This is a genomic window from Pseudomonas sp. (assembly GCF_036404235.1).
GTDB lineage: Bacteria > Pseudomonadota > Gammaproteobacteria > Pseudomonadales > Pseudomonadaceae > Aquipseudomonas.
In genome coordinates this window covers 1-40807 of record NZ_DASWOT010000075.1, presented here as the reverse complement: position 1 = coordinate 40807, position 40807 = coordinate 1, and the positions used below count along the sequence as shown (strand labels likewise).

Genomic DNA, 40807 nt, shown 5'->3' with positions numbered 1-40807 from the left:
CGCTTCGATGGCGGCGATGGAATTGGCCACACCCATGCCTAGGTTGTGATGGCCGTGGAAACCGATCTCGGTCTCTGGATTGAGCACCTCACGCAAGGCACCAATACGTGCTTTTACATCGTCAGGCAGCATGTAGCCTGCAGAGTCGGTGACATACACCGTCTGCGCGCCGTAGGACTCCATCAGCTTGCCCTGCCTGGCGATGCCGGCAGCATCATTGAGGTGCGCCATCATCAAAAAACCTGAGGTATCCATCCCCAGCTTGCGGGCATAGGCGATGTGCTGGGGCGAGGTGTCCGCCTCGGTGCAGTGGGTGGCCACATGCACACTCCGCGCACCGCAGTCGAACGCCGAGTGCAGTTCCTTCATGGTGCCAAGCCCCGGAATGAGCAGGACCGATACTTTGGCCTGCTTCATTTTAGGTACCACCGCGCTGATGTACTCCTCATTCGAATGAGGGGCGAAACCATGCTGCAGCGAATTGCCGCCCAAACCAGCGCCATGGGTCACCTGAATGTAAGGCACGCCAGCCTCATCCAGCGCGGTTGCGACCTTGACCATCTGCTCGACACTGATCTGTTCACGCTTGGCGTGCATGCCGTCGCGCAAGCACATGTCGTGCAGGACTACCTTGCGACCCTTGAGGCTGGAACGGGTGGACTGACTCATTACGCGACCTCCGAAGCTTTAAGCTGAATCTTGCCAGCGAGAATTTCGTCGGCAAACATCTCTGCGGTGCGGGTGGCGGCCGCCGTCATGATGTCCAGATTGCCGGCATAGGTCGGCAGGTAGTCGCCCAGCCCCGCCACTTCCAAGAACACAGAGACTTTCTTGCCTTCAAAAACAGGTCCGTTGACCAAGCGGTAGCCCGGCACGTACTTCTGCACCTCGACGATCATTTTCAGAATCGACTCGGTGATTCGGGTTCTATCCGGCTCGTCATCTGTCAGGCAGTAGATGGTGTTGCGCATCATCATCGGCGGGTCGGCCGGGTTGATAATGGCCAACGCCTTGCCCTTGCGAGCGCCACCGACTTTCACAATGGCGCTTGAGGTGGTGTTGGTAAACTCATCCAGGTTGGCACGGGTACCCGGGCCAATCGACTTGGACGCCAGGCTGGCGACAATCTCGGCATACTCGACGCTCTGAATACGCGAGACGGCATTGACGATTGGGATAGTGGCCTGGCCCGCGCAGGAGATCATGTTGACGTTCATCTCCAGCTTCTCCGCATGCTCTCGCAGGTTCACTGGTGGCACGCACAGCGGGCCGATAGCCGCTGGGGTAAGGTCAATCATCAACACGCCAAGGGCGTTTAGCTTGCGGCTGTTTTCGGCATGGACATAGGCGCTGGTAGCGTCAAAGGCGATCTGAATGCCATCTTCAAGCACGTGCGGCACAAGACCATCCACGCCTTCATGTGTGGTTTTCAAACCCATGGCACGAGCGCGCACCAACCCCTCGGATTCTGGGTCGATACCGACCATCCAGACGGGTTCAAGCACTGGGCTGCGCAAGATTTTGTAGATCAGGTCAGTGCCGATGTTGCCTGAGCCTATGAGTGCACACTTGATCTTCTTCATTGAGATTGTTCCTTATTCTTCGCGGCGCGCTGTGCCATGTTCATACCGGCGACGTAAAACTCGTCGCTACCGTGCTCGGTAATGAGGATGCGCACTGTTTCTGGAGCACACTCCAGACTGTTGCAAACCGCCGTGGTGACTGCGGCTGCAACGCGGCTTTTCTGCTCTGCGGTGCGGCCTTCGACCATGTGCATTTCGATAATTGGCATGCTTGACTCTCTTCGTTTTTGTCGTTATTCAACGAAACGCATCGACACGGTACCTAGCTCCTGAAAGCGAGCCACAATGCTGTCGCCTGGTTTCACCGCGAGGGCCTCGGTGATGCCACCACTCATCACAAAGCTGCCGGCCGGCAGTATCTCGCCCATCTCCGCCAGGATATTCACCAGCATGGCGATGGCTTCCGCCGGATGGCCCATCACTGCCGCAGAGGCACCCATAGCGACGATTTCGCCATTTTTTTCCATCACCACGCCGAGGGTCTTGAGATCCAGATCATCGACATAACGTGCCCGTCCACCCCCAACAAAACGCGCGGAAGAGCCGTTATCGGCGATCACACTGGCCAGATCGAACTTGAATCCGGAAAATCGCGAATCAATGATTTCAACCGCTGGGAGAACGTAGTCGGTCGCCGCCAAGACGTCCTGGGCGGTGCAACCAGGCCCCTGCAAGTCACTCCTCATAACAAAAGCCACTTCGCATTCAACCCGTGGATGCACCAGGTCCGAAGTGGAGATGGCCGAGCTCTCAGGGCGGGCCATGCGATCGGTCAAAAAGCCGATCGAGGGCACGTTGACTCCCATCTGCTGCATCTTGGCTTTTGACGTCAGCCCGGCTTTCCAGCCCACCAGCTTGTGGCCTTTTTCGATGAAGCGACGACGAAGCTCGCTCTGCACGGCATAACCATCGGCGATGGTCATGTTCGGGTATTCGTCGGTCAGCTTGGGGATGGCATAGGCGCGGGTCTGCGCACCTTCAACCCGCTCGCACAGGCGAACGATGTCCTCACGCAACAGTGTCAGGTTGCTGCTCATACTGCGCTCCTCCCGGAAAACTTGACGCGACAGCTACCAAGACCGCCGACGGTACACACCAACTCATCCCCATCTATCACCGGTACCAGCGAAGACTGGGAACCCGAGAGGATCACCTCGCCTGCTTTGAACGGAATACCCAACGCACCCAGGGTATTGGCCAGCCAGGCCACAGCATTCGCCGGTGAACCTTGCACCGCAGCACCCACGCCGGTAGAGAACAACTCGCCGTTCTTCTCCAGCACCATGCCAGCCAGAGTGATATCTAGCTTGCGCGGATCGCCCTTGGTTTTACCCAGGACGAACACGCCGCAAGAGGCATTGTCCGCAACGGTGTCCTGGATCTTGATCTGCCAGTCGGTAATGCGCGAATCGACGATTTCGAAACAAGGCACTACGTAGTCAGTCGCACGGATCACGTCCATCGCGGTGATGCCCGGGCCCTTGAGGTCGTGCTTCAGGACAAAGGCCAGCTCGGCTTCGGCTTTCGGCTGAATCAACAGACTGAGGTCGATGGTGTCGCCCTCTTGAAAAACCATGGCCGAAGTGAGCATGCCGAAGTCCGGCTGATAGACGCCGAGAAAGTCCTGCACAGGCTTGCTGGTCGCACCGATTTTCTTGCCGACTATGGTTTCACCCGCCGCCAGCCGCCGAGCGACAAAGCGCTCCTGGATACGGTAAGCATCCTCAATGGTGATCTCTGGCTCACGAGTGAGCAGTGGCGCAACGGCGCGATGGGAGACGAAAGCTTGGTAAAGTTCATCGCCGTAATGCTCGATCTTTTGCTTGTCCATAAGGGCCTCAGAGTTTCACGCAGATATTTCGGGTTTCGGTGTAGAACTCCAGCGAATGAACACCGCCTTCACGGCCAATGCCCGACTGTTTGGAACCCCCAAACGGAGTACGCAAATCGCGCAGGAACCAGCTGTTGATCCAGGTGATGCCGACGTCAATCCGCGCCGCCATGCGGTGGGCACGAGATAAATTAGAGGTCCAGATGGTGGTCGACAGGCCGTAATCGGTCGCGTTAGCTTTCTGCACGACTTCGTCCTCACTATCGAACGGCGAAATGTGGCAGCACGGCCCGAAAATTTCTTCCTGCACAACGGAAGCTGTTTCCGGCAGGCCGGTCCAGATAGTGGGTTGCACCCAGGCACCTTCGGCCAGATCCGCTGGCATATCAGGCACGCCGCCTCCCGTCACTAGGGTGGCGCCCTCCTCCACGGCCTTGCGGTAGTAAGACAATACCTTTTGCTTGTGCTCCTGGCTGATCAGCGGGCCGTAGTTGGCATGATGATCATCGGGACGACCATATTTGACCGCCTCCGCCTTGACCTTCAGGGCCTGGACAAAACGCTCGAAAATCGGACGCTCGACATACACTCGCTCGGTGCCTAGGCAGACTTGGCCCGAGTTGAGGAATACCGAGCGTGAGAAGCTCTCAACCGCCGCATCAAAGTCGGCATCGGCAAACACGATGCCGGCGTTCTTGCCACCCAGCTCGAACGACACATCGCGCATGCCTTCGGAAGCAGCTTTCATGATGGCCGCGCCAGTGCGGGTCTCGCCGGTAAAGGTGATGGCATCGACGTGCGGGTGTTGGGTGACGAACTCGCCAGCGGAGTGGGGCCCGAATCCGTTCACTACGTTGTAGACACCCTTGGGGATGCCCACGGCGTTCATCACTTCACCCAGAAGTGCCGCCGTTTGTGTCGATTCTTCGGACGGTTTGACCACCACGGTATTACCGCAGGCCAGCGCCGGACCTACTTTCCAGGTCATCAGCATGAACGGGGCATTCCACGGACAGATCACGCCGATCACACCCTTGGGGCGACGAATCGAGTAATTGAAGGCGCCGCGACCATCAGGCGTTTCCATCTGGAAAGATTCGCTGGCAACGTTCTTGATCACGTCGGCGAACACTTTGAAGTTGGCCGCCCCGCGCGGGATGAATACGTGCTTCATGACGTGCTCCGGCTGGCCGGTGTCGGACATCTCGGCTTCAACGAAATCGTCGAAGCGGCGGGTGATTTCGTTAGCCACGCCGTAGAGCAACTCAATGCGTTGATCCGTGGTAAGACCACCCCACTCGCCCTGTAGGGCACTACGCGCAGCGCTGACGGCAGCATCTACCTCTCCGCGTCCGGCTTCACTGATCGAGCAAATAACACTGTTATCGACCGGTGAACGCTTGTCGAAACGTTTGCCACTGGCAGCGCCGACGAACTCACCGGCGATGAAATTTTCAATCTGGCGCATGGAAGCTCCGGGGTGTTGTTCTGTATGACTACCCGCTGCACCTTCCCCAGGTCAGCGGGTATTAGTCCCTGAAACGAGTCTAGAAAAGCCAGGCAATACCGGCTAATACTTTATTTTGCCAGCCCTGATACCCACAGGGTATTGATACTAGGGTGACGAAATCAGCCAGAACAAGCTTCCCCAACTCATCTATAGGGGGGCTTGTCGGTGCGATCAGATAGCCTTGAACAAGGGACTGCGGACCTGCTGAGCATCTGCCGCCGATATAAACTTCTCGGTGTAGATGTCGCGTTCAAACAGGCGTCCCTGCATCAGCGTGCTGATGCAGGAGTCAATCATTAGAGGCGGACCACACAGGTAAGCCTTGTGTCCCCTGAAGTCGTTATTGAAGTGCGCCTTGGCCGCGTCATGGACAAAGCCACGGAAGCCCTCCCAGCCAGAGTCCTCCGGCTCATGGGAAAGCGCGGGCACGTAATTGAAGTTCGCGTATTGCTGAGCCATAGCAAGGAAATCGTCGTGGTAATACAGCTCGCCACGATGGCGTTGGCCATAGATGAGGGTGATCGGCAGTTCAAAGCCTTCCGCCAGCAGATCCAGAATCATTGAGCGCGGGCTGGAAAGCCCGGAACCGCCGCCCATGAAGATCACCGGCATATGCGCCGACTTCTTCACAAAGAAGCGACCGTAGGGGCCGGTAACACCCATGCGTTCACCGACCTTCAGCTGTTCGTGCACATAACCCGTACCACGACCGCCTGGCACGATACGAATATTCAGCTCAATTTCGCCGCCATCCGTAGGCGCACTGGCAATCGAAAATGCCCGGCTGCCAATACCGTCAGGCAACTGCAGATTGATGTATTGACCGGCCTGGAAGCGCATTCCAGCCGGATCGTCGAGCTTGATCCATACACCCTTGATGGTGGGCGTTAGGGTCTCGATGCGGCTGACCGTACCGGGGAAGTCGCGTACCGGCAGATTCTCGGCATCCGGGTCTTCATCGATTTCCGCTTCAATCACCAGGTCGCTCTCAGCGGTAGCGCAGCAGGCCAGGCACTTCTTCTCTTCGCGCTCAAAATCCATCAGGGCAAAGCTGGAGGCCTCGCCGTGCTCAATCTCGCCATCCACCACCTGAATCTTGCAGGTCGCACACAAACCGTGGCAGCAGGCATGAGGCAGGTAGATGCCAGCCCGCAGAGCCGCATCGAGAATGGTCTGACCCTCTTCAATATCGATGGTCTGACCCAGTGGTTCAATCGTCAGCTCGTAACTCATAGCCCGTCCCCTTCTCAGCTAACAGCGCAAATAGTGTTGAGGCCCGGCGTACTGAACCGCAGCTGATCTTTGTGGCCGATAGCATTGTCGGTCAGGCTGAGATCGAAGTCGGGCACCCAGGGCTGATTGCCCTTGAGCCACTGGACAGTGCGCCAGTTGATCGCTGCAGTGTCCGGATCCGCTTGCAGCAGCGGCTCGAGCGCAACCTGAATCAACTCGGCGAAGGTAGTCTGCGGCGGCAGACAAAGCAGGAACGGGGCAGCAAAAAGCAGATGGTGATCCCAACTGACGTACACCAGTTGTTTGCCGTTGAAATTCTCAACGCGATCACGGGCAACGCCTACGTACTCTTTAAGGGCGACTACAGGCATTTTGTTCTCCTTATTATTGTGTTGGGACACGGCCGCTTCAACTAACGACCCCCCCTTTTAGAGGCTTACTGGTTCGACGTTGCCAGACCACGCCACCGTTCGAAGTTGTGGCGGTCCTGGGAGTCGGCAAAATCACCATTGTCCTGACCATCTTTCAGCGAAACCCACTCCATCCAGGCAGCCAGATCACCATTGAGCGGCGCTTGGAAGAGTGCAGGCATGGGCAGCCAGGCCTGGATATATTTCTCTGGCTCATTATTGAAGATTTCCAGGCAATGATCAGAGCAAAAGTGGTACTTATCGCCTTTGTATTCAACTTCACGATGGCAAGTAAGCGTCGGATCATTTGGCTCGGTAAATACCGTCGGCAACTGACAGCACTGGCACAGTTTAGCCAGGCCATAGTTCTTGAACGGCGTACCTGCGTCCGCCAGCTTCTTGATATGTTCCCAGCGCGGCCGGTAATACTTGTCGAACGTGGTGGGGTACTTGGCAGATAACCATTGCAGATCCTCATCCGAGGGGATCCATGCATGGAAGGCGGTACCAAAGCTCCACTGGTAAAGACCTAACATGAACTGGTGCGACATGTGATCGATGCCTGCTTCGGCGTCATCCCAGCTCTTTGGTGGACGAATACCGTAGCGCGCCAGGTCCTTGAACAGCGCGCCGCCGTTCTCTGCGCCATAAATATCCCACGCCTCGCGCCACGACATGACGCGCTTGGGCAGCATGTAATCCATCATGGTGCTGACCAGGCCGAGAACCCGGAAGCCGCGCCAGAACCACTTATCGATCCAGCCCTGAACGATGGGCAGGTTGTCCGGATCCTGCTCGAGCATGAACTTGATGCATTCAAGCCCCAAGGTCATGTGCCGTGCCTCATCCGACTGGGCCGAGAAACCGAAGGTCACCGTGGCCATGTCACCGTTGTAAGCTGCGCCGGACATGAACGGCACGAACAGCAGGTTCGTCAGCACGTATTCGAACGAGAAGCCGATGGCGATCATGAACTCGAACGGACCGGCTGACATCGCATCGTCAAAGAACGAACGCGCCACGGACGTGTACCAGATGCGGTCACGCTGATCAGCAAACGCATGGAAACCGTTGTAGAACTTGTTGTAGTTGGACAGTGCGTGGACTTGCGTCTGGGCGTGGCGAATTTCATCAATGGCCTGCATCTGACAGGCCACTTGCGTCCCTACACCGCGAAACTCACGGCCCACACGGGCAAACCCTTTGTGCGCTGCATACTCACCCGGACTGATGGCCTGCAGAAATATTTTCAAGGCTGACAGATAGCGTGCATCGGTAATATTCAGATGGCCGTTATTCTGCGCATGGGCGTCAATAATCGCGTAAAACTTACGCTCTTTTTCCGCCTGATACTTCCAGTATGCATCCATGGTCAAGCGGAACGGATCTTCCCACTTGTTCCAGTCATGGATCTTCAGCCCTTCATAGGCAATGTAGGGAAAGATTTCTTCCTCGGTGCGATAAGACGGTTCCCATGCCAAGTCACGCGTCAATAAGCGGTACTTTTCTTTCGCATTCATTTTTTTATTATTTGCTTTCATGTCCATGCTAAATATTCTCGCTTAGTTGCCCCAGGTCAGGGTCAAGGAGTCTTCGTCTTCAACGACGTTGCCGGAGAGCGTGATCAGGTTGATATTCAGCTCTTGCATATCAAAGCTGCGGCCCAGCTGTTCTTCAATGGTTTCTCGGCGAATGACCAAACGGCCAGGCGCATTGATCTTGACCATCGCCGGTTCACGATTGACCACGGCCTCGGGGTTATCTATTTCAATCGCCTCGATAATGGGGCGAGTCTCTTCATTGGTTTGCAATGCAATAAACACAGTCGACATAGAAACCTCTCAGACCACGATGCCGACTTTTTCAAGGCGAGCCTTGAAGGCGATCAATTGTTCAGCCATGACCTCATCGGCCTGGTCCGCAAAAACCTGCTCAATCACCGGCAGCAAGGCTGCGGCGGCGCGATCACGCCAAACGGTTGTCCAGGCCTGCAACTGCTCGCGGTTTTGCTCGGACTCCGCGGCCGCTACCTTCATGACCGCATCGACCCATTTGCGGGTCTCCTCAAACCAGTCGCTCATGAATTGCGTGAGCATGGCCACTGCCGAGCCGCCATTGACCGCGAACCGGTCATCCACGATGCGCCCATACACCAGCGGATAGAGCAAGCCATCCAGGGCCACGTTTTGCGCGACAAACAGCTCGAATGGATCGCGTACCACCATGCAGTCCTCGGTATAACGACGCAGTGCTTGCCAGGCGTCCCCCTCCATCCAGGCGACCTTGCCCTCTTCGAGGGCTTCGGTGCCACCCAGCAGCAGACCAATCCGCGAAAGGTATTGAGCCGAACCCAGGTTATCCATCGCGTGGTACATACAAGGCTGGGTAAACACCGTGCTGTAGCCGTAGCCGCAGATAAAGGTGTTGTTGAGATTGGCGCCCCAGGCAGCGTGACGCAGCGGCACCAGCAGATTGAGCGCGCAGCTGCGCAGATCGTCCGAAAGCATGTCGGCCAGGCCGCGGGTTTCGACGAAGTTGAAGTTCGCTTCGGTGTTTTCTTGCTGACGCGCACGCGCCAGCGTGTAGGTGCTGTAGTAAAACTGACGCGGGTCTTTCAGGGCGTACCAGTCGCGCATCACGATCTTGGTGATGCTGGCGTCGTAAAGCTCCTGCTCCGGGTCCCAGGTCGGCCGGTAGTGCAAGTTTTCCTCGGGCTGGATGTCGTAGCTGCCTTCCTGATAGCGCGAAGAGGGTTTGTCGCCAAAACGGCGGGCCAAGTGGTCAAACGTCTGTCGCAATGGCTGGATGCTGACCGTGCGAAGATCTATATGCATGTGTATCTCCCACCAGCGTTTCACCCAAGGTGAAACACCCAATTCGATTAGTGTTTGAAACGAACCTGTGTGGCGTCAGCGAGTCGCCAATCCCAATCAGCCGAAACATCGTCCTCGTCCGTAGCCGAAGTCGGCGCGGGCATCAACGCAACCTTGTTGGTAGCGCAGAACTCGACGAATGCTTCATGAGTCAGGATCATTTCAACGAATAACCCGGGCTCGCCAATGGCGAAGTCGAACTCGACAAAGCGGCTCCCGCGATTGCCGGTAACCCGTACAAAACGCTTTTGCGTATCCAGGTCGGCCGGCTGCATTTCCAGTGACTCATCGGGCAAAGTCATGGATGTGCCCTCAGGTCACTACAGTCAGGAAAGTTTCGTGCAGTTTGCGCTGCGGGTAGTCGAGACCCTGGGCGAAGTTGTCGTAGGTCCAGGACAGCGGCTCGTAATCCGGGTAAGGGTGGTAGCCGCCCATGAAGGTTTCAAAACGATTGCCTGAGGGGTCCCACGCATAGATGGTGCAGCCGCGGGTGACGCCATGACGGGTAGGGCCAATATCAACGTTCACTTCGTTCATCGACATGATGTCGCCAGCACGTAACACCTGCTCCCACGACTCAAGGAGGAATGAGCAGTGGTGCAGCTTGCCCTTCTCCGGATACTCGACGAAGGCGATGTCATGGACTTTGTGCGAGCAGGACAACCAGATGCCCATGTCACTGTCGCCATCCGGGCTGAGTACGCGCTCAACCAGGAAGAAGCCCAGGACGTCGGTGAAAATCTTCTTCACTTCGGCGATGTTTGGGCCATACAGCAAGCAATGATCCAGCTGAATAGGGGCGATGCCATGTTCGCGCTGAGTGTTCCACGGAGCCGGGTTGACTTGGGGAATGCCGTTACCTATACGGGTTTTTTCAGCATACAACTCGATCAGATGGCCGGATGGCAACTCGAAGCGCACGCGCTCGCCGGTTTCCAGCATTTCACCTGCAGGGATGCGGGTAGTGACCAAACCGTATGCTTGCAGGTCGGCATCAAGTTTTTCCAGAGTGGCTTTGTCCAACACCTTGAAGCCAAAGAAATCGATGCCAGCGGTATCCGCTTCACGAATCACATAGCAGTTGTGATCACGCTCGTCCCAGCATTTAAAGTACACGCGCCCCAGGTCATCACGCCCGGTTTCCACCAGGCCAAGCACGTTGCGGTAAAAGTGGATGCCTTCTTCAAGGTTCAACACGCGCACCTGGGCATGCCCTGGACGCAATACACCTGTCATCGCCATTTGTTGTCTCCATTATTGGCTAGATGAGGTTGGCTCTACGCGTGCCCTTTCGGGCTAGCGACAAGCCGGACTTACAGTCTCGATCTAACATTGCATAGAGGATGCCAACAATCGTAACTTAATGATTTAATTGTAATTTAATATAAAAACAAAAGAATAAGCCCCCTCACAAGATGACGTTTCTGTCCATTCGCCACCCACGCCTTACAAAAACGTAATGCCGCACATCAGCAAAACGCGATGCTCCAAGCAAAACGATGCCCGCCCCTTGGCAAATGAGCCTGGAGTGACCGATAAATGGGCAAAAAAACACGTCGAGCGACGTGTTTGGCATAAGGCTTCTCAATAAACAGGCATTCCCACCGCCTTCGCGGTCATGTCACTGGAATGCCTGGATCAAAGAACGCCCATGGAGTGATCGGTGTACGCTTTTGTCAGGCGCTATTCGGGGACTGTTCGATATCACCCAACACCTGTTTCACCCGATACGCCAACTGACGACGGGTTATACCGAGTAGACGCGCCGCGTGGGTGAGGTTGCCATTGGCCCGCAAAACAGCGAGTTGCAAAAGACGAGCTTCATGTGCCTGAAGATCGAAGCCCTCATCGAGTAAGCTTTCGTAAAGTTTATCTTTCCGGGCTTCATCCGCATTGCCGACCTTCCCCTGCCTGTCAATAACAGCGCCGAGCGCAGTCACGGGGGCCATGCCAGGGAACAGATGTTCCACATCAATTTGCCCCCCGGAGGGTGCAAGCAAAACAGAGCGCTCAACCAGGTTTTCAAGCTCACGAACATTGCCCGGCCAGTCATAGGCCATCAGCTCTTGCATCGCCAGATCGCTGATACCATGAATGGTCTTGTGATAGAGCGGTGAGTATTTTTCGATAAGCACCGAGACCAACACCGGGATATCCGATTTGCGCTTGCGCAGGGGTGGAATCTCTAATGGATAGGTCGCCAGGCGATAGTAGAGGTCGGCGCGAAAACGACCATCAGCAATGGCTTGTTGCAGATTGACGTTGGTGGCGGCCACCAGCCGCACACTGACCTTGCGGGGCTTGTCATCGCCCAGTCGCTCGACTTCTCCGGCTTGCAGTACCCGCAAAAGCTTCACCTGGGCCGAAGGAGAAAGCTCACCCAGTTCATCAAGGAATAGCGTGCCACCATCGGCTCGCTCGAACTTGCCGGGTCGTGAATTCTGCGCGCCGGTATAGGCTCCTTTCTGCACACCAAAAAGCTCTGATTCGATCAGGTCGTTGGGAATCGCTGCACAGTTAATGGCTACAAACGGCTTATCTGCACGATCACTGTTTTCGTGCAGCCACTGGGCAAATACCTCTTTGCCGACCCCGGTTTCACCCAAGAGTAAAACCGTTATAGGACTGCTGGCTGCCTTGCTGAGCAAACTGAAAGCGGCACTAAACGCAGGGGAACTTCCCACCAGTTTGCCGGGTGGGCGCTGTTCGCGCTGACGACCACGTACTTGCCACAGCTCCTCTTGCAACTGCTCAAAAGAGGTTTCCTTGTCTTTTGCTTCCAGACAGTGTTCGAGGAACGGGTCATCTCCCCACTCTTCCACCGGTTTGCCAACCAGTACGCAGTTAGCGTCACCACAACACACGCATTTGGTTTCACGAAAAACGATGAAACGTTTGAAGAATCGAGAGGTATAGCCCGACGCATAGCCCGACAGGTGCCAGCAAGCGACCTCATTGGCAGCGCCGAATAACTGCAGATGCGATTCAGCTTCCCATGAGTTTTCACATTTCACTTCGCCGAAAAATGTCCCTTTTTCCCAGTCTATTTTGGCTTCGGTGATTGTTGATCGAACCAGTCCTTCAAACGCGTGCAGCTCAGGGCCGATCTTGAAAACGTCATAGTCGTCACCCGCACCATAGAGCTTTTGCGCGAGGTCGGCATCATGTTGGCCAGCTGCAAAACCCATGCGAAACAAAAGTCCTTCGGCGCGCCTGGCCCCAAGCGACTCAAACAACTCTTGGCGCAAGGCCCCGAAGGCCTTGGCGTGAAGCAGCAGCATGCGGTTTTCGTCGAGCCAGATCTGCCCGCTCTCGATATTGAAGCGCAGCCGTGAACGCAAATTGAAGCGTTCGATAAGGGGTTGCTCGATCATGAACATTCCTAAAGCGTAACGAAGCACGAGCCTTTCGATCTTGAAAACGGTAAAGCTCACCAAGATCGATTGCGTTTATTATTGTGCGTGCGATCTGGGATCGTTCGCTGCATGGGTCTTAGTTTATATCGCGGCAGACACCTGATTACGAGCATTGGTAGTGGCCCAGGCCAGTGCAAGGGCTTCACCCGACGTGGCCCGAGCGCGCTCAGCCATACCTTGGACTTCGACCATTGAGTTCACCGCCAGCGCCGACTGCCGATCCGCCGTGCCAATGGCCTCAGTGAAACCCAAGACCAATGTGATAGTGCTCATAGTCATTGCACCCTTCTCGCCGGTCAGATCGCAACGCCCTGCTTGGGCTTCAACAGAAAGTGGGCGAGCGCGGGTAACAAGATCAGCGCTCCGAGCATGTTCCAGACAAACATGAACGCCAGCAAAATACCCATGTCAGCCTGGAATTTGATCGGCGACCAGACCCAGGTCGCTACCGCAATCCCCAAGGTGATACCGGTTAACACCACCACCTTGCCGGTGAAGATCAACGCCTTGTAGTAAGCCTCCGAGAGCGACATGCCCTCCTTCATCCGCGCCAGAGTCACGGTCATCACGTACAGCGCGTAGTCCACCCCTATACCCACACCGAGGGCGATTACCGGCAGAGTGGCAACCTTGACGCCGATATTCAGCCACACCATTAACGCTTCACACAGTACTGAAGTAATCATCAGCGGCACCACAGCACAGACAACCGCACGCCATGAGCGAAAGGTAATGAACGCCAGCACGATCACCGCCGCGTAGACCAGGAACAGCATTTGAACGTTGGCCTTTTTCACCACTATATTGGTGGCGGCCTCTATGCCGGCGTTGCCCGCAGCATTGAGAAAGCGGATGTCATCGCTGTTGTATTTAGCCGCGAAGCCTTCCACCACGCCGACCACGCTTGTCAACGTATCGGCTTTATGGTCCTTGAGGTAGGCATACACCGTGAGCAAGTCGCAATTCTGGTTGAACATCTCACGCGGGGCGCGGGTAATGATGGCGTTGAGCATGTCTTGCGAACGAGGCACTTCGAACCATTTAAGGCTGCCTTCGTTCATCCCTGCGTTAGCCACCTTGGCGATACCTGCCAGCGAACTGATAGCCTCAACCCCAGGCAATTTCTGCAGTTCATGCGACAGCGCATCGACAGCCATCAGCGTGCTGTAGTGAGCACACGCGTATTGCGGTGTCTTGACCATGATGATGAACACATCACTACTCGCCGCATAGTTGTCCACCATAAAGGCGTTATCACGGTTGTAACGCGAATCCGCACGCAGCTCCGGTGCGCCAGGATCGGTATCGCCAATTTTCAGATGGGAGCTCACCGCCAGACCGACTATGCCAAAAACCAGGCCCACAGCCACAGCCACGGTCGCCCAGAAGCCTCGCGTAAACAGGTCCAGGAACGCCCAGAACGGGTGCTTTCTATGCTGTGTATCGTTGTTTTCCGACAGCTCTGACTTGAGGCTGCGCTTCGCTGCCGCAGGGCTGACTCCCGTGTAAGAAAGCAGGATTGGCAGCAGCACCAGATTGGTGAAAATCAGCACAGCAACCCCAATACTCGCAGTGATAGCCAGATCCCGTATGACTTGGATGTCAATCACCATTAACACCGCGAAACCGACTGCATCGGCCAGCAACGCGGTCATGCCCGCCAGGAACAAGCGTCGAAAGGTATAGCGCGCAGCCACCCATCGGTGCGTCCCACGCCCGACGTCCTGCATGATGCCGTTCATCTTCTGCGCACCGTGGCTCATGCCAATAGCGAACACCAGAAAAGGCACCAGGATCGAGTAAGGATCAAGCTCGTAACCAAGCGTAGGTAAAAGACCCAGTAGCCACACCACCGCGACCATCGAACAGAACACCACCAGCAAGGTGCTACGCAGGCAGCGGGTGTACCAAAAAAGTACCACGGTACAGATAACGATGGCTGCGGCAAAGAAAACCAGAACCTGTCTCAGGCCATCGATCAGGTCACCCACTACCTTGGCGAAGCCGGTAATGTGGATTGCAACTTTGTCCGACTCGTACTTGGCGCGCAATTGTTCAACGCGCTGGGAGAGTGCGTGATAGTCAATCCGCTCACCGGTTTCAGAGACTTTTTCCTGAAGAGGAACCAGCACGATGCTCGACCTGTAGTTCGCCGCCACCAACTGGCCAACTTCACCAGAGCGCTCCACGTTGATTCGTACCTGCTCAAGGCTTGGCGCCGAACCGTCATAGTCATCAGGAATAACCGGCCCGCCATCCAGCCCCTCTTCGGTCACGCCGGTCCAGCGCACGGCTGGCGCCCACAGCGACTTCATATAAGGACGATCGACACCCGGCAGGAGGAATACTTCATCGCTAAGCTTGCGTACCGTTTCCAGATACTCAGCATCGAAAATAGTGCCGCTTTTAGACTCAACCGCTATGCGTAGCGTGTTGCCCATGCCCGACAGCTGCTTGCGGTTTTCCAGGAAGTTGACGATGTAAGGGTGATTGGTCGGGATCATCTTCTCGAACGCGGCATTGAGCGACAGCCCACGCGCCTGATAACCCAGCAACAGCGTTATGAACAAGCACAAGATAACGATCACCATGCGATTGTTGAACAGCAACCGCTCGCAGAGGGTTCCTGACTGTTTATCGAACGCCTTCAAGTCGCTGATGACAGCGTCCGAGGGAACACGCTGCGCATGATTCATTATTGAACTCCCGAAACTAATGTAGCCGGCTCGATCCGGGACAGCCCGCGGGCGCCGAAAATGACCAGAGCCCCATCCGTTGCCTCGATGAGACCGCAAAGCCCGGCTCCCGCCTGGGTGTTGAGGACCACAAAACTGCGGGCATCGTCGGTGCTGCGCAGCAGTCGCCCGCTTTCGTCCGCCAGCAACAGGGAGTCGTCGCGCAGGCGTCTTGCGGCACTCAGTGTCACCGACTGTTGCGGCGCGACCCGTTGCCAACTGGCCCCACGATCCGGGCTGCGCCAGGCATTGCCGCGCAGACCATAGGCCAGCAGCGTATCGCCATCGAGATTCAGCACCCCGAAGAAGGTGCCTATGTAGGGCGTGGAGATCTCACTGAAGTGGCCACCCCCATCCGCAGAGCGAAATAAGGCGCCTTGCTCACCGGCAATCAGCAGTTGTCGATTGTCGATCTGTACCTGATAGAGGTGTTTGCCGCGTGGGTTGGGGATTCGTCCCACCAGCGACTGCCAGCTTTGACCACCATCGGCAGTGACCAGGGCTATGCCATAAGCGCCAACCACATAGCCATGCTGCTCATCGCTAAAGCGCACGCTCAAAAAGGGTTTGTCTGGGCCATCGCTGACCAGAAAACCAGCACTGCGCACCGCTGCATCGGCGCCCTCTTCGCCTGCGGCGGCGCGCTGACGGGCATCATCGAGAATCACCTGCGCGACCTGACGACCGTCAAGCTGACGCTGCCAGGTTTCACCGGCGTCGCTACTGTGCAGCACCACACCGCTGTGTCCCACCGCCCATCCCTGGGTTGCCGTGGGAAAGTCCACATCAGTCAACAGCACGCTTACCGGCACGCTCCTGGCTTGACGCCACGAGCGCCCGGCGTCGTCTGAAAGCAGCACGCTGCCACGCTCGCCGACAACCACCAGGCGCTGGCCCGCATGGGCCGCCGCCAGTAGCAGGCCCTGTTGTGCCCGGCTGTTCTGTTGTGCGGGAAGGTCCAGCACATCGGGCACGACCGACTGGCCTGCGGCAACACAAAGGCTGGTCAGGCAGGAAAAACAAAGTGCGGCGACGGCAAACACCGCATACCTTTTGATGAGCGCATTTAACATGTGCATCTAACGTACTCGACTACATCCCTGTGCCTGGATCGCAGCGTCAAGCACTGCATGGCCAGGCAAAAGGATGATGAGAAGGGACTGCCGCTACCCTGCCCGTGGGGTTAAGTAGCGACACGGCAACCGGGTGATTTAACGCACGCCTTCGGCACCCACTGAGTCGCCGGTAAAGTACGTCTCTGGCTTGCGCCCCACCACATGGAAAGTGGCTTCGTTAAGTGATTGCGACGAACTCATGGTATTGGCCTGCAAGTTGAAAACATGCGCAGGTTTGAGGCCCAGCATCGGCACGGATGGCAACAGGAAAGGCGTCACCTGAGTGGTACGCCACAGTTTGCCTTCACTGTCATAGCCATCCATCAGCAGCACCATCCAGGAGTCTTCGTCCAGGTAGTAACGACGTTTGGGCACCGCATGACGCTTGCCAGCAGCAACCGTCGCTTCCACTTCCCACACGCGGTGCAGCTCCCAACGCACCTTGTCAGGATTCAAATGATGCTTGCCGTAGGCCTGATCCAGCGAAGAGGTGACCACTTCATTAGTGTTGTAAGGTACATACATCTCGCGCTTACCCACCAACTTCCAGTCATAGCGGTCGACATGCCCCATCAAGCCCATGACTTCATCGAAGTAGTTCGCACCCGAGGCCACGAAGTCCGGCGTGTCATACGCCACCGTCGGTGCCCGGCGCACACGACGCTGGCCGACCAGATACTGCCAGGCCTGACGTGCCTGACTGACGTTGATGCTGTCGCGAAACACCAGAGACTCCCCGGCCTTGAAGGGCGGCGCAATGGTGCTGAAACGTTGCAGGAAATATTCACCGCTCCATTTATCTGCCGAACCATCCTTGTAGTAGTACGGATATTGATTGGACTGATCGTTCATCGTCGCCATGGCCCGTGAGCCATCGGACGTCAAAATGATGTTTTTGAAGTTCGCTACCTCAGTGGCTTCATTTTCGACCCGCAACAAGTGATTCCAGATAGCTTCGACACCTGACTTGGGAATAGGGAACGGCACTCCGCCATAGCAACCCTCCAACGACATGCCATTATCTTTAACCTTGCACTGGGTGGCATTTTTCAGGGTGTTGTCATAAACATACTGCGCCGCCGCCGCCGTACGATGCGTGGGGTAAACATCCAGGCGAAAGGTATCGGGGTACTTTTTCAGCAACGCCTGAGTGCCTTCGGACAACTTATCCGCATACGGCCCCATGTTCTGTGCGGTGATCTTTATCAGTGGTCTCTCATCGGCAAATAACTTGACCGGGATATCACCGATTTTCTCACTGGAAACAGACAACCCCTTGACCCCGCTCCAGGCCGGGATACTGCCGTCCTTATTTGCCGCCATCTCACCGCCCAGCGGGGTCAGGCTGCTTTTAAGCTGCGCGGCTTCGTCTGCGCCCACCGCAGCTTGCGCCATTTGCGTGGCAAGAAAACTGGCAACGATTGCCGCCCATAAAACGCTTTTCTTATACATTGTGATGCCCCTCAGGCGGGAAAAAATCCGAACTTAAAAAGTGCGTTGAACCGACAACGAAATGAAATCACGGTCGCCATGAAAGTTTTTATAGGAGAGTTCGGGTACGTCAGTGTCGTACTTGATAATTGAACCTTCCGGCCCGTAGTAGTGTGTGTAATTGAGACTGGCCTGCCAGGTTTTCATGTAGTCGCCCTTTAGCCCCACGGTGATATTGCCGCCGTGCTCTGAGGGAAATAACACACCGTTGACGGCGGAGCGGCCGGAAATCCCATAACTCACACCCATCGGAACCTGAAGGTCCAGACCCGGTGCTACCTGGAAATACTCAGGCGTGAAAATAAACTGCAACGCACTGGCGCTGCGCGTCGCCTCAGGATCAAGCTGATCTCGGTTTTCCGTGACGCTCAACAGTCGGTTATAGGCAAGTTCACCGATAAAGGAGGCGCCATCCCAAAATGGCGTGGCGGCCAACACATCAATCGCTGACAAGTTGGCATGCATAGTACGACCCACCGGGAAGGCCGCTTTGTTATCGCCATCCGCGCCCTGACTGGCCAGCACAATCACCGTATTGCCGCTGGCCACCAACGGCATGTTGCTACGAAACGAGACTTCTCCGGCGACGTTGGTTTCACCGATCAAGGTACTGAAGCTAGCGCCTACCGTACGGATATTTTCGCCGAAGACTTCCTCGTAAGAGCCGGTATCAGGGTGAACATAAAACTGTGGCATCTTGTCGTGAAATTGCGCTGCATAAACACCGTATTCCACATCACCAACACTAAATTTTAGTTGAACTCCGCCCTGCCCCGAATTCTTAGCATCAATATCATGCCCGCGGGAAAAAGAGACGCCCGGCCCCATGATCAGCGACTCGCCACCGTCATCAATGAAGTCGGCAAAACTGAAGTAACTACCTGCGGCGGGCAAACGGCTCTTGCGCCATTCCAACTGGTAATAGGCGCCAATTGACACGTTTGAATTGAGCTGCAATTGGCCGGAGAGCTGATCGATCGGCCGAAGTATCTCTTTGAACTGAGAGTTTGGGACTGAAAGCGCCTTGATCAAGTCGAGCGATGTTTGCGCCGCCGCAATGCCGTTACTGCCGAAAAACAGGCTTTCGCCGTAGAGCTGGGTAAAACGACCTGCCTTGATGTTGAGCTGCATGTCCGCCGGGGTAAAACTGCCGTAGACAAACGAATCCAACATTTCCGCCTTACGGCCCTGCAACTTCTCGGTGTCCGAGGTGAATTTGTCATAACGGACCGAATGCGAATTCACCAGTGCGCCATTGAGCGCGCCTGGGTTGTCGTTGGATTGGTTATAGACATCGTCATACCAAGCTGCACCGCTGAGGCGTAAGCCGAAATTGCGTTTGTACCGTATGTCGAATTCAGATAGCAGATCGAGGCGATTGGAAATAAGCCCACGGTCAAAGTTCAGGTCACCATCGTTGGTGTTGGCCTGAACGCCGATTGAGTTATTAGCGACATCGGAATCTGCACTGCGAACCCGCCATGCAGCGCTGTATTTTACGGTGTTATCCAATGACATCTGGATGTCAGGATTACCGGAATCGATCTGAAATGCATAGGTTGCACTGCTCATCGACAATCCAGCGAGTACGCCAAATGCCAAGGCTGAGCGATAGCCAAAGGAAGCATTTGACTGATAGGTATTGTTACCCATGTCGTCTCCTTGATTTTTTTTGTTTTTGTATTTTTCGTTCTGCCCCCGCGAATATTTGCCTCGCGCTTCTCAACAGAAGATGTGCACAAAACTATTGCTCTTGAGAGTTACCGTCCAATACCAAAAATCTGCCAATCCGATACCTATTAGGTATCGCTATGCTCGTGGCGGCTACCCGTTGTGGAATATCTCCCACTCAGGTGTGGGCCGCGGCGAAACGCGGACAGCAGGAGGATCAGTTGATCACGCATTGACGGAGCATGTTTGAGCGTATTCCGGCGCCCGCAACCGGCTAACGCAATCAGGACAAAATATATTGGTTGAACGCGTGCAACTCCAATATCATTAACGTTTGCTTCAGTACCTCTAGCGTATTGAGCAACCACCCAAAAGGCTGCCTCACATGGATTTGCGCCATATTCGCTACTTCATCGCTGTTGCGGAGGAACTGAATATGCGCCGGGCATCCACCCGTCTACATATCTCACAGCCTCCGTTGACTCGACAGATCCAGCAGTTGGAAGATGAGTTGGGCGTACAGTTATTCATTCGCACACCACGTGGTATGGAACTGACTCAGGCCGGTGAATTGTTCCTCGCTGAAGCCCGCAATATTCACTCTGTGGTCGAGCAGGCAACTGAGCGAACGCAGAGAGCCGGTCAGGGGATGCTGGGCAAGCTGGATATCGGAATCTTTGGCTCGGGCATTCTTGATACCATCCCCAAGCTGTTATTGACATTCCGCAACAGCCATCCAGACGTAAAAATCGTTCTACATAACATGAATAAGGACGAACAAATCGATGCCTTGCGTCAGCGTCGAATAGACGCGGGCTTCAACCGATTTATCATTCCGTCACCCGATATTGCCAATGAACTCGTTATCACGGAAAAGCTGTTGCTGGCAGTCAACGAGAAGCATCCTCTGGCACGCGAAACCATCGTCCCGTTTCACCGACTGGCCGATCATAAATTGATCTTGTTTCCTACGGGTTCGCGTCCAAACTTTGTCGATAAAGTAATGAGCATGTGCGAAAAATCGGGGTTCATCCCACAGGTTGTACAGGAGGTCGATGATACCGTGACCGGAGTGGCCTTGGTGGCCAGTAACTTTGGCGTCTGCCTGGTTCCTGAGTCGGCTTCAGTCCTTACTCTGCCTGGGGTAGTATATCGCGCGCTGAGCGATGCACCCGACAATGCCCAAATCGATTTGAGCTGCATTTATCGGGCCGATGACTGTTCTCCTATCCTTAATTCATTCCTAAACATAGTCCGAGATTTTCGCAACAGAGCCATTGGCAGAGCAATACCTGGTGAAACTAAATAAACATGCCATCACTACAATCTCCACTTTTACCACGCTCGCTTAATGAGTCGCAGTAGGAATGACTGTCGCCCCACCCTGCACTTACATGGACGCCATTTAAATCGCCAAGGTTTCAATCTTTGACAGTTCTAAGGAGAAATTTCACTCCGACATCCGGACTTTCGGTGCGACCGCTTGTGCGCTCTCCCCACATGAAAACATGTACAACACAATTCAAGTCGAAAAAATTACACACTACATCACAACAATGACATCCCCACCATGGAGCTTCAAATCATGTCATTGCAGTGCCCTTGCTGTAACTCACCAAAAATCGCCTCTCTCCACTGAACTCAGGACGTCTCGTCTTGACGAAGACTGCTTATCCGCTGCTGAATCCTCAACAGGAATCCTGCTTCAAAAGCATCTTGGCAGTCACCGACAGGAAAGGTCTTTCGGGTTTGCGCCAAGCTCCATCTCTGGGGCGACGAGCATCTGTACTTCGAGGCTGGGGATCTCGACTTACCCTTGTTCTATATGCCTTTTGGCCGATTGGGAATGATCATCTGCTACGACGGCTGGTTCCCCGAGGCATATCGGCTGTTGGCAATACAAGGCGCGGATATCGTCTGCATGCCGACCAACTGGGTACCGATGCCAGAGCAGGGCGACAGTGCCAGGATCATGGCCAATACCCGGGCCGTAAACCCTACACGCTGGAAACCATGCTGCGCACTCATCTGTTGCAGAACTGGTTTTCCCTGGGAAATCCGGCCAAGGAAGAAGCGCTTTACGAAACCACACCGATGCGTCAGTTCGCACGCCTGACGCTGAGTGCATCAATCCCCGAAGACCACGATCATGAGTTTCCGGCACTTGCTGGCTCGACACTTCGACCCATCCGCAAAATGCTGGCTGGCCCGTACCGTGAACACTTAGACCGGTACCGTGAAGATCGTTCTGAACGCGTAACAGCATCGGCATCCCGAATCCCTGATTATGTGGCTCAATAGCTGGCCCATCGGTTTCCCCTGTCAACGCTTCACCCTGCACCTCGCGGTGCAACATGCATGACTCCGGGTCTGATTGATTCGCCATTTCTTACCAGTATCGAACTTTCATCGACTATCCTGCGCCAGCTTTAACTGACGCACTATCCGTTCGACAACGAAGTCACGCCCAACCTCTCGCCCCGGCAGACCGCCCGTGAAATCTGTTCGTTGAACATTGCGATGACTCGACATTGCACGGCTGTACTTGCCGACTTGAATGTGTTTCGCCGCTTGGAGCCAGACTCCGGCACCGCGCTTGAAGTCGGCATGGCGGTGGAGCTGAGCAAACCGGTGTGGACCTATTTCGCGCCGGTTTCGTCGCTGCGTAAGCTGGTGGAGCACGATGTCCAAGGTTTTCCAGTGGAAGACTTCGGTTTGCCGCGCAATTTAATGATGGCTGTACCTGGGCCGGTTCCAGCGCAACGATTGAACCTGGGGGCCGAGGCGCTGGCGGCCTTTTTGATCAGTCTTGAGACTTGTGGCTTACAGCTCATCGATATGCCGATACTCGGCGCCGAGCATCGTTGCGATATCAGCCGCCCTTCCCAGCCGTATTGGCCCCTTTTCCATATCGATCAGCAGACTGGGGCATTCAAACGCTGCCAATGACGACAACTGCTTGACGCGCCCATCAGTGAGCACCAGCACCCGCTGTGACTCCGCCGGATAACGTTTGTGACGCTGATGCAACCATTCTGCCGCTTGATCCAGCGCATCGAACAACGGCGTGCCACCACCGGCGCCCAACGCATCCAGCCATGGCTGCAGCGCCGCACTGGCTTTCAAGCCCTGGTGCTGCCAGCGGGCATGGTTGCCGCTGGCGGTGAGTAACGCCAGCCGCACGCGATGTCGATAGGCGTCATCGAATAGCTGAGAGAGCAGCCCTTTGGCCAGGCTCAACGCCTGATGCCGCCGGGTTGACGCCGATGCATCGACAATCACCAACCACAACGCTTGTGGCCGTGCGCTGCGAGGCTGGCGAACAAGATCGGAGCAAACCTTTGGCCGTCCGCGTAACAAGGTCGGCAGCCAGGCAATCGCACCCTCGACCCCAGACCGCGCCGCGCCGCTTTTGCCTGCGTTAAGTCGACCGGGCCGGGGGCTGGCATCCGCCCCCTTGATCGAACGAGGGCGGATGCCTACGGCTTTTTTGGCCAGCTCGGAATGTCTCGACGTTTCCCGGTGGCGACCTGTTGCGCTGGCAGCTCACCCCAACTGCCCTCGCCCTCGTCGTGACCGGGTGATTGCCCGCTTGGCTCGTTGCCAGGCTTAGAGGGCTGCTGTGACGCGGGCGGTTGCGTTTCAGGCAAATGACGACGCCGATGGCGCAAGGCAAACTCGGCCACTGCGTCCAGATCCTCCTCGGCAATCGCCGCTGCTCCACGCCAGGCCGCATGCGCACGTGCTGCACGCAGCCAGACCAGATCCGCGCGCAGCCCATCCACACCCGCCGCAAAACAGCGCTCAGTAATCAATTCAAGGCTGTGATCGTCCAACGCAATGGTCGGCAACAATACCCGCGCACGTTCGCAACGGGCCCTCAAGGCGTTTTGCTGTTCGGCCCATCGCTCGCAAAACGCTTCGGGCGAAGCATCGAAATCCAGCCGACGACGGATGATCTGGCTGCGTTCGACCGGCGCGGTACGCCCGCTCAACACCACGTTCAGGCCAAAGCGATCGAGCAACTGCGCACGTAATTCGCCTTCCTCAGGGTTCATGGTGCCGATCAGGACAAAACGCGCCGGATGGCGATGGGAGATGCCGTCACGTTCCACCAGATTGACCCCGCTGGCGGCGACATCCAGCAGCAGGTCGACCAAATGATCCGGCAGCAGATTGACCTCATCCACATACAGCACACCGCCGTCGGCCTTGGCCAGCACGCCCGGTGAAAACGCTACGCGTCCCTCCCCCAATGCAGCATCGAGGTCCAGCGTACCCACCAAACGCTCTTCGGTTGCGCCCAAGGGCAAGGTGACGAACTGACCACTGGCCAGCAAATCGGCCAGCCCGCGCGCCAAGGTGGACTTCGCCATCCCCCGTGGCCCCTCGATCAACACACCGCCGATCTGCGGGTCAATGGCCGTCAGGCACAGTGCCAATTTCAACGCATCGGCGCCCACCACCGCCGCCAATGGAAAATGCGGTACTTCACTCATTGCACGGTTCTCGCGTCCGTCGTGCGGCTGACAGCGTGTAGCTGACGCCCATCACGATTCTTCAATGTCCAACAGCAGATTTTCCAACGCCTCGCGGTATTGGCCAGGGTCCTGCCACAAGCCACGCTGCTGAGCCTCTAGCATGCGCTCTGTCATCTCGCGTAGTGCGTGCGGATTGTGTTGCGCAATGAACTCGCGCGTCGAGGGGTCCAGCAAATACGCGTCCGCCAGCAGCGCGTATTGGTGATCGTCGATCAGCTCGGTGGTGGCGTCGAAGGCAAACAGGAAATCCACGGTCGCCGCCATTTCGAACGCGCCTTTGTAGCCATGGCGTTTGACCCCCTCGATCCATTTCGGATTGGCCGCCCTCGACCGCACGACACGATTCAGCTCTTCTTTCAGGGTGCGAATCCTTGGCAAGTCCGGCTGACTGTGATCACCGTGATAACTGGCGATCTGTGCACCGCGCAGGCTTTCTGCTGCCGCCAACATGCCGCCCTGAAACTGGTAATAATCGTTGGAGTCGAGCAGATCGTGTTCACGATTGTCCTGGTTCTGCAGCACGGCTTGCACCTGGTTCAGGCGCTGGGCGAAATGTTCGCGTGCGGGGGTGCCTTCATCGCTGGCGCCATAGGCATAACCGCCCCAATTCAGATACACCTCGGCCAAGTCATCGCGGGTCTGCCACAAGCGACCATCGATGGCGTTCTGCACCCCCGCGCCATACGCACCCGGCTTGGACCCGAAGATGCGCCAACCGGCTTGACGTGCGGCCTGCTCGGGCGTGGCGCCTGCGCGCTGAAACTCGGCGCGCTCCTCACGTACGCGGGCAGCCAGGGGGTTCATGTCGTCCGGCTCATCCAACGCGGCGACCGCCTGTACCGCCGCATCGAACAACCGAATCAGGTTGGCGAACGCGTCGCGAAAGAAACCCGAAACACGCAGCGTGACGTCGACACGCGGGCGGTCCAGCAGGCTCAAGGGCAAGATTTCGAAATCATCGACACGCTGGCTGCCTGTGGCCCACACCGGACGAACCCCCATCAAGGCCATCGCCTGGGCGATATCATCGCCGCCCGTACGCATGGTGGCGGTGCCCCAGACCGACAGCCCAAGTTGACGTAAATGATCACCATTGTCTTGTAAGTGCCTTTCCAGCAAAAGATTTGCCGACTGAAAGCCAATCCGCCACGCAGTGGTGGTCGGCAGGTTACGCACGTCCACCGAAAAGAAGTTACGCCCGGTTGGCAGCACATCCAAACGTCCGCGACTGGGTGCGCCGCTGGGGCCTGCCGGCACGAAACGCCCGCTCAGGGCATCCAGCAAACCGCTCATTTCCGCAGGTCCACATGCGTCCAGGCGCGGCGCCACAACTTCGTGTAAAGAATCAACTATCAGCGATAGTTCTTTGTTTTCTAAAGAAATATATTCAGATTTATCGCTCAGTACGCGCTCAATCAAACGGGCTGCATACAACTCCAGACGCTCACGGGTATCGCCCGCCGTGCGCCATGGCTCGTCACTGACCTCATGTAATGCATGAGGTTTCGGGCCAGTCCATGGATCGCCCAATACACAATCGAGCGGGTCGATTCCCAGCCCGAACGCCTTGCTCAACACCCTCAACAAACTCGCCTGCGCGCCTTTGCCGTCGCCTCGTGGAATGCGCAGCAGCGCCAGCAAGGTGTCGATGCGCAGACGCCCGGTCGGGGACTCGCCAAAAACATGCAGGCCATCGCGAATCTGTGATTCCTTTAGGTCACACAGGTACGTGTCGAGTCGCGGCAGCCAGATTGCAGCATCGACCTCGCTGTCGAGGCTCTCATCCAGGGCCAGTTCACGATCGATGTGGGTTTCGCGCACCAGATTGAGAATGTCTTTTTGCAGCTCACGGGCGCGTCGCGGGTCGAGCAACTGCGCTTCGTAGTATTCGTCCGCCAACAGTTCCAGGTTGCGCAATGGCCCATAGGTTTCGGCGCGGGTCAGCGGCGGCATCAGGTGGTCGATGATCACCGCCTGGGTGCGGCGCTTGGCCTGAGCGCCCTCACCCGGATCGTTAACGATGAAGGGATAGATGTTCGGCATGGCGCCGAGGATCGCATCCGGCCAGCAGTGTTCGGACAAGCCCACGCCTTTGCCCGGCAGCCATTCCAGATTGCCGTGCTTACCAACGTGAATCACGGCATGGGCGCCATAGCTTTTACGCAGCCAGAAGTAAAACGCCAGATAACCGTGGGTGGGCACCAAATCGGGGTCGTGATACACCGCGCTGTGGTCAACGTCATAACCCCGTGCGGGCTGGATGCCAATGAAGGTCAGGCCATAACGCAGGCCAGCGACCATCATCCGGCCACTGCGGCACATCGGGTCAGTGTGCGCCAGGCCCCAGCGCTGGATCACTGCCTGGCGATTAGCCTGGGGCAATGCCTGGAAGGCGGCCAGGTATTCGTCCATCGCCATACTTTGGTGGCAAGGCCGCTGATCCATGCTTTCAGGGTCATTGGTGACGCCGCCGAGCAATGCGTGAATCAGCTCGGTGCCGGTATCAGGCAACGGTGCCAGCGGATAGCCCTGGTTTTGCAGGGCGCGCAGGATATTGAGCGCCGCTGCGGGTGTATCAAGGCCAACGCCGTTGCCGATACGCCCATCGCGGGTCGGGTAATTGGCCAGGATCAAGGCCACACGCTTGTCCTGATTGGGCACGCGCGCCAGTAGAGTCCAGCGTCGCGCCAGTTCGGCGACAAAGTCCATGCGTTCGGGCTGAGCCCGGTAGCAGACCACGTCCGACTGACTGCGCTCACTGTGCCACGCCAGATCCTTGAAACTGATCGGCCGACTGATAATGCGCCCGTCCAGCTCTGGCAAAGCAATGTGCATCGCCAGATCGCGGGAGCCGAGCCCTTGCTCACTGGCCCGCCACGCCGGTTCGTTATCCTGCGCGCAGATGGCCTGGATCACCGGGATGTTGCGGCGAAACGGCCGCAGGTGCGGCGCCTCCGGACTTGATTGGGCAAAGCCTGTGGTGTTGAGGATGATCTGGGCGTCGGCCTCGTCCATCCAGTCCTGCACCGCCGTCAGACACGCAGGCTCTTTGAGGCTGGCAACGGCAATCGGCAAGGGATTCAAGCCCTGCGCCAACAAGCACTCGCAGAACACATCGATGAAGCCGGTGTTGGCCGCCTGCAAATGCGAGCGATAAAACAGCACGGCCGCCACTGGCTGACCGGCTAACCAGTCAGCCTGCCAATCGAGCAGTTCGGCGCTGGCCTTTTTCGGGTGATAGAGGGCGGTGCGCGGCAAGGCTTGCGGCTCGGACCACGAATAGTCGCGCCCCAGCCAGCCACTGGCCAGACACCGATAAAGTTGCAGCGCGTTGTGCTTGCCGCCCTGACGCAAGAAATGCCACAGCCGTTCGGCATCCTCGGCCGGCACGGTGCTCAGGCCACTCAACTCAGGGTCGGGACGATCATCGCCGGGCACCAGAATCAGCGTTACCCCGCGCGCGGCCAGTTCGACCAAGCGCTCGACACCGTAGCGCCAATAGCCGATGCCGCCGTGCAGGGAAATCAGAATAACCTTGGCGTGCCGCAACACCTGATCGACGTACAGGTCGACCGAGGCGTGGTTCTGCACCTGCATCGGGTTGGCCAGACGCAGGCTGGGATAATCGTCCGGCAGTTGCTGCGCGGTTTCGGCGAGCAACGCCAGATGCGAGTCGCCGCTGCACAGAATCACCAATTGGGCGGGGGTTTGCCCGAGATCAGCAATGCTGTCGTCCGGGACAAAACCGCCGGGCTGGGTTCTGAGCAGGTGCATGCCTTAACCTTGGATCGCTACAGCCACGACCGCAGCGCGCAGTTGAGCCTCAAGCACCGAGGCATCGAGTTTCTGACCGATCAGCACCAGGTGCGTGAGGCGTTCTTCGTCAGCCTTCCAGGCGCGATCGAAGTGCTTGTCGAAACGCGTACCGACGCCTTGCACCAGCAAGCGCATCGGTTTGCCGGGAATCGCCGCAAAGCCTTTGACACGCAAGATGCCGTGCTGCACGACCGCTTGGGTCAGAGCATCCAGCAGCAGGCGCTCATCAGCTTGCGGCAGGCTGATGGAAATCGAATCGAAGGCGTCATGATCGTGGTCGTCATGGTCATCACCTTCGTGGTGATCGTGGTGGGTCTTGCGGCTGTCGATGTGTTGTTCGGACTCGGCGCCAAGGCCCAGCAGGACGCTGATCGGCAACTGACCTTTGCTGGCCTCGATGACCTTCACCGCAGGCGGCAGCTCTTCAGCCACTTCGGCGCGCACGGCAGCCAGTAATGCGGCATCGAGTAGGTCGGCCTTGTTGAGGATCACCAGATCGGCGCTGGCCAGTTGATCGGCGAACAGCTCGTGCAGTGGCGATTCATGGTCCAGGTTTGGGTCGAGTTTGCGCTGCGCATCGACCTGATCAGGGAAGGCTGCGAAGGTGCCGGCCAGTACGGCGGGGCTATCGACCACCGTGATCACCGCGTCGACGGTGCAGGCGTTACGGATTTCCGGCCATTGGAAGGCCTGCACCAACGGCTTGGGCAAGGCCAGACCACTGGTCTCGATAAGGATGTGGTCGAGGTCGCCACGCCGGGCAACCAGTTCGCGCATCACCGGGAAGAACTCTTCCTGAACGGTGCAGCACAGGCAACCATTGGCCAACTCATACACGCGCCCGTTGGCTTCTTCTTCGGTACAGCCTATGGTGCATTGCTTGAGGATATCGCCGTCAATGCCCAGTTCGCCGAACTCGTTGACGATCACCGCAATACGGCGACCTTGAGCGTTGTCGAGCATGTGCCGCAGCAAGGTGGTTTTGCCCGAGCCGAGGAAGCCGGTAACGATGGTGACGGGGAGTTTGGCCAGCGTTTTCATCTGATGCCCTTTGACATTACGGCGGGCAAACAGGACGAGAACAGCGCAGCACACTGGCTGGCAGTTCGATTCGCCACCGGATCACCCCGCCCGGTTGTAGTGAGAATGCTTAGGGCATGATGCCCAGGTCGAGGCAGGTCTCCTGGCTGACGGTGGCATGCGGTGTTCAATGAGAAAACCGACAGGCATTCATCGCGCCTTCCCGCTTGCGCAGTGGCTGTGCAATGAACATGACCGTTTACAGTTGCGGGGGCAGCTGCGGCATTCAACCGCATTCCCTTCCAGGGCCCTGGGCGACAACTGGCTGCATTCGCGACGCTCGCCACTTCTCGTACAAGTCCCTGACGCCAGCTACGTGCCGGCTAACCTCGACTGCGCAAGGCTACGCAGTGACCTTGCACAGGTCAATCACCGAACCGGTCATTCAATGGTCAGCCCTCAGGATTGACGCTGCCCGTCGGACCATGCTCTCCTACACGCCTTGTTACGGGTGCCCTTCACAGGGTGAAACGGGAAACCGGTGCGTATGAGCTACAAGCTTGTGCAAGTCCGGCGCTGCCCCCGCAACGGTAAGCGAGTGAAGGGTCAAATCCACTGTGTTCGTCATGGCTATAGGCGTGCGACATGGGAAGGCGACTCTTGGTGATTGAGCGTGTGTACGCGCAATCCCTCGCAAGCCCGGAGACCGGCCCGAAACATTCACATAACAAACCCGCGGTGGGCGGGCGCTGTTGAGTCTCTGCTGACGCCTGTCAGCGGGTTCCATTGCGCTTTCCTGCTCGCTGACATTTCAGAGGGAAGCGCCATGTCGATCAGCACTACCAGCCCAACTACCCCTTCGAGCACCACAGCCACCCAGACCCAACGCCTGACCGCCGCCGTCAGCGCGATGATCCTGGGCGCCTGCCTGGTCTACTTCGCCGGTTTCTCGCACATCGATGCGGTACACAATGCCGCGCACGACACCCGTCACAGCGCAGCCTTTCCTTGCCATTGAGACCTGACGCCATGTTCAAGCGTATCGCTCAAACCGCAGGCTTCACGGGCTTGCTCGCGGCCCTGTTGCTGACATTGCTGCAAAGCCTCTGGGTCGCCCCGCTGATTCTTCAGGCGGAAACCTATGAAAAAGCCCCTGCCGCGCAAGTCCAACCTCATGACCACGCAGAAGGCGCGATGCCCGGCCATGTGCATGACGCACAGGCCTGGGAACCTGAAGACGGCTGGCAGCGCGTGCTGTCCACCACCGGCGGTAATCTGGTGGTCGCTGTGGGTTTCGCGCTGATGCTCGCTGCGCTTTACACCTTGCGTGCGCCAGGCCGGACCTCACAAGGCGCCCTCTGGGGGCTGGCCGGTTTTGCCGTGTTCGTGTTGGCCCCGACCCTTGGCCTGCCACCTGAATTACCGGGCACCGCGGCCGCGGATCTGACCCAGCGTCAACTCTGGTGGATTGGCACTGCCGCATCGACTGCGGTGGCGCTGGCGTTGCTGGTCTTCGCGCAGAGCTGGATGCTCAAGGTATTGGGTGTAGCGATTTTGCTGGTCCCGCATGTGATTGGCGCACCTCAGCCGCAAGTTCACGCCAGCCTGGCACCGGAAGCCCTGGAGTCGCAGTTCAAAATCGCCTCCCTGCTGACTAACGCGGTGTTCTGGGTTGCCATGGGCGTGATCAGCGCCTGGTTGTTCCGCCGCAACAATCCTGAACTGCACGCCTCAGAATTGCCGCACGCCGCATGATACCGCCCGGCAACTCGCCCATCCTGGTGGCTGGGCTAGGCTGCCGGCGAGGTTGCTCGGCAGACTCGTTGCTCGAACTGATCGACCACAGCCTCAAGCGTGAAGGCCTGACTGTTCAGGCCATCACTGCCCTGGCCTCCATCGACCTGAAGGCATCGGAACCGGGCTTGCTTGAACTGGCCGAAACGCTGGGTTTACCCTTGGTGTTTTTCAGTGCCTATGAGTTATCGGTGTTTGACGGACAATTGACTCATCGCTCGCAGAGCGCCTTTGAGGCGACCGGGTGTCATGGCGTAGCCGAGAGCGCGGCATTGGCGTTGGCTACACGCCTGGCGGGATCAGCGCCGCGCTTATTGATAGAACGCCGTAAAAACAGTCACGCGACATTCGCACTGGCTGGCCGCATCTCCTTGTAGGAGCCAACTTGTTGGCGAAGCCCTTGCCTGGAGCACTTCATCATCGTCTGCCTCGCCAATAAAATAAGTTGGCGCCTATAGGTCATCACCTACTCTGGAGCCCCCATGACGGTTTTTTTCATTGGCGCAGGTCCCGGCGATCCGGAACTGATTACCGTCAAAGGCCAGCGCCTGATCCGCTCGTGCCCGGTCATTATCTATGCTGGCTCATTGGTGCCAGAGGCAGTACTTGAGGGGCATCGGGCGGCTCAAGTGACCAACAGCGCCCCATTGCACCTTGAACAAATCATCGCCTTGATGAAATCCGCTCATGAACAAGGCCAGGATGTGGCCAGGGTCCACTCTGGCGACCCGAGTCTGTATGGCGCCATTGGCGAGCAGATCCGTTACCTGCGCGAGCTGGATATCCCGTTTGAAATCATCCCAGGCGTCACCGCCACCGCTGCGTGTGCTGCGCTGCTGGGCACCGAACTGACCCTGCCGGGCCTCTCACAGAGCGTGATTCTGACCCGCTATGCCGACAAGACATCGATGCCGGAAGGCGAAGCATTGGCCGATCTGGCGCGGCACAAGGCAACCATGGCAATCCACCTGGGGGTCAACAACCTCGGCAAAATCGTGGCCGAACTGACACCCCACTACGGTGCCGACTGCCCTATTGCCGTGGTCCATCGTGCCAGTTGGCCGGATCAGGATTGGGTGCGGGGTACGCTGGCGGACATCGAAGTGAAGGTGCAGGAAAAGGGCTTTCGCCGCACTGCATTGATCCTGGTCGGGCGAGTGTTGGGCAATGAGGTGTTCAGCGAGTCATCGCTGTATAGCGCCGGACATGCGCATGTGTTTAGGCGGTAAATCAGCGGTATTCAACGACCTGGCAAGAGCGCGTCTGCAAATCCTGCACCCACAAAAAAGCCCCGAACCAGTCAGGGCATTTTTTTAACAGCGCGAACCCATCAGTAGTAGGCGTTCTCTTTCTGGGTGTGGTCGGTCACGTCGCGCACGGCGCTCAGCTCGGGAATGCGCTCAAGCAAGGTGCGCTCGATACCTTCCTTGAGCGTCACATCGGCCTGGCCACACCCTTGGCAACCACCACCGAATTGCAGCACGGCAATGTTGGCGTTGTCTTCTTCGACCACATCAATCAGGCTGACCTGACCGCCATGGCTGGCCAAACCTGGGTTGATTTCGGTTTGCAGGTAGTAGTTGATCCGCTCGTTGATGGGGCTGTCGGCATTAACCATCGGAACCTTGGCGTTTGGCGCCTTGATGGTCAGTTGGCCGCCCATGCGGTCGGTTGCGTAATCGACAACGGCGTCATCCAGAAACGCTTCACTGAAGGAGTCGATCCAGGCCGTGAAGCTTTTCAGGCCGATGGCCTTGTCTTCGGATTTCTCTTCACCCGGTTTGCAATAGGCAATGCAGGTTTCAGCGTACTGGGTGCCAGGCTGGGTAATAAACACGCGGATGCCAATACCCGGGGTGTTCTGTTTTTCAAGCAGATCAGCCAAATAATCGTGGGCGGCATCGGTAATAGTAATAGCGGTCATGAAAATTCCTCGCAGACGTGGCCGCAGTTTACGCCAATCGCCAGCGCCTTACAAAGTCCTAGTGTTTTACTAGGATAAAAAAATGTAGGGCAAAGCCAAGACCAGCCCCTCACTCAAGACAGCGCCGCTTCCTTCGCCAGTCTGCGGTTATCCAGCCAGCCTTTCATCCGTCGATACAGGCCCTTCTCGATCACTTCGTAACTGGCCCACGCCCCCAGGGCAATGATCGGGACACACACGGCAAACACCGCGTAAGGGTTAAAACCATACCGTTCGCTCGCCAGCCAACCGCCGTACAGCACCAACACGTGCAACAGATACACCGAATAGGAGCAGTCGCCCATCGTCTTCAACAGACGGCTGCCACGCAAGTAGGGTTCCAGCGAGATACACGCCACTACAATCACCGCGCTTGGCAGGCCCCAGTTGATGATTCGCACCGTCGGTTCCAACTGATTGATGATCATCACCGCCCCGACAATCGCCAGCAACGGCAACCACAGGCGCTGGCTGATCCACCCGCGACGGTAGATGACACCTATACCGATCCCCAGCAGGAATTCATAAACAATGTCGTTGGCATAGAACCGGCTGATCAGGCCAGAACGCCCCAGCACATCACTGACCGCAAACAGCGCAGCGGCGATGATTAAAGGCCGATGGCGCTGCTGGAACAAAAAAACCATCGAGAACAGCACGTAAAAAAGCATCTCATAATTCAAGGTCCAGCCAACGTTCAGGGTCGGATACAGCCCGTAGCCGCCTGGATTTTCCGAAGGAATGAACAGCAAAGACAACATGAAACTTTGCCAATCGACCACCTGATGCGGCAGCAACGGGCTGGCGATCCATACCAGCAATCCCATGACCACGGTGTACAGCCAGTATGCCGGGACGATACGAATGATGCGGTTGAGCATGAACCGGCCGACAGGCATGTCTTTGTCGAAAGTCGACAGGTAGATGACCAAGCCGCTGATGACGAAGAAGATGTCGACGCCGACGGCGCCCTTCGCGGTGAAAAACTCCCCCAACGGACCGCTTGGATGGAAGTCAAAAAAAATCTGCATGAAGTGATGACACACAACAGCCCACGCGGCGAGTGCCCGCAGGGCTTGAACCGAAATCAACATCGCTAACCTCTTGCCGCTTACACCGGAAACCTCGACCCAAGGCACTTATGAAGGCCAGTACTTCAAGGACGACTCGCAGTTTCCGACTGCCATACGGTTCAAAAGGTTCGCGCAGCCTGACGGGGTGTCTAATGGCGGCAGGCCATGTTCTACAAGGGTTTGGCGGTGATGCACAGCGTATGCAGGGGGCATGCATAAGGGGGGCTGGTTTATTTTTTGCGTTTTTTAAACAATTGATCTGTCCCCGACGGCGGTATTCGACGCTCCAACCAGGGACAGATTGATTCGCGGCAAAGCGAGGCAAAAATCAGCCCCCTTGCGGTCAAAGATTCTCGTACCGATTCATGTCCAGCACCCCCGCTTCCTGTGGCTCGGTCTCTTGGATGTAACGCTCCAGATCATGAAAGTACGTCCAGAACAACGGATGACTACGGCGCACGCCCCAACGCTGGACGATGTTATCAAAAGCGTCTTGGTGTCTGGCCTGCTCCATGGCGGCGACAAATTCGCTCACCTCGTTAGCCGGGACGTTGAACATGAAGTTCGGGTAGCTGCTCAGCACGCCGGGATAAATTGTCAGGGTGTCCAGTCCCGGTTGATAGCGATACGCCTCGCCCAGCAGAAACGCCACATTACTGTGGGACCGGTTGCGCAGCATGCTGTACATGATGCGTTTACCGCTGCCGTCCTGGATACGCAACATGGTCGCTTCAGGAAGCTGATCGATGACTTTCAACCCCGCCGCCGGACGCGACACCAGACGACTTAACGTTTGCTCGACGTCAGCGAATACCGGATCAATACCTGGCCGCGAGCAATAGGCGCCGGCGCAGCGATTGATCGGATCGGGCGTTGCGTTTAGCGTCCCGGCACGCTCGACCAGCTTGCGTTCGAAATCACGCTTGGGGTCTTTCTCGTCCAGCTTCATTCCGGTCGGTGTGCTGTCGTCGATGCGCTGGTAATCCAGCCACATCTTCACTTTCCCGCCGTTCTGGTACCAATTGCCGAGGATCTCGTCGCGCTTGTCAGCAGGCATCAAGCGCAGGAAGTTGACCTCGGCACCATTGCGAATCAGATCGAAATACAGGCGGGTCTGCACCTGGTGCGAAATGTTGCCGTAGACGTCGAAGTTAACCGCCAATTGATAATAGGTGCGTTCCAGCAACGGATAATCGAACAGCCACACCGAATTCGGCAAATCGCCGATCAAGCCCTTGTTGACCGAGGCGCTGTCGAAATGCCGAAAGATGGTCAGCAGCGCATTGTCGTTGCCAGCCCATAACGTTGCCCAGCCAGGTGGCGAGATGTCTGCGTAGGCATCTGTGCGCAGCTCTTCATATTCATTGCGCTTGTCCCGGTAGTCATGCCAAACGCTCAGTACACTGCCAACGTCGTCGTTTTGCCCCGGCATCGCCAGCAGCGGCGTAGCCTTGGCGCGGTAGACGGCATCAGTGACATAACGGTCGTGGGCCGGCTCCTGGAACAGCGCCCAGAAGTGGTCACGAATCACATCGGAGGCGATCTGCCCGCGGCACACAGGCCCGCGAATGAAGGTGCGCACGAAGTACTCGGCGTTATCGAGCATGAACTGATAACGGGCGACGGCCGGGATTTCCTTGAACGTATCAAACGGGTTGGCGCGGTGCAGTGGGCCATAACCAGGCAGCGCGTCAGCATGCCAGTCTCCACTGTAGAACAGCTGCTTGACCCGCTGCATTTTCTGCGGCCCCATCGGGTAGGTGATGTGGGTCTTGTGTACGATCACACCTTGCACCGGCATCAGGCGGTAGAAGAACTCCGAACCCGGATCGTCATCAGGACGTCGAGCAGCGATCAGGTCAACCGGCTGGCCGCTAGGCGTACGCGAGCGCACCCACTGAAAAAAATGCCCCGGCTCCCCGCCAGTGAAATAGATGTGCGCCAGGAACAAGTGCTCATAAAGCCAACGCCCAACCAACGCCTCGGTTGAACCGGGACGATTGAGCAACGCTTCCCACTCTGCGATCTGGGCAGCTTCGCCAGGGCTGGCTTGAATCGGCATCTGGTCGACAGGCGCACCGGCCTTCAGCCATTGTTGCAGCGTCTGGTACTGACTATCGGTCAGCCTGGTAACTGCCAGCGGCATGCCTTCTTTTGGATGCGCCTGCTTATAGCCGTCGAATTCAGCGGGCATCGGGCACAGGTTTTCCCGATTCAGCCCCAGCATGATGTCATCCGGCAATTTGGCATTAGGCACCAATGGCGTGCTGTGCCCCAATTCGAGCATTCGCGCCATTAACGCAGCCTGGTTGCTCTGACCATCGAGCACCGAATAGAAGCCTTTGACGCGCCAGGCTTGCGGCCCCTGGGCATCGTAGAAAATCCGTGTTGGTGTAATCGCCTGACTGCGCTCGCCTTGATAAACCTGGACTTTCGACGCCCCCCGCAAGGCCCCTTCTCCGCTGCCCAGATTCAACTGGCACGCCGCATCGTTGCAGGCATGACACGCGACACACTTCTCGGTGAAGATCGGTTGAATGTCCCGGCTGTAGGAAATGCCCGACGGATTCGCGGAAAGATCAATCGGTGACTGCGCGAATGCTGCACCGCAACACATCAGGGCCATAAAGCTGGCGAGCAAGCGATGCAACATAGAACAGGTGTCCTGAAATTAAAACGCGTCGATTCTACCCGTAGCGAACGGCCATCAACATGAGCAGAATTCATGTAAAACCGCGCACGGTTTAAAACGGCGCAGGTTTGCTATTATTTCTCACTTTTAGTGATCACCTATTTTCAGTATTTCTTCATCCAGGTAGCCCTATGTCAGATCGCAGCGCCCGTCTTCAAGCACTCAAGCAGGCTCTCAAAGAGAGGATCCTGATCCTCGACGGTGGCATGGGCACCATGATCCAAAGCTATCGGCTGGAGGAAGAAGACTATCGCGGCAAACGCTTTGCCGACTGGCCAAGTGACGTCAAGGGTAACAACGACCTGTTGATCCTGACGCGCCCGGATGTGATCGGTGCCATCGAGAAAGAATACCTCGACGCCGGTGCCGATATCCTAGAAACCAACACTTTCAACGCCACCCAAGTGTCCCAGGCCGACTATGGCATGGAAGCGCTGGTGTATGAGTTGAACGTCGAAGGCGCACGCCTGGCCCGTAAGGTAGCCGACGCCAAGAGCCTTGAAACCCCTGACAAACCGCGCTTCGTCGCAGGTGTGCTCGGCCCGACCAGCCGCACCTGCTCGCTGTCGCCGGATGTCAACAATCCAGGCTACCGCAACGTCACCTTTGACGAACTGGTGGAGAATTACACCGAAGCCACTAAAGGCTTGATCGAAGGCGGCGCGGACCTGATCCTGATCGAAACCATTTTCGATACGCTGAACGCCAAGGCTGCCATTTTCGCCGTGCAAGGCGTGTTCGACGAAATCGGCTTTGAGCTGCCGATCATGATTTCCGGGACCATCACCGACGCCTCCGGCCGCACCCTTTCGGGCCAGACCACCGAAGCATTCTGGAACTCGGTAAGCCACGCCAATCCGATCTCCGTGGGACTGAACTGCGCATTGGGCGCCAGCGAACTGCGTCCTTATCTGGAAGAGCTGTCGAACAAAGCCAATACCCACATTTCCGCGCACCCTAACGCGGGCTTGCCCAACGAATTCGGCGAATACGATGAAGCGCCCAACCAGACTGCGGCGGTGATCGAGGAGTTCGCCCAGAGCGGCTTTCTGAATATCGTCGGCGGCTGCTGCGGGACCACCCCCGCGCACATCAAGGCCATCGCCAACGCAGTAAAAGGCTACGCGCCACGGGTGATTCCGGACATCCCGAAAGCCTGTCGCTTGTCGGGCCTGGAACCGTTCACCATTGATCGCCAGTCGTTATTCGTCAACGTCGGTGAGCGCACCAACATCACCGGTTCCGCCCGTTTTGCCCGCCTGATCCGCGAGGACAACTACACCGAAGCCCTGGAAGTCGCCCTGCAACAGGTCGAAGCCGGTGCCCAAGTGATCGACATCAACATGGACGAAGGCATGCTGGATTCGAAGAAGGCCATGGTGACCTTCCTCAATCTGATTGCTGGCGAGCCGGACATCTCCCGCGTGCCGATCATGATTGACTCCTCCAAGTGGGAAGTCATCGAGGCCGGGCTCAAGTGCATTCAGGGCAAGGGCATCGTCAACTCCATCAGCATGAAAGAAGGCGTCGAGCAGTTCATTCATCACGCCAAACTGTGCAAGCGTTACGGCGCGGCCGTGGTGGTGATGGCGTTTGATGAAGACGGCCAGGCCGATACCGAAACGCGCAAGAAAGAAATCTGCAAGCGCTCCTACGACATTCTGGTCAACGAAGTCGGCTTCCCGCCGCAAGACATCATTTTCGACCCGAACATCTTCGCCATCGCCACCGGCATCGAGGAGCACAACAACTACGCCGTCGACTTCATCAATGCCTGCGCCTACATCCGCGATAACCTGCCACACGCCCTGACGTCTGGTGGCGTGTCCAACGTGTCGTTCTCGTTTCGCGGCAACAACCCGGTGCGCGAGGCGATTCACTCGGTGTTCCTGCTGCATGCGATCCGCAACGGCCTGAGCATGGGCATCGTCAACGCCGGCCAGTTGGAAATCTACGATCAGATCCCTCAGCAGTTGCGCGATGCCGTGGAAGACGTGGTGCTCAACCGCACACCGGAAGGCACCGAAGCGCTGTTGGCCATTGCCGACCAGTACAAGGGCGACGGCAGTGTCAAGGAAGCCGAAACCGAAGAGTGGCGCAGCTGGGACGTCAACAAACGTCTGGAGCATGCGCTGGTCAAGGGCATTACCACGCACATCGTTGAAGACACCGAAGAGTCGCGTCAGTCGTTCAAGCGCCCGATCGAGGTCATCGAAGGCCCGTTGATGTCAGGCATGAACATCGTCGGCGACCTGTTTGGCTCAGGCAAAATGTTCCTGCCGCAGGTGGTGAAGTCCGCCCGCGTAATGAAACAGGCGGTTGCGCACCTGATTCCGTTCATTGAAGAAGAAAAAGGCGACAAACCCGAAGCCAAGGGCAAGATCCTCATGGCCACGGTGAAAGGCGATGTCCACGACATCGGCAAGAACATCGTTGGCGTGGTGCTGGGCTGTAACGGCTATGACATCGTCGATCTGGGCGTGATGGTCCCTGCGGAGAAAATCCTGCAGGTCGCCAAGGAGCAGAAATGCGACATCATCGGCCTGTCCGGCCTGATTACCCCGTCGCTGGATGAAATGGTCCACGTGGCCCGCGAGATGCAGCGTCAGGATTTCCATCTGCCGCTGATGATCGGTGGCGCCACCACCTCCAAAGCGCACACCGCAGTGAAGATCGAGCCCAAATACAGCAACGATGCGGTGATTTACGTCACCGACGCGTCCCGCGCGGTAGGCGTGGCGACGCAACTGCTGTCCAAGGAGCTGAAACCGGCGTTCATCGAGAAAACCCGGCTGGAATACATTGAAGTGCGCGAGCGCACCTCGGCCCGCAGCGCACGCACCGAGCGCCTGAGCTACGGCGCGGCGATTGCCAAAAAGCCGCAGTTCGACTGGGCCAGCTACGCGCCAGTCAAGCCGACCTTCACCGGCGCCAAGGTGCTGGAGGACATCGACCTGAACGTGCTGGCCGAGTACATCGACTGGACCCCGTTCTTCATTTCCTGGGATCTGGCCGGCAAATACCCACGCATCCTTACCGATGAGGTCGTGGGTGAAGCAGCCACCTCACTGTTCAACGACGCCCAGCAGCTACTACGCAAGCTGATCGATGAGAAGCTGATCCGCGCACGTGCGGTGTTCGGTTTCTGGCCGGCCAATCAGGTGGATAACGACGACCTGGAAGTTTACGACGATGACGGCAAGCCACTGACCAGGCTGCATCATTTGCGCCAGCAGATCATCAAGACCGACGGCAAGCCCAATTTCTCCCTGGCCGATTTTGTCGCGCCCAAGGACAGCGGCATCACCGATTACATCGGCGGTTTCATCACCACCGCTGGCATCGGCGCCGAGGAAGTGTCCAAGGCCTATCAGGACGCGGGCGACGATTACAACGCGATCATGGTCAAGGCCCTGGCCGACCGTCTGGCCGAAGCGTGCGCCGAATGGCTGCACCAACAAGTGCGTAAACAGTACTGGGGTTACGCCAAGGACGAAACGCTGGATAACGACGACCTGATCAAAGAGAAATACCTCGGCATCCGCCCTGCTCCGGGTTACCCGGCGTGCCCGGACCACACCGAAAAGGCGCAGCTGTTCGCACTGCTGGACCCGACTCAGGGCGACGGCAAACCGGGGGTCAGCGGCGTGTTCCTGACCGAGCACTACGCGATGTTCCCGGCGGCGGCGGTCAGTGGCTGGTACTTCGCACATCCGCAAGCGCAGTACTTTGCCGTGGGCAAGGTCGACAAGGATCAGGTCGAAAGCTACAACGCCCGCAAAGGTCAGGACATGCGCGTGACCGAGCGCTGGCTCGCCCCTAATCTTGGGTATGACGAATAAGGGTTGCCTGGATAGGCCGAAGGGAGCGACGTGATTCGCTCCCTTTTTTATGCGCACTGTCCCGTCCTGAATAAGGTTTACACCTTCTGATCTATTTTCAGGAGGGCGTAATGGAATCAGCAAAAAGGCGTAGTCAGCGAGACTACACGCTGACTTTTAAATTGTCGGTCGTCGACCAAGTCGAAAAAGGCGAGCTGA

32 protein-coding genes, 3 pseudogenes and 2 riboswitches are annotated in these 40807 nt (G+C 57.2%); of the genes and pseudogenes, 9 read left to right on the top strand and 26 right to left on the bottom strand.

Going from position 1 to position 40807, the window contains the following annotated elements; genetic code table 11:
- The 19 genes from dmpG to VGC62_RS09340 form a co-directional block, all read right to left on the bottom strand.
- Window positions 1–669, bottom strand: a 669-nt coding sequence (dmpG, locus tag VGC62_RS09430) for a 4-hydroxy-2-oxovalerate aldolase (protein WP_331186803.1), incomplete at its 3' end; no start/stop codon positions are given.
- A complete protein-coding gene (locus VGC62_RS09425; RefSeq protein ID WP_331186802.1) occupies window positions 669–1583 on the bottom strand; it encodes an acetaldehyde dehydrogenase (acetylating) in 915 nt (304 codons plus the stop codon). The genes dmpG and VGC62_RS09425, both read right to left, overlap by 1 nt.
- On the bottom strand, window positions 1580–1792 hold the full coding sequence (locus tag VGC62_RS09420) for a tautomerase family protein (RefSeq protein WP_322179314.1): 213 nt from the start codon (window positions 1790–1792) through the stop codon (window positions 1580–1582). Before VGC62_RS09420 ends, VGC62_RS09425 begins: the two co-directional genes overlap by 4 nt.
- 24 nt (window positions 1793–1816) lie before the next feature.
- On the bottom strand, window positions 1817–2620 hold the full coding sequence (dmpH, locus tag VGC62_RS09415) for a 2-oxo-3-hexenedioate decarboxylase (RefSeq protein WP_331186801.1): 804 nt from the start codon (window positions 2618–2620) through the stop codon (window positions 1817–1819).
- A complete protein-coding gene (dmpE, locus tag VGC62_RS09410) occupies window positions 2617–3414 on the bottom strand; it encodes a 2-oxopent-4-enoate hydratase (protein ID WP_331186800.1) in 798 nt (265 codons plus the stop codon). Before dmpE ends, dmpH begins: the two co-directional genes overlap by 4 nt.
- A 7-nt stretch (window positions 3415–3421) precedes the next feature.
- Entirely contained in the window at window positions 3422–4882 is a 1461-nt protein-coding gene (locus VGC62_RS09405) for a 2-hydroxymuconic semialdehyde dehydrogenase (protein WP_331186799.1), read from the bottom strand.
- Window positions 4883–5095: 213 nt separating this feature from the next.
- On the bottom strand, window positions 5096–6157 hold the full coding sequence (locus tag VGC62_RS09400; protein ID WP_331186798.1) for a phenol 2-monooxygenase domain-containing protein: 1062 nt from the start codon (window positions 6155–6157) through the stop codon (window positions 5096–5098).
- Window positions 6158–6171: 14 nt separating this feature from the next.
- Window positions 6172–6528 carry a phenol hydroxylase subunit P4 gene (locus tag VGC62_RS09395; RefSeq protein WP_331186797.1) on the bottom strand — a complete coding sequence of 119 codons (357 nt, stop codon included), beginning with the start codon at window positions 6526–6528 and terminating at the stop codon, window positions 6172–6174.
- 65 nt (window positions 6529–6593) lie between these two features.
- The gene (locus VGC62_RS09390; RefSeq protein WP_331186796.1) at window positions 6594–8114 is read right to left on the bottom strand and encodes a YHS domain-containing protein; all 1521 of its coding nucleotides are present in this window, start codon (window positions 8112–8114) and stop codon (window positions 6594–6596) included.
- A 15-nt stretch (window positions 8115–8129) separates the two neighbouring features.
- Complete coding sequence (locus tag VGC62_RS09385; protein WP_219061758.1) at window positions 8130–8399, bottom strand: MmoB/DmpM family protein; 270 nt, start codon at window positions 8397–8399, stop codon at window positions 8130–8132.
- A gap of 9 nt (window positions 8400–8408) precedes the next feature.
- Window positions 8409–9401, bottom strand: a complete 993-nt coding sequence (locus tag VGC62_RS09380) for an aromatic/alkene monooxygenase hydroxylase subunit beta (RefSeq protein WP_331186795.1) — start codon at window positions 9399–9401, stop codon at window positions 8409–8411.
- Between the two features lie 47 nt (window positions 9402–9448).
- Complete coding sequence (locus tag VGC62_RS09375; RefSeq protein ID WP_331186794.1) at window positions 9449–9742, bottom strand: phenol hydroxylase subunit; 294 nt, start codon at window positions 9740–9742, stop codon at window positions 9449–9451.
- 10 nt (window positions 9743–9752) lie between these two features.
- Window positions 9753–10682 (bottom strand): catechol 2,3-dioxygenase, encoded by a 930-nt coding sequence (locus VGC62_RS09370; RefSeq protein ID WP_331186793.1) that lies wholly within the window; start codon window positions 10680–10682, stop codon window positions 9753–9755.
- 434 nt (window positions 10683–11116) lie between these two features.
- Window positions 11117–12814: a sigma 54-interacting transcriptional regulator gene (locus VGC62_RS09365; protein WP_331186792.1), complete on the bottom strand. Its 1698-nt coding sequence runs from the start codon at window positions 12812–12814 to the stop codon at window positions 11117–11119.
- A 123-nt stretch (window positions 12815–12937) separates the two neighbouring features.
- The gene (locus VGC62_RS09360; RefSeq protein WP_331186791.1) at window positions 12938–13129 is read right to left on the bottom strand and encodes a hypothetical protein; all 192 of its coding nucleotides are present in this window, start codon (window positions 13127–13129) and stop codon (window positions 12938–12940) included.
- Between the two features lie 23 nt (window positions 13130–13152).
- Window positions 13153–15552 carry an efflux RND transporter permease subunit gene (locus tag VGC62_RS09355; RefSeq protein WP_331186790.1) on the bottom strand — a complete coding sequence of 800 codons (2400 nt, stop codon included), beginning with the start codon at window positions 15550–15552 and terminating at the stop codon, window positions 13153–13155.
- Entirely contained in the window at window positions 15552–16670 is a 1119-nt protein-coding gene (locus VGC62_RS09350; protein ID WP_331186789.1) for a WD40/YVTN/BNR-like repeat-containing protein, read from the bottom strand. The genes VGC62_RS09355 and VGC62_RS09350 overlap by 1 nt, the downstream gene beginning before the upstream one ends.
- Window positions 16671–16802: 132 nt before the next feature.
- On the bottom strand, window positions 16803–18158 hold the full coding sequence (locus VGC62_RS09345; protein ID WP_331186788.1) for a DUF1329 domain-containing protein: 1356 nt from the start codon (window positions 18156–18158) through the stop codon (window positions 16803–16805).
- Window positions 18159–18191: 33 nt separating this feature from the next.
- A complete protein-coding gene (locus VGC62_RS09340; protein WP_414705774.1) occupies window positions 18192–19850 on the bottom strand; it encodes a DUF1302 domain-containing protein in 1659 nt (552 codons plus the stop codon).
- Window positions 19851–20253: 403 nt separating this feature from the next.
- On the opposite strand from VGC62_RS09340, the gene VGC62_RS09335 reads away from it, so the two are divergent.
- From VGC62_RS09335 to VGC62_RS09320, 4 genes and pseudogenes are all read left to right on the top strand, one after another.
- Complete coding sequence (locus tag VGC62_RS09335) at window positions 20254–21177, top strand: LysR substrate-binding domain-containing protein (protein WP_331186787.1); 924 nt, start codon at window positions 20254–20256, stop codon at window positions 21175–21177.
- Window positions 21178–21552: 375 nt separating this feature from the next.
- A pseudogene (locus VGC62_RS09330) lies at window positions 21553–21834 on the top strand (nitrilase-related carbon-nitrogen hydrolase); the annotation flags it as partial.
- Between the two features lie 20 nt (window positions 21835–21854).
- A pseudogene (locus tag VGC62_RS09325) lies at window positions 21855–22047 on the top strand (transposase); the annotation flags it as partial.
- Window positions 22048–22310: 263 nt separating this feature from the next.
- A pseudogene (locus VGC62_RS09320) lies at window positions 22311–22670 on the top strand (nucleoside 2-deoxyribosyltransferase); the annotation flags it as partial.
- A 21-nt stretch (window positions 22671–22691) separates the two neighbouring features.
- Here the strand turns inward: VGC62_RS09320 and VGC62_RS09315 are convergent.
- The 4 genes from VGC62_RS09315 to cobW all read right to left on the bottom strand — a co-directional run bounded on the left by VGC62_RS09315 (window position 22692) and on the right by cobW (window position 29266).
- On the bottom strand, window positions 22692–23246 hold the full coding sequence (locus VGC62_RS09315; protein ID WP_331186804.1) for a vWA domain-containing protein: 555 nt from the start codon (window positions 23244–23246) through the stop codon (window positions 22692–22694).
- Between the two features lie 101 nt (window positions 23247–23347).
- Window positions 23348–24367 (bottom strand): ATP-binding protein, encoded by a 1020-nt coding sequence (locus VGC62_RS09310; RefSeq protein WP_331186786.1) that lies wholly within the window; start codon window positions 24365–24367, stop codon window positions 23348–23350.
- A 51-nt stretch (window positions 24368–24418) separates the two neighbouring features.
- Window positions 24419–28183, bottom strand: coding sequence for a cobaltochelatase subunit CobN (cobN, locus tag VGC62_RS09305; protein WP_331186785.1), 3765 nt, complete (start codon window positions 28181–28183; stop codon window positions 24419–24421).
- Between the two features lie 3 nt (window positions 28184–28186).
- On the bottom strand, window positions 28187–29266 hold the full coding sequence (cobW, locus tag VGC62_RS09300) for a cobalamin biosynthesis protein CobW (RefSeq protein WP_331186784.1): 1080 nt from the start codon (window positions 29264–29266) through the stop codon (window positions 28187–28189).
- 115 nt (window positions 29267–29381) lie between these two features.
- Window positions 29382–29580: riboswitch (cobalamin riboswitch) on the bottom strand.
- A 157-nt stretch (window positions 29581–29737) separates the two neighbouring features.
- Window positions 29738–29974: riboswitch (cobalamin riboswitch) on the top strand.
- Window positions 29975–30071: 97 nt separating this feature from the next.
- Here cobW and VGC62_RS09295 point away from each other — a divergent pair.
- The 4 genes from VGC62_RS09295 (at window position 30072) to cobM (ending at window position 32268) form a co-directional block, all read left to right on the top strand.
- The gene (locus tag VGC62_RS09295; RefSeq protein ID WP_331186783.1) at window positions 30072–30263 is read left to right on the top strand and encodes a CbtB domain-containing protein; all 192 of its coding nucleotides are present in this window, start codon (window positions 30072–30074) and stop codon (window positions 30261–30263) included.
- Between the two features lie 11 nt (window positions 30264–30274).
- Complete coding sequence (locus VGC62_RS09290) at window positions 30275–31000, top strand: CbtA family protein (protein ID WP_331186782.1); 726 nt, start codon at window positions 30275–30277, stop codon at window positions 30998–31000.
- Window positions 30997–31416 (top strand): cobalamin biosynthesis protein, encoded by a 420-nt coding sequence (locus tag VGC62_RS09285; RefSeq protein WP_331186781.1) that lies wholly within the window; start codon window positions 30997–30999, stop codon window positions 31414–31416. Before VGC62_RS09290 ends, VGC62_RS09285 begins: the two co-directional genes overlap by 4 nt.
- Before the next feature lie 105 nt (window positions 31417–31521).
- The gene (gene cobM / locus VGC62_RS09280; RefSeq protein WP_331186780.1) at window positions 31522–32268 is read left to right on the top strand and encodes a precorrin-4 C(11)-methyltransferase; all 747 of its coding nucleotides are present in this window, start codon (window positions 31522–31524) and stop codon (window positions 32266–32268) included.
- A 101-nt stretch (window positions 32269–32369) separates the two neighbouring features.
- Here cobM and nfuA read toward each other — a convergent pair whose 3' ends face one another.
- The 3 genes from nfuA to VGC62_RS09265 form a co-directional block, all read right to left on the bottom strand.
- Complete coding sequence (nfuA, locus tag VGC62_RS09275) at window positions 32370–32963, bottom strand: Fe-S biogenesis protein NfuA (protein WP_331186779.1); 594 nt, start codon at window positions 32961–32963, stop codon at window positions 32370–32372.
- Window positions 32964–33076: 113 nt separating this feature from the next.
- Window positions 33077–34096, bottom strand: a complete 1020-nt coding sequence (locus VGC62_RS09270) for an acyltransferase (RefSeq protein ID WP_331186778.1) — start codon at window positions 34094–34096, stop codon at window positions 33077–33079.
- Window positions 34097–34418: 322 nt separating this feature from the next.
- Window positions 34419–36728, bottom strand: coding sequence for a fatty acid cis/trans isomerase (locus VGC62_RS09265; protein ID WP_331186777.1), 2310 nt, complete (start codon window positions 36726–36728; stop codon window positions 34419–34421).
- A 170-nt stretch (window positions 36729–36898) separates the two neighbouring features.
- Between VGC62_RS09265 and metH the strand changes: the two genes are divergently transcribed.
- Entirely contained in the window at window positions 36899–40609 is a 3711-nt protein-coding gene (gene metH, locus VGC62_RS09260) for a methionine synthase (RefSeq protein ID WP_331186776.1), read from the top strand.
- The last annotated feature ends 198 nt before the right edge of the window (window positions 40610–40807 follow it).

What these genes read in the sequence shown, in the direction of transcription:
- VGC62_RS09425 (WP_331186802.1), bottom strand. Translation starts at nt 1,583, where the DNA reads ATGAAGAAGATCAAGTGTGCACTCATAGGCTCAGGCAACATCGGCACT.
- VGC62_RS09420 (WP_322179314.1), bottom strand. Translation starts at nt 1,792, where the DNA reads ATGCCAATTATCGAAATGCACATGGTCGAAGGCCGCACCGCAGAGCAG.
- dmpH (WP_331186801.1), bottom strand. Translation starts at nt 2,620, where the DNA reads ATGAGCAGCAACCTGACACTGTTGCGTGAGGACATCGTTCGCCTGTGC.
- dmpE (WP_331186800.1), bottom strand. Translation starts at nt 3,414, where the DNA reads ATGGACAAGCAAAAGATCGAGCATTACGGCGATGAACTTTACCAAGCT.
- VGC62_RS09405 (WP_331186799.1), bottom strand. Translation starts at nt 4,882, where the DNA reads ATGCGCCAGATTGAAAATTTCATCGCCGGTGAGTTCGTCGGCGCTGCC.
- VGC62_RS09400 (WP_331186798.1), bottom strand. Translation starts at nt 6,157, where the DNA reads ATGAGTTACGAGCTGACGATTGAACCACTGGGTCAGACCATCGATATT.
- VGC62_RS09395 (WP_331186797.1), bottom strand. Translation starts at nt 6,528, where the DNA reads ATGCCTGTAGTCGCCCTTAAAGAGTACGTAGGCGTTGCCCGTGATCGC.
- VGC62_RS09390 (WP_331186796.1), bottom strand. Translation starts at nt 8,114, where the DNA reads ATGGACATGAAAGCAAATAATAAAAAAATGAATGCGAAAGAAAAGTAC.
- VGC62_RS09385 (WP_219061758.1), bottom strand. Translation starts at nt 8,399, where the DNA reads ATGTCGACTGTGTTTATTGCATTGCAAACCAATGAAGAGACTCGCCCC.
- VGC62_RS09380 (WP_331186795.1), bottom strand. Translation starts at nt 9,401, where the DNA reads ATGCATATAGATCTTCGCACGGTCAGCATCCAGCCATTGCGACAGACG.
- VGC62_RS09375 (WP_331186794.1), bottom strand. Translation starts at nt 9,742, where the DNA reads ATGACTTTGCCCGATGAGTCACTGGAAATGCAGCCGGCCGACCTGGAT.
- VGC62_RS09370 (WP_331186793.1), bottom strand. Translation starts at nt 10,682, where the DNA reads ATGGCGATGACAGGTGTATTGCGTCCAGGGCATGCCCAGGTGCGCGTG.
- VGC62_RS09365 (WP_331186792.1), bottom strand. Translation starts at nt 12,814, where the DNA reads ATGATCGAGCAACCCCTTATCGAACGCTTCAATTTGCGTTCACGGCTG.
- VGC62_RS09360 (WP_331186791.1), bottom strand. Translation starts at nt 13,129, where the DNA reads ATGAGCACTATCACATTGGTCTTGGGTTTCACTGAGGCCATTGGCACG.
- VGC62_RS09355 (WP_331186790.1), bottom strand. Translation starts at nt 15,552, where the DNA reads ATGAATCATGCGCAGCGTGTTCCCTCGGACGCTGTCATCAGCGACTTG.
- VGC62_RS09350 (WP_331186789.1), bottom strand. Translation starts at nt 16,670, where the DNA reads ATGCACATGTTAAATGCGCTCATCAAAAGGTATGCGGTGTTTGCCGTC.
- VGC62_RS09345 (WP_331186788.1), bottom strand. Translation starts at nt 18,158, where the DNA reads ATGTATAAGAAAAGCGTTTTATGGGCGGCAATCGTTGCCAGTTTTCTT.
- VGC62_RS09340 (WP_414705774.1), bottom strand. Translation starts at nt 19,850, where the DNA reads ATGGGTAACAATACCTATCAGTCAAATGCTTCCTTTGGCTATCGCTCA.
- VGC62_RS09335 (WP_331186787.1), top strand. Translation starts at nt 20,254, where the DNA reads ATGGATTTGCGCCATATTCGCTACTTCATCGCTGTTGCGGAGGAACTG.
- VGC62_RS09310 (WP_331186786.1), bottom strand. Translation starts at nt 24,367, where the DNA reads ATGAGTGAAGTACCGCATTTTCCATTGGCGGCGGTGGTGGGCGCCGAT.
- cobN (WP_331186785.1), bottom strand. Translation starts at nt 28,183, where the DNA reads ATGCACCTGCTCAGAACCCAGCCCGGCGGTTTTGTCCCGGACGACAGC.
- cobW (WP_331186784.1), bottom strand. Translation starts at nt 29,266, where the DNA reads ATGAAAACGCTGGCCAAACTCCCCGTCACCATCGTTACCGGCTTCCTC.
- VGC62_RS09295 (WP_331186783.1), top strand. Translation starts at nt 30,072, where the DNA reads ATGTCGATCAGCACTACCAGCCCAACTACCCCTTCGAGCACCACAGCC.
- VGC62_RS09290 (WP_331186782.1), top strand. Translation starts at nt 30,275, where the DNA reads ATGTTCAAGCGTATCGCTCAAACCGCAGGCTTCACGGGCTTGCTCGCG.
- VGC62_RS09285 (WP_331186781.1), top strand. Translation starts at nt 30,997, where the DNA reads ATGATACCGCCCGGCAACTCGCCCATCCTGGTGGCTGGGCTAGGCTGC.
- cobM (WP_331186780.1), top strand. Translation starts at nt 31,522, where the DNA reads ATGACGGTTTTTTTCATTGGCGCAGGTCCCGGCGATCCGGAACTGATT.
- nfuA (WP_331186779.1), bottom strand. Translation starts at nt 32,963, where the DNA reads ATGACCGCTATTACTATTACCGATGCCGCCCACGATTATTTGGCTGAT.
- VGC62_RS09270 (WP_331186778.1), bottom strand. Translation starts at nt 34,096, where the DNA reads ATGTTGATTTCGGTTCAAGCCCTGCGGGCACTCGCCGCGTGGGCTGTT.
- VGC62_RS09265 (WP_331186777.1), bottom strand. Translation starts at nt 36,728, where the DNA reads ATGTTGCATCGCTTGCTCGCCAGCTTTATGGCCCTGATGTGTTGCGGT.
- metH (WP_331186776.1), top strand. Translation starts at nt 36,899, where the DNA reads ATGTCAGATCGCAGCGCCCGTCTTCAAGCACTCAAGCAGGCTCTCAAA.